This is a genomic window from Myroides odoratimimus (genome assembly GCF_038039805.1).
Lineage (GTDB): Bacteria > Bacteroidota > Bacteroidia > Flavobacteriales > Flavobacteriaceae > Flavobacterium > Flavobacterium odoratimimum_B.
Genome location: NZ_JBBPHK010000003.1, coordinates 230,687 through 274,535, shown reverse-complemented (window position 1 = coordinate 274,535; position 43,849 = coordinate 230,687). Strand labels below are relative to the sequence as shown.

Annotated in this window: 40 protein-coding genes (1 of these 40 only partly in view); 32 read left to right on the top strand and 8 right to left on the bottom strand. The window is 35.0% G+C overall.

Annotated elements, in window-relative coordinates; translation table 11 throughout:
• Positions 1-87 precede the first annotated feature (87 nt).
• Positions 88-840: a dipeptidase PepE gene (pepE, locus tag AABL85_RS04855; RefSeq protein WP_341309355.1), complete on the bottom strand. Its 753-nt coding sequence runs from the start codon at positions 838-840 to the stop codon at positions 88-90.
• Between the two features lie 45 nt (positions 841-885).
• Here pepE and AABL85_RS04850 point away from each other — a divergent pair, with 45 nt between their 5' ends.
• The 6 genes from AABL85_RS04850 (at position 886) to AABL85_RS04825 (ending at position 5,269) form a co-directional block, all read left to right on the top strand.
• Positions 886-1,638 (top strand): hypothetical protein, encoded by a 753-nt coding sequence (locus AABL85_RS04850; protein ID WP_341309351.1) that lies wholly within the window; start codon positions 886-888, stop codon positions 1,636-1,638.
• A gap of 83 nt (positions 1,639-1,721) precedes the next feature.
• Positions 1,722-2,459, top strand: a complete 738-nt coding sequence (locus AABL85_RS04845) for a hypothetical protein (RefSeq protein WP_341309350.1) — start codon at positions 1,722-1,724, stop codon at positions 2,457-2,459.
• A 184-nt stretch (positions 2,460-2,643) separates the two neighbouring features.
• On the top strand, positions 2,644-3,387 hold the full coding sequence (locus tag AABL85_RS04840; RefSeq protein WP_341309349.1) for a hypothetical protein: 744 nt from the start codon (positions 2,644-2,646) through the stop codon (positions 3,385-3,387).
• 170 nt (positions 3,388-3,557) lie between these two features.
• Positions 3,558-4,319 (top strand): hypothetical protein, encoded by a 762-nt coding sequence (locus tag AABL85_RS04835; RefSeq protein ID WP_286414230.1) that lies wholly within the window; start codon positions 3,558-3,560, stop codon positions 4,317-4,319.
• Between the two features lie 87 nt (positions 4,320-4,406).
• Entirely contained in the window at positions 4,407-4,706 is a 300-nt protein-coding gene (locus tag AABL85_RS04830) for a Sec-independent protein translocase subunit TatA/TatB (RefSeq protein WP_286414232.1), read from the top strand.
• Positions 4,706-5,269, top strand: coding sequence for a phosphatase PAP2 family protein (locus AABL85_RS04825; protein WP_286414234.1), 564 nt, complete (start codon positions 4,706-4,708; stop codon positions 5,267-5,269). Before AABL85_RS04830 ends, AABL85_RS04825 begins: the two co-directional genes overlap by 1 nt.
• Before the next feature lie 46 nt (positions 5,270-5,315).
• Here the strand turns inward: AABL85_RS04825 and AABL85_RS04820 are convergent, their stop codons facing one another.
• The gene (locus AABL85_RS04820) at positions 5,316-5,957 is read right to left on the bottom strand and encodes an O-methyltransferase (protein ID WP_341309348.1); all 642 of its coding nucleotides are present in this window, start codon (positions 5,955-5,957) and stop codon (positions 5,316-5,318) included.
• A gap of 439 nt (positions 5,958-6,396) precedes the next feature.
• On the opposite strand from AABL85_RS04820, the gene AABL85_RS04815 reads away from it, so the two are divergent.
• From AABL85_RS04815 to AABL85_RS04800, 4 genes are all read left to right on the top strand, one after another.
• Positions 6,397-7,554: a serine hydrolase gene (locus AABL85_RS04815; RefSeq protein ID WP_341309347.1), complete on the top strand. Its 1,158-nt coding sequence runs from the start codon at positions 6,397-6,399 to the stop codon at positions 7,552-7,554.
• Positions 7,555-7,557: 3 nt separating this feature from the next.
• The gene (locus AABL85_RS04810) at positions 7,558-8,271 is read left to right on the top strand and encodes a 3'-5' exonuclease (protein ID WP_286414237.1); all 714 of its coding nucleotides are present in this window, start codon (positions 7,558-7,560) and stop codon (positions 8,269-8,271) included.
• Positions 8,272-8,734: 463 nt separating this feature from the next.
• Positions 8,735-9,184, top strand: coding sequence for an OsmC family protein (locus AABL85_RS04805; protein WP_006259709.1), 450 nt, complete (start codon positions 8,735-8,737; stop codon positions 9,182-9,184).
• Between the two features lie 126 nt (positions 9,185-9,310).
• Entirely contained in the window at positions 9,311-10,996 is a 1,686-nt protein-coding gene (locus AABL85_RS04800) for an ABC transporter ATP-binding protein (protein WP_341309346.1), read from the top strand.
• Between the two features lie 39 nt (positions 10,997-11,035).
• Here the strand turns inward: AABL85_RS04800 and AABL85_RS04795 are convergent, their stop codons facing one another.
• Positions 11,036-12,391: a saccharopine dehydrogenase family protein gene (locus AABL85_RS04795; RefSeq protein ID WP_341309345.1), complete on the bottom strand. Its 1,356-nt coding sequence runs from the start codon at positions 12,389-12,391 to the stop codon at positions 11,036-11,038.
• A gap of 116 nt (positions 12,392-12,507) precedes the next feature.
• On the opposite strand from AABL85_RS04795, the gene AABL85_RS04790 reads away from it, so the two are divergent.
• Positions 12,508-12,903, top strand: coding sequence for a DUF423 domain-containing protein (locus AABL85_RS04790; protein WP_286414241.1), 396 nt, complete (start codon positions 12,508-12,510; stop codon positions 12,901-12,903).
• A 74-nt stretch (positions 12,904-12,977) separates the two neighbouring features.
• Positions 12,978-14,591 (top strand): phosphoenolpyruvate carboxykinase (ATP), encoded by a 1,614-nt coding sequence (gene pckA, locus AABL85_RS04785; RefSeq protein WP_286414243.1) that lies wholly within the window; start codon positions 12,978-12,980, stop codon positions 14,589-14,591.
• A 140-nt stretch (positions 14,592-14,731) separates the two neighbouring features.
• On the opposite strand, the gene AABL85_RS04780 is transcribed toward pckA, so the two are convergent.
• Positions 14,732-15,475, bottom strand: a complete 744-nt coding sequence (locus AABL85_RS04780) for a uroporphyrinogen-III synthase (RefSeq protein ID WP_006259704.1) — start codon at positions 15,473-15,475, stop codon at positions 14,732-14,734.
• Between the two features lie 14 nt (positions 15,476-15,489).
• Complete coding sequence (locus AABL85_RS04775; protein WP_286414245.1) at positions 15,490-16,164, bottom strand: DUF4271 domain-containing protein; 675 nt, start codon at positions 16,162-16,164, stop codon at positions 15,490-15,492.
• A 104-nt stretch (positions 16,165-16,268) separates the two neighbouring features.
• Between AABL85_RS04775 and AABL85_RS04770 the strand changes: the two genes are divergently transcribed.
• The 3 genes from AABL85_RS04770 to AABL85_RS04760 are packed head-to-tail and all read left to right on the top strand — an operon-like array spanning position 16,269 to position 18,783.
• The gene (locus AABL85_RS04770; RefSeq protein ID WP_341309344.1) at positions 16,269-16,991 is read left to right on the top strand and encodes a polyprenol monophosphomannose synthase; all 723 of its coding nucleotides are present in this window, start codon (positions 16,269-16,271) and stop codon (positions 16,989-16,991) included.
• Positions 16,991-18,328, top strand: coding sequence for a dihydroorotase (locus AABL85_RS04765; RefSeq protein WP_341309343.1), 1,338 nt, complete (start codon positions 16,991-16,993; stop codon positions 18,326-18,328). The genes AABL85_RS04770 and AABL85_RS04765 overlap by 1 nt, the downstream gene beginning before the upstream one ends.
• Before the next feature lie 14 nt (positions 18,329-18,342).
• Positions 18,343-18,783, top strand: coding sequence for a DUF4296 domain-containing protein (locus AABL85_RS04760; protein WP_286414251.1), 441 nt, complete (start codon positions 18,343-18,345; stop codon positions 18,781-18,783).
• Here AABL85_RS04760 and AABL85_RS04755 read toward each other — a convergent pair.
• Entirely contained in the window at positions 18,716-19,714 is a 999-nt protein-coding gene (locus AABL85_RS04755; RefSeq protein WP_286414253.1) for an NAD-dependent epimerase/dehydratase family protein, read from the bottom strand. The genes AABL85_RS04760 and AABL85_RS04755 overlap by 68 nt on opposite strands.
• Before the next feature lie 182 nt (positions 19,715-19,896).
• On the opposite strand from AABL85_RS04755, the gene tyrS reads away from it, so the two are divergent.
• The 4 genes from tyrS (at position 19,897) to AABL85_RS04735 (ending at position 27,445) form a co-directional block, all read left to right on the top strand.
• Positions 19,897-21,189, top strand: a complete 1,293-nt coding sequence (gene tyrS, locus AABL85_RS04750; RefSeq protein WP_341309342.1) for a tyrosine--tRNA ligase — start codon at positions 19,897-19,899, stop codon at positions 21,187-21,189.
• Positions 21,190-21,955: 766 nt separating this feature from the next.
• On the top strand, positions 21,956-25,054 hold the full coding sequence (locus AABL85_RS04745) for a TonB-dependent receptor (RefSeq protein WP_341309341.1): 3,099 nt from the start codon (positions 21,956-21,958) through the stop codon (positions 25,052-25,054).
• A 15-nt stretch (positions 25,055-25,069) separates the two neighbouring features.
• Positions 25,070-26,599: a RagB/SusD family nutrient uptake outer membrane protein gene (locus tag AABL85_RS04740; protein ID WP_341309340.1), complete on the top strand. Its 1,530-nt coding sequence runs from the start codon at positions 25,070-25,072 to the stop codon at positions 26,597-26,599.
• Between the two features lie 189 nt (positions 26,600-26,788).
• Positions 26,789-27,445 carry a response regulator transcription factor gene (locus tag AABL85_RS04735; protein ID WP_341309339.1) on the top strand — a complete coding sequence of 219 codons (657 nt, stop codon included), beginning with the start codon at positions 26,789-26,791 and terminating at the stop codon, positions 27,443-27,445.
• Between the two features lie 42 nt (positions 27,446-27,487).
• On the opposite strand, the gene yihA is transcribed toward AABL85_RS04735, so the two are convergent.
• Together yihA and AABL85_RS04725 are read right to left on the bottom strand one after the other, a co-directional pair.
• Positions 27,488-28,108 carry a ribosome biogenesis GTP-binding protein YihA/YsxC gene (yihA, locus tag AABL85_RS04730; protein ID WP_286414261.1) on the bottom strand — a complete coding sequence of 207 codons (621 nt, stop codon included), beginning with the start codon at positions 28,106-28,108 and terminating at the stop codon, positions 27,488-27,490.
• Position 28,109: 1 nt separating this feature from the next.
• Positions 28,110-28,877, bottom strand: a complete 768-nt coding sequence (locus AABL85_RS04725) for an alpha/beta fold hydrolase (RefSeq protein WP_006262250.1) — start codon at positions 28,875-28,877, stop codon at positions 28,110-28,112.
• A 354-nt stretch (positions 28,878-29,231) separates the two neighbouring features.
• On the opposite strand from AABL85_RS04725, the gene mraZ reads away from it, so the two are divergent.
• The 13 genes in view from mraZ to ftsZ are tightly spaced (at most 23 nt apart) and all read left to right on the top strand, a layout consistent with a single transcriptional unit that may run on beyond the window.
• Entirely contained in the window at positions 29,232-29,687 is a 456-nt protein-coding gene (gene mraZ / locus AABL85_RS04720) for a division/cell wall cluster transcriptional repressor MraZ (RefSeq protein WP_341309338.1), read from the top strand.
• The gene (gene rsmH / locus AABL85_RS04715; RefSeq protein ID WP_286414262.1) at positions 29,680-30,591 is read left to right on the top strand and encodes a 16S rRNA (cytosine(1402)-N(4))-methyltransferase RsmH; all 912 of its coding nucleotides are present in this window, start codon (positions 29,680-29,682) and stop codon (positions 30,589-30,591) included. The genes mraZ and rsmH overlap by 8 nt, the downstream gene beginning before the upstream one ends.
• Positions 30,588-30,947 carry an FtsL-like putative cell division protein gene (locus tag AABL85_RS04710; RefSeq protein WP_041894423.1) on the top strand — a complete coding sequence of 120 codons (360 nt, stop codon included), beginning with the start codon at positions 30,588-30,590 and terminating at the stop codon, positions 30,945-30,947. Before rsmH ends, AABL85_RS04710 begins: the two co-directional genes overlap by 4 nt.
• On the top strand, positions 30,938-32,941 hold the full coding sequence (locus tag AABL85_RS04705) for a penicillin-binding protein (protein WP_341309337.1): 2,004 nt from the start codon (positions 30,938-30,940) through the stop codon (positions 32,939-32,941). Before AABL85_RS04710 ends, AABL85_RS04705 begins: the two co-directional genes overlap by 10 nt.
• Entirely contained in the window at positions 32,938-34,395 is a 1,458-nt protein-coding gene (locus AABL85_RS04700) for a UDP-N-acetylmuramoyl-L-alanyl-D-glutamate--2,6-diaminopimelate ligase (protein ID WP_341309336.1), read from the top strand. The genes AABL85_RS04705 and AABL85_RS04700 overlap by 4 nt, the downstream gene beginning before the upstream one ends.
• Before the next feature lie 19 nt (positions 34,396-34,414).
• Positions 34,415-35,626 carry a phospho-N-acetylmuramoyl-pentapeptide-transferase gene (gene mraY, locus AABL85_RS04695; RefSeq protein ID WP_225581474.1) on the top strand — a complete coding sequence of 404 codons (1,212 nt, stop codon included), beginning with the start codon at positions 34,415-34,417 and terminating at the stop codon, positions 35,624-35,626.
• Between the two features lies 1 nt (position 35,627).
• Positions 35,628-36,959, top strand: a complete 1,332-nt coding sequence (gene murD, locus AABL85_RS04690; protein WP_286414269.1) for a UDP-N-acetylmuramoyl-L-alanine--D-glutamate ligase — start codon at positions 35,628-35,630, stop codon at positions 36,957-36,959.
• Between the two features lie 7 nt (positions 36,960-36,966).
• Complete coding sequence (locus AABL85_RS04685) at positions 36,967-38,205, top strand: FtsW/RodA/SpoVE family cell cycle protein (protein WP_286414270.1); 1,239 nt, start codon at positions 36,967-36,969, stop codon at positions 38,203-38,205.
• Between the two features lie 23 nt (positions 38,206-38,228).
• Complete coding sequence (murG, locus tag AABL85_RS04680; protein ID WP_225581477.1) at positions 38,229-39,323, top strand: undecaprenyldiphospho-muramoylpentapeptide beta-N-acetylglucosaminyltransferase; 1,095 nt, start codon at positions 38,229-38,231, stop codon at positions 39,321-39,323.
• A 2-nt stretch (positions 39,324-39,325) separates the two neighbouring features.
• Entirely contained in the window at positions 39,326-40,669 is a 1,344-nt protein-coding gene (murC, locus tag AABL85_RS04675) for a UDP-N-acetylmuramate--L-alanine ligase (RefSeq protein ID WP_341309335.1), read from the top strand.
• A gap of 18 nt (positions 40,670-40,687) precedes the next feature.
• The gene (locus tag AABL85_RS04670) at positions 40,688-41,425 is read left to right on the top strand and encodes a cell division protein FtsQ/DivIB (protein ID WP_341309334.1); all 738 of its coding nucleotides are present in this window, start codon (positions 40,688-40,690) and stop codon (positions 41,423-41,425) included.
• A 9-nt stretch (positions 41,426-41,434) separates the two neighbouring features.
• Positions 41,435-42,862, top strand: a complete 1,428-nt coding sequence (gene ftsA / locus AABL85_RS04665) for a cell division protein FtsA (RefSeq protein WP_286414274.1) — start codon at positions 41,435-41,437, stop codon at positions 42,860-42,862.
• Between the two features lie 13 nt (positions 42,863-42,875).
• Positions 42,876-43,849 carry the 5' portion of a cell division protein FtsZ gene (ftsZ, locus tag AABL85_RS04660; protein ID WP_286414276.1) on the top strand. The gene runs 1,084 nt beyond the window's last position, so the window shows 974 of its 2,058 coding nt (coding positions 1-974); the start codon lies at positions 42,876-42,878; the stop codon falls past the right edge of the window.

The window sequence follows — 43,849 nt, the reverse complement described above, 5'->3', positions numbered from 1 at the left end:
TCCAGCCTTCCAAGCTGGTTGTCGCGAGTTCGAGCCTCGTCTTCCGCTCTATAAAAAAGCCCTAACATTTGTTAGGGCTTTTTTTGTTTAGTTAAGATGGCTTAAGTCTGTATTAGTCTTTACTTCATAAGGGTCTTTATTTTGTTCAAATATTCTAGCATCTAATTCACCTTTTAGCGTGATTTGGTCTCCTTTTACTTCTAGCCAACTACCTTCTCTAAGTCCTACTACAGGTTGTGTGTTAAAAGCGTGGAACTCATTGATACGTGTTTCTCTAGTTTCTCCCATGTGGGTAGAGCCTTCGATAGGATCTAGATAATGAGGGTTTAAATTAAATGGAACAAAACCAAATGTCTTAAATGAAGGAGGGTATACGATAGGCATATCATTAGTCGTTTCCATTGTTAGTCCACAGATATTACTTCCTGCACTACATCCTAGATATGGAGTCCCGTTATTTACAGCATCTATAACAGTATTTAGAATATTATTCTTATATAGTTGTTGTACTAATAAGAAGGTATTTCCTCCTCCTGTGAAGATCGCTTCTGCTTGTTGTACTGCTTCTATAGGATTTGGATACTCATGTATTCCTTTGACCTCAATATTGATAGTGGCAAAAGCACCTTTTACTTTTTCTGTATATTGGTCATGTGTGATTCCTCCTGGACGAGCATAAGGGATAAACAATAGTGTTGATATGTTCTTAAAATGCTCTTTTAAAGTCGGTAATAAGTACTCTAGATAAGTTCCATTATATATGGTAGAAGTACTCGCAATAATTAGATTTTTCATGTGGATAAATAATTTTTGTAAAAATAAGTCGTTTAAATAGAACATTTGCTTTTTCACCTGCAAATGTTCACCTAACTAAAAAACACTATCATGAACCATGCTCAATGCGCCCTGAGTATAATCCTGCTTTTGATAGGCAGTATTTGTTTTGCTCAGGACTCCCTATCCGTTCTTAATGGAAAGATTGTGACTAGAGACGGCATATTTGAAGGTATAGTTATTTTAAATACTTCAAAAGAGATTTCTGTACTATCTGATAACAAAGGGTATTTCTCTATCCGTAGTCATATTAATGATACAATAAGATTTATCAGTCCTAATCATACAGAATATCAATATGTGGTCAACGAATTTGATATCAAGCGCAGCCCTGTGCTATTTCCTCTAGAACCTTTATACAGTATCAATAGACTTGACGAGATTGTCATCACGAAGATAGATAGTGATGCATTAGGCTTTACAGATAAGTATACGAGAAGGTATACTCCTGCAGAACGCAAACTTAGAACTGCTAAAACGGGTGGAGGAATGATCCCAATAGACCCCTTTATTAATATGCTGTCAGGGAGAATGAGTATGCTTAAGAAGAACTTAGCTTATGAGAAGACAGACCACAGAGTAGAGAAACTATTGGAGACAATTACTAGTGAGCGATTAGTAGATTATTATCAGATACCTGTAGATTATGTAGAAGGATTTGCGTATTATGCAGTAACAAAAGAAGGAATCAAAGATTTGCTCAATGCCAAGATAGTAGATCTAAATGAGTTAGAAAGAGATCTAACGCCTGTGGTGTTTGAGTTTCTAGAAATGATTAAAAATAAAAACGGAGAAGAAATATAATATGTGTACTAGATCATATTTAGTATGACATAAATAAGGCTGTAAAGGCAGAATATTATCTTCCGATAAATAGAAGTATTGTAATGAATGTAATTCAGAGGTTATTGACTTTATTGCTATTGTTAGCAGGGGTAGGACATGCTTGGGCTCAAGAACAAGGTGGGTTGATAAGTGGTAAGCTAGTCACTCGTGGAGGAGAGTTAGATGGGACTGTAGTCACTAATATCAATAGGAACAAAACAACATTAGCGGATAAGAAAGGTTATTTTGAGATATATGGAGAACCACGAGATACTATACGTTTTAGTAGTGTGCATCACATAGAATATACTTATATCGTAGCAGAAGGGGATGCTAAAAGAGGTGTTCTCTTATTTCCTTTAGAACCCTTACCTGATTTAAGTACGAGATTAAACGAGATTCTGATCACTAAGATAGATGCTGGAGCGCTGGGATTTACGAATAAGTATACTAAGAGATATACCCCTGCAGAACGAAAGCTCAGGACTGCTACCACAGGAATATTAGATCCACTAGTGAACTTGTTATCAGGTAGAACAGCTATGCTTAAGAAGAATCTAGCGTATGAGAGAGAAGGTTTTAGGGTCAACAAGTTATTAAGTGTAATAGACGAAGAAAGATTAGTCAATTATTATAAGATACCACCTGATTATGTAGAGAGCTTCGCGTACTATGCTGTGTCTAGAGAAGAGATAAAAGATATCGTGAATGCTACTGTGATAGACACAAAGTTCTTAGAAAGAATGATAGCACCTGTGGTGTTAGACTTCTTAGAAATGATCAAAACGAAGACAGAATAATCTATTTATAGCTTAATTATACTTCATCGCAATCTTGTAGTATTTGTTTGTTCTAGTAGAATAGAGATAGATGGGTGGTGGTTAGATGGAAGTTTTATTGAATACTTATTTTGAGTTTTAAGTATGTTAGTAAGACAAATCAGTGCTTTGCTTGCTTAAGAGTGAACACTTTATAAACTAGTATATGAAGAATATAAAATACATTGCCATTATAGTAGCTCTTCTTTTGGTAGAACTTGTATTCGCTCAAGAAGGTTTAAAAACATTGAATGGAAAAATTCTTTTTAGAGATGGAGATAGAGACGAAGTACTAGTCATTAATACTTCGAAAGGGATTTCTGAGTTCTCTGATGATAAAGGGTACTTTAGTGTGAAAGGGGAAGTGAATGATACGTTGAGATTCGTAAGTTTATCATATCTATTACACGTCTATGTAATTAATGAAGTAGATCTAAACAGAGACCTTGTTCTGTTTTCGTTAGAAAGAAATACTACAGGAGAGGTATTGGACGAAATAGTTGTTACGAAAAAGAATAAGTCTCCATATCCTAAATATACTTATAAGTCTAAAGGGCCTAGTCCTATGGAACGACAGCTAGCTTATGCTACCTCTGGCCTTATCGCGCCTTTAATCAATATGCTCAACGGAAGGACTAAGATGCTTAAAAAAGCACTGGTCTATGAGCGAGCGGGGTTTAGAGCAGATAAGTTTTTAGACCATGTAAGTGATGAGCTATTGGTAGATAAATATCACATACCTTATGACTATGTAGAGAGTTTTGCTCTTTATGCTGTGAATGATGAGAAGGTAAAGGAAGCGCTCGAGGTAACGCCTGTAGATACTACTTATTTAGAAACAGTGATTGCTCCTGTAGCAGTCGACTTCTTAGAAGTGATTAAGGATAGACCTTTTAAAGAACTGGAATAGATTGATTAGAAGCACAAGGATTTTATGGGTATTATTCAATATGTGAGTGATATTAGTAGTCAGTATAAAAGCTATAGATAGGTTAGGGAAGACTATATTTAACATAAGTTTGCGAGGGGAAAATTTGTGTATCCTATAGAATGGAATATTTTTACAATTATAATTAAGGAATGATGAGAATATTTGTAGCCTTTCTATTAATATTGAACTTTTCTGTTGTTTTTGCACAAGAAAGAAAGATGGTAGATGGTAAGATTGTATCTAGAACGAAGAGATTAGATGGGGTATACGTAGCGAATATTAATACAGGGGAGTCTACTATGACTGCTCCTGGAGGATATTTTAAACTAAAGGCACAGGAGAATGATACGATTATGTTCTCAGGGCCATTTTTTTTAGGATATAGACATCAGTTAGACGATATAGATATAAAAAGAGATATTATTTTAATACCACTAGAGCCTAATTCACTTTATTATGAGTTAGACGAAATAGTAATCACTAAGATTACCTCAGAATCACTAGGACTGATACCTAAAGGAACCAAGATACGTACTCCTGCTGAACGTAAGTTATATACTGCCACTACTGGTAGTGGACTTATCTCTGTAGATGCGATAGTGAATATGATCTCTGGACGTACTAAGATGCTGAAGAAAGCATTAGCTTATGAAAAACAAGAAGGACGAAAAGATAAGTTCTTAATGTATATTAGCCCAGAGAAGTTAACGAAGGATTATAGTATACCTAAAGATTATGTCTACGGGTTTGCCTACTATGTAGCTACAGATGAGCTAATGACCTCTATTCTGAATACAAATATAGTAGACGAAAAGAAAGTCGCTAGTAGAGCAGGAGAATTGGCACTAGAGTTTATAGAGCTGATACATGAGAAATTGAATCTAGAAGTGAAGCAGACTAAAATAGAATAGTTTAACAAATGGTTTTAGATAAAATCTATGTGAGAATTTAATAAACTTCGTAGATTTGTAATCTTATAAATAGAAAAACGAATATTTATGTTTGGAATCGGAGGGGGTGAAATATTTTTCATCATTATAATAATCTTAATGTTGTTTGGTTCTGATAAGGTTCCGGAGATGGCACGTACCTTTGGTAAGTTTATGGCTCAGTTAAAGAATGCAACAAACGATATCAAACACGAAATCAATAAGAGTGCAGAAGAATCTGGTATTAAAAAAGAGATAACAGAGACTTTCGATATAGATATTAATCCTATGAAGGATATTCAGAATGAAGTAGAGAAGCAAAAAGAGGATATTGAGAATATTACAGGGCCGATAAAAAGACAACTTTAATGTTAGAAACAATTGTACAGTGGGATAAGGAACTAATGCTGTTCTTAAACAACTTAGGGACTCCTACATTTGACCCATTCTGGTTATTTATCACGAAGCAGCTTAACTGGCTTCCGTTTTATCTCTTATTACTTTATCTAGTATATAAGAAGGTGTCTCTAAAGACACTAGGTATTATACTACTGTTCATAGCAGGACTTATCGCCTTTACAGACCAGTTTACTAATCTAGTCAAAAGTGCTGTAGCTCGTCCTAGACCATGTAATACAGAGGATATCAGAGCTATGCTTAGAGTAGTGAAGTGTAGTAGCTCACTGAGTTTCTTCTCAGGACATGCTTCTAACTCTACTGCGACGATGCTGTTCTTATTCTTAATATTGAGAAGATATTATAAGTACGCGTTTTTGGTATTTATATTCCCACTCGTATTTGCATATAGTAGAATCTACTTGTCATTGCATTTCCCTACAGACATTTTCGTAGGAATGTGTGCAGGACTTACCACAGGAACATTATTCTACCAAGGATTTAAATGGGTAGAAAAGAAATATAAGTTAGTATAACTAGCATTAAAAAAAGGCTTAGAATCTAGATTCTAAGCCTTTTTTATTATCGTACTCTTGATACTGTAAGTCCATCTCTTATCGGTAATAATATAGTCTCTACACGAGGATCGTCTTTTAGTAACTTATTGTACTGATCGATCTCTATAGTAGCTCTATCATTCCATTTAATATCTTCTACTACCTTCCCAGACCATAGAACATTGTCAGATAGGATGATCCCTCCCTTATTCATCTTCTCGATGATTAGGTGAAAGTAGTTTGTGTAATTCTTTTTATCTGCATCTAGAAACACTAGGTCAAACTTCTTATCTAAAGTAGGGATGATGTCTAATGCACTACCTAAGTGCTGGGTGATCTGATGCCCATAGTCAGACATATCGAAGTATTTTCGTTGAAAGTCTACTAACTCTTCATTTACATCTATCGTATCGATAGTACCATCAGCTCTCAGTCCTTCTGCTAGTGATAGTGTAGCATATCCAGTGAATGTACCTACCTCTAATATATGCTGAGGGTTAACTAGCTTAGAGATCATACTCAAAAAACGACCTTGGAAGTGACCACTTAGCATTCTAGGCTGTAGTACTTTTTGATACGTTTCTTTATCTAGTTTGGCTAATAACTCAGGTTCATCTTCTGAGTGTTTTGCCGCATAATCTTCTAACTCTGGTGATATAAAATGCATAATCGAAATTCAAGTAATAATTAAAGGCACAAATATAATCCTAGATTGTACGCTGACCAAATACTCCTGTAGATTTATGATTATTAGTCTATTTAGAGTTTGTTGAGACTATAAATAGCGATATATATTACAGTTCTACTGTATAGATAGTTCGGGTAGAGAATTAGTACAGTTCGCAAAAGCACTTCTTAACCCTTGTATTTACTAGGTATTTCCGAACACTATCCGAATGCTATCTATATTACTAAATAGGAAGTGTTGATATAGAGAGTATTATCCTCTATATGTAACTTCATAATAGGTCAAAAAGGGAATTAATAGTCAATTACTCCAAATAGAGTCATCGTGATGTAATCATATTAAAAGGAGTTATTAAAAATAACTGTCAAAGAAGTGATTTATTTTTCTAAATTTATAGGAACCAATTATTTAAACTATTATGAAGGTATTAAAGAAAGTTCTGAAGTGGCTAGTGATTCTGATAGCACTAGTAGTGGCACTGATGTATATATTTAAAGTGGATTACCTCTTTACGGCGGTGCGTACGATATACTTTAATGGATATAAGACAGCGTTCTTAGATGATTATAAATATTTCCCGACTAGAGAGATTAAGAATGATGTAGGGCAGCCGTGGGCATTCACGAAGGATTATAATACCATAAAAGCAAGTGATAATTTAGAGAATACCCATAAGGAACTTGAGTCTATAGCTTATTTAGTCATAAAGAATGATAGTATCTTCTACGAGGCTTATTATGACGGGTATGGAAAGGACTCTTATACCAACTCATTCTCGATGGCTAAGAGTATCGTATCTGCTGCCTTAGGTAAAGCATTACAGAGGGGAGAGATCAAGAGCCTTGGTCAGAAGGTAATAGAATTCTTGCCAGAGTTAAAAGGAAAGTATAAAGATGATGTAACTGTAGGAGATCTATCTTCTATGGCATCAGGATTAGATTGGGATGAGGCATATTACAGTCCGTTCTCAGTGGTGACGAGAGCTTATTTTGATAAAGATCTAAGAAGTGTAATGTTAGGTCTAGAGATAAAAGATAAGCCTGGACAAGAGTTTATTTATAAAAGTGGAGATACAGAGCTATTGACGATGGTGTTAGAGAAAGCTACTGGTAAGTATATGACTGATTATGTGTCAGAACATTTCTGGAAGCCTATGGGAGCAGAGAATCCAGCGTTATGGCAGATAGACCATGAAGGGGATGGGGTAGAGAAGTCATACTGTTGTTTTACGAGTAATGCGCGTGATTTTGCTAGATTTGGTAAGTTGTATAAAGACGAGGGGCTGTGGAATGGTGAACAGATATTAGATAGCACATTTATTAAAAAGTCTGTTACCCCGCGTTTTAAAGATGCGCCCGAGTATGGCTATGGCTGGTGGTTAGTGAATCACAAGGGACAAGATTTCTTCTATATGCGAGGTCATTTAGGACAGTTCGTGATCGTGTCTCCTAAGGATAATGTGATTATCGTACGTCTAGGACACTTAAAGGGATTACAGACAGAGGAAGATCCTCATAGTAACGATCTATATACTTACATCGATGAGGCCTATAATATGTTGAACCAAAGGAAATAAGATATGCTTAGAAATGTGATGCTAGATAGTCTACTCTTTTTTGATATTGAGACAGTGCCAGAAGTACCTGCTTTTAGTGATCTAGACGAGGAGATGCAAAATCTGTATGATATCAAGACGGCCTATCAGAGAAGAGATGGACAGACTGCAGAGGAGTTTTATGACCGTGCAGGGATTTGGGCAGAGTTTGGTAAGGTGGTGTGTATCTCAGTAGGATATTTCACGTATAAGAATGGAGATAGACAGTTTAGAGTCAAGTCCTTTGCAGGAGAGGAACGCCATTTATTACAAGAATTTTCTAATTTAATAGATGAGTATTTTAATGAGCCTACTCGCGTTCTATGTGGGCATAATATTAAGGAGTTTGATATCCCCTTCGTGGTAAGGCGAATGTTGATAAATGAGGTAAAAATCCCCAATAAACTGTGTATTATTGGGAAAAAACCGTGGGAGGTGAATCATCTAGATACTATGGAAATGTGGAAGATAGGAGATTATAAAAATTTTACATCTTTAAGGCTTTTGACCAGAATATTGGGTATACCCTCTCCTAAAGATGATATAGACGGTAGTGAGGTGGCTAAGGTGTATTATGAAGATAAGGATATTGACAGAATTATAGTGTATTGTGAGAAAGATGTGGTAGCAGTGGCACAGGTTTTGCTGAGATTTAAGCGTGAGGAACTATTAAGTCAGAGCGAGATATTTTCTGTTTAAGTTAAAGAAATATTAAAAAACATTGGTTAGTGCTTGTTGTTAAAATAAATTTTTTCTAATTTTGACTTCAAATAAGAAAATAGTAATGCAGATAATTTATTCAAATATGGTTTATTCAACAAAATGTGTATTCTCTAAGAAGAATGCATCGTTTATGGTATAGAGCTATCTTTGGATAATTATAAAGATATTTAATAAGCCTCTGTACCTCACAGGGGCTTATTTTTTTTAAAGAAAGAAACATATAAAAATAAAGTAATGAATTTAGTCTATAATCTATTAACGTCTACATCGTATAAGGAAATTTGTTTTCCTAAGCATTCGATGTATATAGATGTAGCCAAGAGAGATAGCTTGTTTTGATTATACTATTTTTATAGTTAAGAGTTAATAAGAAGGTCCTTTTGGCAGATAGCTGAAAGGGCCTTTTTGTATAGTGTCAATTTTATAAATTATTAAAAGAATGGAAAGTAAAGTTTTAAAAGTATTGGGCTTCTCAGTAAGGGAGCAACAATTCGCTGTAAAGACAGCCAACTACTCTTTCACAGTGAAAGATGGAAGAGAACTAGTAAGAGACGTGAATGCGAACTCTGCAGAGTTGCTATTAGCTAAGCTAGCAGGTAGTATCCACGCAGTGGGCAAATTAATCGGTAATACATTGGGGTTAGATCTAAAGTCTATCCAGATAGAAGTATCTGGTGTGATAAAAGGAGAGGGGTTCGAAAAGGATAGTTTAGACCACTTCAACAGAGTAGATGTAATCGTAAAACCTACTTCTGAGGCATCTATAGTGTTGCTAAAAGAATGGTTGGATGCTGTAAAATCAGCTTGTCCGATGTTTGCAAATTTTAAAGAAAAAACTCCTACTATCGTTACGTTAGTCAAGGAATATGACCAAGTAAAAGTAGCGTAGTATGTCTGTATATTCTGTAAAAATTGTGGTATAGTATAGATGTTTAATTAGTTTATTAGATAGCTTATACTATATCACAATTATTATATATTTTTGTTATTCTAGTGATCGTACTGAATATTAAAAATGAAACAAGATATACCTATATTATCTGTAAAGGATTTACAAATCGATTTTCTGAAAGAGAAATCTTGGAATACTATTATCAAAAGGAGTTCTTTTGATATTTATGCAAACGAGATTCTTGGTGTAGTAGGAGAGTCGGGTTCTGGTAAGTCAGTTACATCACTTGCATTAATGGGGCTATTGCCTCGAGAGATATCTCGTATTAGCTCGGGTAATATCGTGTTTGAAGGAAATGATATTACGCATAATACAGATAGTGAGTTCCGACTGTTGCGTGGAGCTCAGATATCTATGATATTTCAGGAGCCGATGAGTGCTCTAAATCCTTCTATTACTTGTGGCGAACAGGTAGCTGAGATACTTCGAGAGCATACTTCGCTCAGAGGAAAGGCTTTAAGAGAAGAGGTGTTGCGCCTTTTCGATAGAGTTAAATTGCCGAATCCTAATCAAGTTTATACTAAATATCCTCACCAAATCTCTGGTGGACAAAAGCAAAGAGTCATGATCGCAATGGCGGTGGCGTGCAAGCCTAAGCTACTGATAGCTGATGAGCCTACGACAGCATTAGATGTGACTGTGCAAAACGAAATCATTAATCTACTGAAAGATTTACAGCGCGATAATAAGATGAGTATCTTATTTATCTCTCATGATCTGAATCTAGTGTCGTCTATCAGTGACCGTATTCTAGTGATGTATAAAGGGGATATCGTAGAACAAGGAAAGTCAACAGAAGTGTTTAACCATCCACAAGATATGTATACCAAAGCCTTAGTAGCGTCTAGACCTTCTCTTACAGAGCGACTAAAAAGACTGTCTACCATAGGAGATTTTCTGAATAATAAGGTGGTTAGAGATGTGGTGACTACTGAGGATAGAAAAGATAGATTAGAGAAATTATACAGTAATGCTCCGTTGCTAGAGATTAGGAATGTGTTTAAGGATTATGTCATTAATGGAGGACTGTTTAACAAAGGGGTGTTCCACGCGCTACAAGACATCAGCTTTAATGTCTATGAAGGAGAGACTCTTGGACTAGTAGGAGAGAGTGGGTGTGGTAAGTCTACATTAGGCAATGTCATTCTACAACTAGATAGAGCTACTAAAGGACAGATATTCTATAAAGGTCAAGACATCACGAAGCTTTCTTCTAAAGCGTTTAGGGTGTTTAGAAAAGATATACAGATTATATTTCAAGATCCTTATTCGTCTTTAAACCCTCGTCTGACCGTAGGTGAGGCAATCTTAGAACCTATGAAGGTACACAAGATAGGAAGTAGTGATGCGGATAGAAAGGAGAGAGTAATAGAAATACTGTACCGAGTAGGGCTAGACGAATCTGTATTTAGTCGTTATCCACATGAGTTCTCTGGAGGGCAGAGACAGCGTATCGGTATCGCTAGGACGATAGCTGTGCAGCCTAAACTGATTATCTGCGATGAGTCTGTGTCTGCACTAGATATATCTGTACAAGCTCAGGTGCTGAATCTACTAAACGATTTAAAGGATAAGTATAACTTTACCTATATATTTATATCTCATGATCTATCTGTAGTAAAGTATATGTCTGATCAGGTGATGGTGATGAATAAAGGTAAGATAGAGGAGATAGGCGAGGCAGATGAATTATATACTCACCCTAAGACAGCGTACACAAAAGGATTGATTAGTTCTATCCCAAAATAAGCTATAGTAAAAAAAGCTCCGATAGTGGAGCTTTTTTACTTAGTTATATCCTGAATATGGAACTTCTTCTTCTATAAAGTGAATGCCATTCTCTTCTAGTTCTTTCAGAATAGGACTATACACTTCCTCTTCTATTGGCATCTGTACACCTGGTGTGGTGATGATTCCTTTTAAGATTTTTAAAGTAGCGATGGCTACAGGAAGACCTACTGTCTTAGCCATAGCAGTGTAGATCTGATTATCTCCTATACAGACCATACGAGAGTCTATCTGATGATTCTGCCCATGTAGTTCGTATCCTATCTTGTGGTACATAACGATCATGTCTTTATCTTCAGGACTTAATGACCAAGAGTCGCTTAGTATCTTCTCTAAGATCTGTGCTGGAGTCGCTTTTTTTAATCCTATTTTTTTAGTTGGGTTGAATAGGTCTAACTCTAATAGTTTATCCCATATAATGTCATCTTGGTCAATACCTAGCGCTAATCTTAGTTTGGTCTCTACAGTATCGGTAGGGTGGTAGGGCAAGTATGAGTTGATAAACTCTCTGTAAGACATCTCTTCAGAATTATCAATAGTATAGCTATCATCTGTTATTCCTAATTCTACAAAGAGATTCCAAGCTCTAGAGTATCCTACTCTTCTGATAGTCCCTCTAAAGATGGTTTTAGCATCGCGAAGTCCATAGACATCTTTGTATTTTAGTGAATCTCTATTGGCATATGCTTCAAACTTTCCATATCCTTCTACATCTAAAAACTCAGTACGTCTAAATACTTTGTTGTAAGGAATGTATTTATATTGACCTTCTTGTAAGAATTTAGCCGCACCACCTTGTCCTGCTAATACTACATTGCGAGGGTTCCAAGTGAATTTATAATTCCATAGATTATTGTCAGATTCTGGAGCGATTAGTCCACCACAGAAAGATTCAAAAGAGATGACTTTGCCTCCTTTCTTTTGGATATCGTGTATGATCTTCATCGCACTCATGTGGTCTATCCCTGGATCTAAGCCTATTTCGTTCATGAAGATGAGATTGTTCTTAGTTACTTCCTTATTGAGTTCTTGCATAGCAGGGCTAATGTAAGATGCCGTAACCATGTGTTTTTTATATTTCACACAGTCTTTAGCTAGTTCTAAGTGATGTATGGCAGGTAGCATTGAGACTACGATGTCTGCTTTTTGCACTAAACTTTGTCGTTCTGTTTCGTTGAATAGGTCAAATGCGATTGCAGTAGCATTTGGGTGATCCATCGCTTTTTGTTGTGCAGATTCTAGAGATAGATCTCCTATAGTAAGGTGTAAGTTCTCTGACTCTGATTTGTCTAAGAGATACTTGATTAATGAAGAGCTGGATCTACCTGCTCCTACGATTAAAATTTCTTTTGTCATAATATTCTGGTTGGTTTTTCAAGATACAAAATTAGTAGTTCCATAAATAGATTAAATTCTACAAATTTTTTAATGTGCTATTTGTCTGATAAGTTGTATATTTGAAAGAAAAATAAATGGGACGAAAAGTTATATTTATAGCTGCTATAATCGGCGCAATTGGTATTGTGCTAGGGGCTTTTGGAGCTCACGGTCTAAAGAAAGTTGTAACAGAAGCTCAAGTGGCTACTTTTGAAATAGGCGTTCGTTACCAAATGTACCACGCACTTTTTTTACTTTTTATAGGTATATGCGGAATATTTTCAGACAAGGCTAAAAAAATAGTTATGTATCTGGTTTTGTTTGGAATATTGTTCTTCTGCGGTTCTATATACCTTCTTACCTTTAAAGATATGATAACCATAGACTTAAGAGTTATTGGGCCAATTACTCCTGTAGGAGGGGTATTGTTCATTGTTGCATGGCTATATGCTGGAATTCAGGCGTATAAAAGTAAAAACATGATTAAATAATTCTTTTGTATATTTATATTTTAAATTTATTTCTAAGTTTGCAAACAAATTAATACACAACCTAAATAATGAAAATGGATATTTCTGAATCAATTTCACTGGAAAAATATGGTATTAAAGATGTTGTAGAGGTAATTTATAATCCTTCGTACGACGTTTTATATAAAGAAGAAACTAACCCTAACTTGACAGGGTATGATAAAGGAGTTGTAACTGAGCTAGGTGCAGTTAACGTAATGACTGGAGAGTTTACAGGACGTTCTCCTAAAGATAAATACATCGTTAAAGATTCAGTTACAGAAAATACAGTATGGTGGAATTCACCAGAATCTCCAAATGACAACAAACCAATCGACAACAGAACTTGGAATGCTTTAAAAGAGAATACTGTTAATCAGTTATCTGGTAAAAGATTATTCGTTGTTGATGCATTTTGTGGAGCTAACGAGAATACTCGTTTAAAAGTTAGATTTATTATGGAAGTAGCGTGGCAAGCGCACTTCGTAACTAATATGTTTATCCGTCCTACTGCAGAAGAGTTAGCTAACTTCGGTGAGCCAGACTTCGTAGTAATGAACGGTTCTAAAACTACTTTTAAAGATTATAAAGATTACGGATTAAACTCTGAGGTTTATATCGCGTTCAACTTGACTGAGAAAATTCAAGTTATCGGTGGTACTTGGTACGGTGGTGAGATGAAAAAAGGTATGTTCGCAATGATGAACTACTACTTACCTCTTCAAGGAATGGCTGCTATGCACTGTTCTGCTAACAAAGGTAAAGATGGTGACGTAGCTGTATTCTTCGGATTATCAGGTACAGGTAAAACAACTTTATCAACTGACCCAAAACGTGAGTTAATCGGAGACGATGAGCACGGATGGGATGACGAAGGTGTATTTAACTTCGAAGGAGGTTGCTACGCTAAGACAATCAGCTTGAGCAAAGAGAATGAGCCAGATATCTATGGTGCTATCCGTCGTGATGCTTTATTAGAGAACGTTACTGTTGATGCTAATGGTGTTATAGACTTTAACGATGGTTCTGTAACACAAAATACACGTGTATCTTACCCAATCGAACATATCGAGAATATTGTTAAGCCTGTGTCTAAAGCTGGACATGCTACTAAAGTAATCTTCTTAACTGCAGATGCTTTTGGTGTAATGCCTCCAGTTTCTAAGTTAACTCCAGAGCAAACTAAATACTACTTCTTATCAGGATTTACTGCTAAGTTAGCTGGTACTGAGCGTGGAGTAACTAAGCCAGAGCCTACGTTCTCTGCTTGTTTCGGTAAAGCTTTCTTATCTCTACACCCAACTCAATACGGTGAGGAGCTAGTGAAGAAAATGGAAGAGCACAATGCTACTGCTTATATGGTAAACACAGGATGGAATGGTACTGGTAAGCGTATCTCTATTAAGGATACTAGAGCTATCATTGATCGTATCTTAGATGGTTCTATCGAGAATGCTGAGACTACTATTGTACCTATCTATAACTTCGCTGTACCAACAGCTTTAGAAGGAGTAGATACAAATATTTTAGATCCTCGTAATACGTATGCTGAAGCTTCTGAATGGGAAGAGAAAGCAAAAGAATTAGCTGGATTATTCGTAGAAAACTTTAAATTATATTCTAATAATGAAGAAGGTAAAGCTCTAGTAGCTGCTGGACCTCAATTATAATATAATCTATAACTATATAAAAAGGAGATGACATAGTCATCTCCTTTTTTTTATCCTTAATTGAGTTATGTGCTTTTATTTTAAAGGTATAAAAAAACCACCTATCTAAGAGGTGGTTTTTTTATAATATAAATAGGATATTATTTATTTACTTGTTGAATGTATTTTTCTAAAGCCATAGTCATAGACGGTGTTCCTGGTGCAGGAGCCATAATGTCTACTCTTAAGTTATTGTCTAAAGCTTCTTTCTGTGTTGTAGTTCCAAATACAGCTATTCTAGTGTTATCTTGACTAAAGTCAGGGAAGTTTTTGAATAGAGATTTAATACCAGTAGGGCTAAAGAAAGCTAAAACATCATACTTAACATCTGCTAGGTCTGATAGATCACTCATAACAGTGCGATAGAATGTACCAGGAGTCCAATTTACTTTTAAATCATTTAAGGTAGTTGGAACATCGTGATTTAACTGATCTGAAGCAGGAAGTAAGAAAGTCTCGTCTTTATACTTCTTAATCAAAGGAGCTAATTCTGCAAAGTCTTTTTGACCTACATAGATTTTTCTTTTGCGATACACCACATATTTTTGCAAATAATATGCTACTGCCTCTGATTGGCAGAAGTACTTAAGTGTTTCAGGAACTTTATATCTCATTTCTTCTGCTACGCGGAAAAAGTGGTCTACAGAGTTCTTACTAGTTAGAATAATAGCAGTGTAATTGTTTAAATCAATCTTTTGGTGTCTTACCTCTTTGGCTGGTACACCTTCTACGTGGATGAAGGGTCTAAAGTCAATTTTTACTTTGAATTTCTGCTCTAATTCGAAGTAAGGTGAGTTTTCTACTTTAGGCTCTGGTTGAGAAACCAAAATTGTTTTCACTTTCATAATTGTACTTTTTCTTATAATGCTCCGTAATCTTTTAACCAGAAATATAATAATAGATAAGGAGCTATTTCAAGGGTGCAAAGATACAAAATAAAATAGAACACCTTATTTATTATTGATTTTTGGTTGTTTTTTATAAAAAGAACGTATAAAAGGATATTTGTTGCGATTAATGCAATCAACATGAATCCAATTATAAGTTTGTTGGTTATATTGTTGTAGAATAAAAGAACGTCTACTGCTAACAGTAACATTCCTATATAATTTCGATAGGTAGCTTTTTGTAGATTTAACGCATCCGAAAATTCGTCTATACCAAATGTTGTTGATATAATCTTATCTATTAAATACTTTCCGATGATAAACGTTGTTACAAAGTTTAAAATCATTAAGAACGAACCAAAATTGTAATCTGGTAGTAATTCGAAAGCCTTTAAAGTGATTTGTATAAAGAAAGTAATAGATAAAAGCTGTACAAGTAAAAAAGATAAAGTAAAACTGTTTCTTAAGTTTGTATTATCCTTATAGATTTTTAAATACTTATTAGAGGCAGCTAATTTTGTAAATTCAGAAAATCGGACTCCAAAGATAGTACGGTTAACTGCAATAATAGAGAATCCGATAAAGAATAGGACTGTTGCCCAATCTTTACTAGGGAGTACACGCTCGATAAGTATTAGATTCTCCATAATATCTGCAAAATTAGCAAAAAAACCTTTTAGATTGACTTTGTATTTTATTTAAGTGATAACTTTCTAGAAAAAGGTTATTTTTGTGGCAAACGTTTTAAAAAATGGAGTCAGGACTTGTCATTATACCAACATATAATGAAATTGAAAATATAGAATTGATTATCGATGCTGTCATGGCATTGCCTCAGCATTTTCATGTTCTGATTGTTGATGATAATTCCCCTGATGGTACTGCAGTTGCAGTTGAAGAGTTGCAAAAGAAGTATCCAGAATCTTTGTTTTTAGAGAAGAGAGAAGGTAAGAATGGTCTAGGAACAGCTTATGTACATGGTTTTAAATGGGCTCTGGCTCGTGACTATGACTATGTTTTTGAAATGGATGCAGATTTTTCTCATAATCCCAACGACCTTCCTAAACTTTTAGAGGCTTGTAAAGCGAATCAAGGCTTAGCTATAGGTTCTAGATATGTGACAGGAGTAAATGTTGTAAACTGGCCTTTAAATCGTGTCTTGCTATCCTATGGAGCTTCTATCTATGTTAGAATGATTACAGGGATGAATATTAAAGATACTACAGCTGGCTTTGTCTGTTTTTCGCGTAAAGTATTAGAGAGTTTTGACTTTGAGAAAGTTCGTTTTGTTGGGTATGCTTTTCAGATAGAAATGAAGTATCGCACTTATGTGAAGAATTTTTCGATTACTGAAGTACCTATTATTTTTACAGATAGAACTAGGGGAGAGTCTAAAATGTCTGGAGGAATTATCAAAGAAGCTGTTTTTGGCGTTATTAATCTACGTATACGTAAACTACTAAACACACTATAATGACACACTATTTAATTAAAAACGGAAAAGTCGTAAATGAAGGGACTATTGTAGAAGCAGATGTGCTGATCGAGAATGGCTTTATTGCTAAAGTAGCTTCTAATATCGAAGTTTCTAATGATGTAACTATTGTCGATGCAAAAGGGAATTATGTTATCCCTGGTATGATAGATGATCAAGTGCATTTTAGAGAACCTGGATTGACTCATAAAGGAGATATAGAATCTGAGTCTAGAGCAGCTATTGCTGGAGGGATTACTTCTTTTATAGAACAACCTAATACAGTGCCTAATGCGGTAACTCAAGAATTGTTAGAACAGAAGTATCAGATTGCTGCTACTAAATCGTTTGCCAACTATTCATTTATGATGGGCGGAACAAATGATAACTTAGAAGAACTGCTAAAAACGAATCCACGCAATGTAGCGGGGATTAAGCTTTTCTTAGGTTCATCGACTGGAAATATGTTAGTAGATAGACAAGATGTATTAGAAAAAATCTTTTCGAGTACTTCTATGCTTATCGCTGTACACGCAGAAGACGAAGGAACGATTAAAGCTAACTTAGCGAAGTATAAAGAAGAATTCGGAGAAGATATCCCTGTGAAGTATCACCCGATTATTCGAAGTGAAGAGGCTTGTTATTTATCTTCTTCTAAAGCAATAGAATTAGCAAAGAAAACAGGAGCTAGATTACATGTATTCCACCTTTCTACAGCTAAAGAGACAGAGCTGTTCAGAAATGATATTCCACTGAAGGATAAAAAGATTACAGCAGAGGTATGTGTTCATCACTTGTGGTTCACGGATAAAGATTATGATAAAAAAGGTAATTTTATCAAGTGGAATCCTGCTGTTAAAACAGAAGCTGATAGAGATGGTCTTTGGAAGGCATTACTAGATGATAGAATTGATGTTATCGCTACTGATCATGCACCTCATACCTTAGAAGAGAAGAGCAAGGTTTATTCTTCTGCTCCGTCTGGAGGACCATTGGTACAGCATGCTTTAGTTTCGTTATTCGAAGCTTCTAAACAAGGCAAAATTAGTATAGAAAAGATCGTAGAAAAAACAGCACACAACCCTGCTATTTTATTTCAAGTAGAGAAACGCGGTTATGTAAAAGAGGGGTATCATGCTGATATAGCTATCGTAGACGTGAATCATGACTGGGAAGTAAATAAAGATAATATTTTATATAAATGTGGTTGGTCTCCATTCGAAGGAGAGAAATTTAGTTCTAAAATTACACATACTTTTGTAAATGGATTCTTAGCTTATGAGAATGACAAGGTTAAAGAAGAACATAAAGGACAACGATTATTATTCGTAAGATAAAATTAAGAGAATAGATGAACAAATACTTAGCAATATTAGCTGTGTTTATACTTATGTCATGTAAGAGTGATGTAGTAAAACCGTCTCCATTTATAGAACAACAAAAGATGGAAGATATTTTGTATGATATGGCATTGTTATACTCTATAGAAAGTGTAAGTGCGTATAGCAGAGAAGATACTCTAAAAAGACTTAACGTTAATGCTGTCTTTAAGAAGTATGATATAGACAGTCTTACTTTTGTGTCGAATAATAGATATTATGTAGAGCTGGGAGGTGGTGTGTATCACACTATACAAAATAATATTCTAAGTCGTCTAGAAGCTGCTAAAGTAGTAGCAGACTCCTTATTATCTAAATCCCAAGAGGAGTTAAATAAAGAAGAAATTAAGCTTGATGATACTGTACAATCGGACCAAGAAAAGAACGATAGTCTTCGAAATCAAATTCAATAGTGTTTTTAATTTTTGTACAGTCATAAATATAAGAAGAATGAGAAGCTTGCGCGATTGATCGTGTAAAGCTTCTTTTTTTTCTCGTTATCATAGATACGAGGTTGTCTAACTTCCATGCGAATAGACTTGATGTACGCGACACATGGATACTAGGATGTTTCTTACCCATTAAGTCTGCAATATGATTGATTAGCTCTTGGTAAGTAATATTATTAGAGACTAATGCAAATCTCTCGTTTCTGACATTACTGATCATGAGCAGACGCATAGCTTTTACGACATCATTTACTCCTACGATTCCAGCAATACCTGTAGTGTAGAAAGGAAAATCCTTCTTTACTTTTTGGAAGAATGCCCCACTACCTTCATAACCGAAGCCACGTCCGAATACTATACCAGGATTGACGATGACTACATCTAGTCCTTCTTGTGTACCTCTCCATACTTCCATTTCGGCTCCATATTTAGTGATGGCATAGTCTCCATGATAGAGCTCAGGGTTCCAATCTGTCTTTTCTGTAATGATTTTATCTTTGGCTAGCGTTTCGCCTAAGGCAGCGATAGAACTTACATAGCACAGTTTTTTTACATTAAACGCGATAGATAGGTTCACGATATTAGCGGTACCTTCTATATTGGTCTTGCGAAGTTTTTTTTCATCTTTAGGTTCAAAAGAGACTAGAGCTGCACAGTGATACACATAGTCAACTCCTACAAAGGCTTTTTCTAAGGCAGGTACATCTATTAGATCAGCTTTAACCCATTCTATTTTTAAGAATAGAGCTTCTTGATTGTTTAAAATAAAGAGGTTCTTCGTTTTTTTAATACTATCCTCATTTCTGTAAATAGCACGGACTGCACCTTCTGACTGAAGAAGATGTAATAATAAATGCGCGCCTACTAAGCCTGTACCTCCTGTTACTAGTATCATATTTAGACAAAAGTAAGTTATATGTTTTACATAGTGAAAAATTATGAAATAAAGTTGAATTCTAACGCCCCTATTATTAGTTCTTAAAGGATAAATGTAGAAAACCTATAAAAATGCAGTGTTTGAGAATTTTTATTCCATAAGCTAAGGTTTTGAGCTATCTTTGTGTAAAATTTATTTAAATGAAGAATTTTATTGAAGAAGTGACTTGGAGAGGAATGCTCCACGACGTAATGCCAGGCACTGAAGAACATTTGTTGGAGCAAATGCGTGCTGCGTATGTGGGAATTGACCCAACAGCCGATTCATTGCATATTGGACATTTAGTAGGAGTAATGCTATTGAAACACTTTCAATTAGCTGGACATAAACCTTATGCTCTTGTGGGAGGTGCTACTGGTATGGTAGGTGACCCTTCAGGAAAGTCTAATGAAAGAAACTTATTAGACGAAGAAGCTTTACGTCATAATCAAAACGCAATTAAAGAACAATTAAGTCGTTTCTTAGATTTTAATTCAGGTGCTGAGAATGCTGCTGTGTTAGTAAATAACTATGACTGGATGAAGGATTTCTCTTTCTTAGAGTTTATCCGTACAGTAGGTAAGCATATCACGGTGAACTATATGATGGCGAAAGATTCTGTAAAGAAACGTCTAAACGGTGAGTTCCAAGATGGAATGTCTTTTACAGAGTTCTGTTATCAGTTAATGCAAGGATATGACTTTTTGCATTTATACAAAGAGAATAATATTACATTACAAATGGGAGGATCTGACCAATGGGGAAATATCACTACTGGTACAGAGTTAATCCGTAGAACAATTAGCGAGAAAGCGTATGCGCTTACTTGTCCATTGATTACTAAAGCTGACGGAACTAAATTTGGTAAGTCAGAAGGGGGTAATATTTGGTTGTCTGCAGAGTACACATCTCCATATAAATTCTACCAATATTGGTTAAACGTGGCTGATGCTGATGCAGAGCGTTATATCAAGATCTTTACATTCATCTCTAGAGAAGACATTGAAGCATTAGTGAAAGAACATGCTGAGGCTCCACATTTACGTGTGTTACAGCGTCGTCTAGCAGAAGAAGTAACGATTATGGTACACGGTCAAGAGCAGTTAGACAATGCTATCAAAGCATCTAATATCTTATTCGGTAACTCTTCTACAGAAGATTTAAAACAATTAGATGAGAAGACTTTCTTAGAAGTATTCGATGGAGTTGGACAATCAGAAGTTGCAAAGGCTGATATCGAGGCAGGATTAAATATTGTAGATGCATTAGCAGCTAACTCTGACTTGGCATCTTCTAATGGTGATGCTCGTCGTTCGCTACAAGCTAACTCTATCTCTGTGAACAAAGAGAAAGTGGCTGAAGACTATGTAATAACTACAAAAGATCTGATTAATAATCAATTTGTATTATTACAAAAAGGAAAGAAAAATTACTTTGTTTTACATGTAAAGTAAGATTATAAGTACACTTATATAAGGGCTCTCAGTAATGAGAGCCCTTTTTTTTGATCTATAATTGATATGGTCATTAGATAATAGGATACTGATTCCATAGTGATCGCATAAAATAAGCATAAAATTATGCGAGCACTATGCCATCACTATGCGATAACTATGCGACCAGTCGCTTTTTTTGAAAAAAAAAGGAGTATTCCCTCCTTGTACTTACAAGGTTTTTGGCTCTAATTAAAAGATTGGTTATTCAGTGGTATAGTGTGGTTATAGAGTATTCCTTCTTTTAGAATTATAAGAGAGAATTAAAATATACCATATACATGGTATTTCATAAAATAAGGTGTTGAAATACCTTTGTATTACAAAAGTAGGGAGTGCTATATCCTTAATCTGTTGTGTATAATTATTGTTTGTTTTGTAAGAAAATAATTACATATAAGGGTTTCCCTACTTTGCTTTTTTCACTGATAAGAAAAAATTATATAACCTAAATATTATGCAATCAATTCAACAAAAGCGAGAACTTGACACTCGTACTTTTAGATTTACTGATTTCTTTTCTTCTAGCTCATCTTCTATGATGTGCATGTGTTGCTGTATTTAGAATCATCTTTTTTAACATTTTGTTTCATGTTGATTTAGTTCGATATGAATATTTTTTTAATATTTGTCTTATTTATGTCATATAATGTCATATTTATTTATATATTTCAGACAAATCAAAAAACCATATAAAGATCTAATCTTTTTATTTAACAAAAATTTTATGCAAAAAATTTACACAATCTTGTTTGTGTTTGTAGGATTCCTTAGCCTGCATGCACAAGAAAAGCTCGTGACAGGAAATGTTACGGATGCTAATGGAACGTTACCAGGCGTTAGTGTTTTGATTCAAGGAAGTGAAGAAGGTACAATGACAGATTTAGATGGGAAATATTCCATCAAAGTCAATGAAGGACAGGTCTTAGTCTTCTCATTTATTGGATATAAATCACAAAATATTACTTATAAGGGTCAGAGTATTTTAAATGTAAAGCTTGATGATGAGTCAAGTGAATTAAGTGAAGTAGTGATAACAGTACCTTATGGTACAGCAAATAAAAATACATATACAGGTTCTGTAGGAGTTGTTCAAGCTAAAGCAATAGAAAATGCACAAGTAAGTAATGTTACTAAAGCATTAGAAGGTACGGTAGCTGGTCTTCAATCTTTCTCTGCAAGTGGGCAACCAGGGTCTGAGGCAACTATTCGTATTCGAGGAGTAGGGTCTATTAATGCAAGTAGTAATCCTCTTTTTGTGGTTGATGGAGTACCTTATGAAGGTGGGCTTAATGCTATTGCAGCTTCAGATATAGAGTCTATTACGGTGTTAAAAGATGCTACTGCGGCAACCTTATATGGGTCTCGTGCTGCGAATGGGGTAGTGATGATTACGACTAAGAAAGGAAGAAAAGGAGAGGCACCTCAAATCGAGATATCTGCTAAACATGGATTCTCTTCTAGAGCGCGTAGTGATTATAAACAATTAAGCACTAATCAGTATATGGAGTTGCAGTGGGAGGCATTGCGTAACGGATATATGGATAGTAGAAAAATGAATGCAGCAGATGCTGCTTTAGAAGCTACTAATCAATTAGTGAATTCTATTGGAATAAATCCTTACGGATTAGCAAATGCAAAGCCAGTTGGTACAGATGGTAAGTTGTTACCAGGGTTAAAGCCTTTATGGGATGACGACTGGAATGATGCATTGAGTCAGAATGCGAGATTTACTGATATAAACTTACGTGTTAGTGGTGGTGGAGATAAATCTAGATACTATGTATCTGGTGGATTCTTAAATGACCAAGGGTATGTAATAGAATCTGGTTTTAAGAGATTTAATTTAAGATCTAATATTGTTGTAGATGCTAAAGATTGGTTAGAATTAGGAATGAATGTTTCTGCTTCTCACTCTATTCAAGACGCACCTAAACAAGATGATAGTGCTATATCTAATGTAATCGGATTTGCAAGAGGGCTTCCTTCTTTTTATCCTGTTTATGAAAGAGATCTTAATACAGGTGAGTATCTGAGAGATCCAGAGACAGGAGAAAGAATATATGATTTTGGATTATATAGAACTACTTCATATGCAAAATATAATTTAGCTGCTACTATGCCTCTAGATAAGTCTCAAGTAAAAAGAGATGTAGCTACATTTAGAACTTATGCGCAAGCTAAAATTTTAGATAACTTAAAGTTTAAGACGTCTTTGAACGTTGATTATAGTAGTGTGAATAGTCATAATGTTACTAATCCAGAGGTAGGGCCAGGTGCGTCAACAGGTGGATCTGTGTCAAAAGCAAATGGAAGAAGAGTAGCACTTACTTTTAATAATGTCCTTAATTATGACTTAGATATTGATGATAAAAACACATTGTCATTAATGGCTGGGCAAGAATATTTTCAGAATGACTATTCTAATTTCGGAGGTGTACGTCAGCAAATTATTACTGTTGGTTTTGAAGAACCAGATGCAGCTTCTCGTTTAGTGTCTTTTTATGGAAATTCAGATGAATATAGAATGTTGAGTTTCTTTGGTAGTGCTAATTATTCGTATGATAAGAAATATTTCTTATCAGCATCTTATCGTCGTGATGGGTCATCTCGTTTTCATCCTGATAATAGATGGGGTGATTTCTGGTCAGTAGGTGCTTCATGGAGACTAGTAGATGAAGACTTTATGTCTAAATACCGTGATACTTGGTTATCTAACTTATTAGTAAAGGCAAGTTATGGTGCACAAGGGAATGATAATATTGGTAATTTATATGCTTTCCAAGCACTGTATGATATCAAAAACTACAATGGTAATTCAGGAGTTATTAGTTCACGTTTAGCAACACCAGAATTATCTTGGGAAACGAATTTAAACTTAAATATTGGTTTTGACTTTGGTTTATTTAATAATAGATTAAATGGTACAATTGAATATTTTGAGCGAAAATCAAAAGATTTATTGTTTTCTAGACAATTAGCGCCATCATTAGGATTTACATCTTTACAGACGAATATCGGTGGTGTTAAGAACTATGGATGGGAATTCACAGTTGACGGATATCCATTAGTTACTGAAGATTGGAAGATTCATTTAGGTGCTAACTTGACTACTTATAAGAATAAAATCACTTCTTTACCATCAGAGGAAATGTGGAATGGTACTAAAAAGTGGATTCAATATGGTTCTGTATATGATTTTTATTTAGTAGAATGGGCTGGTGTTAATCCAGTAAATGGAAATGGACAGTGGTATGTGCAAAATGAAGATGGTAGCAAAACTATAACAGAAGACTATTCATCTCTTGGAAGTAAGGATAAAGTATATAAAGGAAATTCTTTGCCTGATGTTACAGGAGGTTTTTTAACAGAAGTGACATATAAAGATTGGACTCTATCTGCTAATTTCTCTTATACTATAGGAGGGAAAATTTATAATGGTGATAAAACCAGCTTATATAGACAGGCAGGTAATGGAAATACATGGAGTGCGGATATGATGGGAAGATGGACTCCTGAGAATACAGATACAGATATTGCAAGATTAACTACTAGCCCTGGTAGTTCATGGACTAGTCAATCAGATCGTTTCTTAGTTGATCGTTCTTTCTTAAAACTTAAGAATTTGACATTGACCTATAATCTTCCTAAAGAGTGGTTGAGAAAAATTAACTTAGGTTCAGCAAGCATATTCTTCCAAGCAGAGAATTTGTTTACATGGACAAAAGAACAAGGTATGGATCCTGAACAGACATTTGATGGGACTACTTATTACAGATATCCTGCTATGAAAGTAGTTTCTTTTGGATTAAATGTTAAACTTTAAAAAAACGAATAGATTATGAAACGTAGATTTATAAAATATATATTGGGAGCTGTGTTAATATCAGGAACTTTAGTATCATGTGATTTGGATACTTCACCTACAACAGCTTTGGAAGATACAAAAGTGTTTAAAACAACTGCAGGAAATGAAAAGGTGTGGATCGGTTCGTGGGTTTATTTAATGGAAACTTTTAATAGTTATGCTAATCCTGGTTATGGTTCTTTTTTAAGAGCTAGTGATGCAATGGGTAATGATGCTGTGTTAAATGGAAATTACGGATTTGCTAGTCATTATAAATTTTCTGCTATTTATGGTAAAGGCGGTACGAATAGCCTAAGCTGGATCATGACCTATAAAGTTATTGATAATATGAATAATATTATTGATAAGATAGATGTGTCAGAGGGAACACCAGCTGATAAAAAACGAATAAAAGGTCAAGCACTGGCTTTGCGTGGGTTTATGTATCTACATTTAGCATCTAGTTACGCCTTTGCGATAGATTATGATCCAGAGGCTAAGACTGCACCTATTTATCTAACTCCTACGACTGCTAGTACAGAACCAAGGCCATTAGCTTCTGTTAAAGAATTGTATAACCAATCTATTAAAGATTTAGAGGATTCGTATAGTCTGATCCCTGATCTAAATACATACAAGAGAGGTTCTGACAAATTTAAAATTGACCAACAAGTAGTTTTGGGATTGTTATCAAGAGTTCATCTATATGCTCGTAATTGGGAACAAGCAAAGAAGTATTCGGATTTAGCTTTAGAAAATAGTGATAGATTAATGAGTGAGAGTGATTATAAGAGTGGATTTAATGATGCAAGTAATGTAGAGTGGATTTGGGGGCATTTACAAACTCCTGAACAAAGTAATGCTTCTTATCAATTCCATTATCTAGATACTACTTCGCCTGATAGTTATTATTACAGCTTTAATGCGGATCCTCATTTTAAAGATTTATTTGACGATGGTGATTATAGAAAAAGTATGATTTATTGGGCTCCTAATCCTTCTAATAGAGCGCCTAAAGACAATGATGCGGCGTATATGCGTTATGCTAAATTTAAGTTTAAGGCAGGACAAATAGCAGATATTGTATTAATGCGTACTTCAGAAGTATATTTAATTAATGCAGAAGCTAAGGCTCACTTAGGAGATGGAGATGCTATTGTAAAACTAAATCAATTAAAGACTGCTAGAGGAGCAAAAGTAGTTAATGGATTAGCAGGTAAAGATCTTTTAGAAGCTATTTATTTAGAGCGTCGTAAAGAGTTGTTTGGAGAAGGTTTTGCTCTTGTCGATATTGTTAGAAATCAAAAGGCAGTGGAGCGAAAAGCTATACCTACAGGGACGAAAGTACTTTTTACTTATGAAGTGACAAATACAGATGGTACAGTAAGTAATGTTACAGTGAATTTGCTTGCCAATGGGCATCATGTGTTGAACTTTCCAGATCAAAGTAGTTTTCTTCCGAATAGTAAGTATTATTTATATCGTATTACGGATTCTGAAATAAATGAGAATCCGCATCTATAAAATGAATTAATTAGTTAGCTAAAAATGGAGTTTTCATAATATTTGAAAGCTCCATTTTTTATAGTGGATATAAGCAATTTTGTATTGTATAAATACTATAAAAAGTTATGTATTTTTGTAGTAGAATATTAATAAAAATACTCTGTTCTAGTAATAGGTTAGAGAAAGTGTTAACTTAAGGAGATAAGGATGTTAAATATAGGGGTAGTAGAAAGTCAAGAAATAACGCGTTACGCCTTGCAGGGGCTTATTAGAGAGATTTGCTCAGGAGAGGTAAGTATTGCTGAGATTGATGATTTGACAGGTTTAAAAAGCTATCTTTTGAAATATCCTTATGCAGTCATCATTGTAGATCCTTTTAGTAAGTGTTTGGAGAAGCAAACGGAGTTGTTGCTATTGTTGCGAGAACAAAATGAGAAGTCACAGTGGTTGTTGTTTTTTAGTGAACTAAACGAGCAATGGCTAAAACAGTTTTTGTCTAATCGAATTTCTGCTTTTAATATTGTTTTCCAAAATGATAAACTAGAACATATCAAGGAGGGGATCTATAAGACTATTTCTAAGGAGACTTATCTAGCACCTTGGATAATGAAGAAGTTGGAAGAGCATCAAGATAGTATTCTGAAAGTAGAGCAGGTACTTACTAATGCTGAGCGTGAGATACTAAAAGAAATAGCTTCTGGAAAAATGACTAAGGAGATAGCTGCAGACAGAAATATTAGTGCTCATACAGTGATAACACATCGCAAGAATATATTTAAAAAACTTGGTGTTAGCAATGTGTATGATGCAACGCGATATGCTATTAGAGCAGGTATTATTACTGTAAATGAGTATTATATCTAATGATAGAGATAAAAAAAACTGCTTAATAGCAGTTTTTTTGTTTTATATAAAGTTTTGATTTTTAAACATCTCAACGTTTATTTCTTCGATATAGTTTAAGACTTCGTCTCTACCTGTTTTGTCTTCTGATGAGGTAACAAAGCACGGCGGCATCTCTTCCCAGTTATCAGCTAACATTTTCTTTCTGTAATCAGCAATAAGGCTAGCTACTTTTTGTTTACCTACTTTATCGGCTTTGGTAAAGATGATAGAGAAAGGAACTTCGGCTTGTCCTAAATATTGCATGAATTCTAAGTCAATCTTCTGAGCTTCATGTCTGATATCTACTAATACAAAAGCACTTACTAATTGTTGTCTATTCTCGAAGTAATCTGTGATGAACTTCTGGAATACAGCTTTAGTCTTTTTAGATACTTTTGCGTACCCATAACCTGGTAAGTCAACTAAATACCAATTAGAATTAATTTTAAAGTGGTTGATTAGTTGTGTTTTTCCTGGTCTAGAAGAGGTTTTGGCTAAGTATTTCTGATTAGTAAGCATATTGATCAGAGAAGATTTACCTACATTAGATCTACCGATGAATGCGTATTCAGGGATAGGTTCATTAGGACACTTCTTAGCGTCAGAGTTACTAACAACAAATTCAGCTGTATTTATTTTCATTTTATTTGATATTTCTTTTGATAAACCACGCGTTTAGTAATTCGTTGAATTGATCTGGGTGTTCCATCATAGCAGCGTGTCCACATTCATCGATCCAATATAAGTCAGAATCTGGAAGTAATTCGTTGAATTCTACAGCTACTTCAGGAGGAGTTACTTTGTCATTCTTTCCCCAGATTAAACACGTAGGTACTTTTATTTTAGGTAAATCTTTAGACATATTGTGTCGTATCGCACTTTTGGCGATAGTAATAGTCTTGATTACTTTCATTCGATCATTAACTGTAGCAAAGACTTCATCTACGATTTCTTTAGTTGCTATTTCTGGGTGATAAAATACATCTTCAGCTTTCTTTTTGATGTATTCGTAGTCTCCACGTTTAGGGTAACTGTCTCCCATAGCACTTTCGTATAAGCCAGAGCTTCCTGTTAATATCATCGCTTGAAGATATTCAGGATACATTTTTGAAAAGTACAAAGCGATATGTCCTCCTAGAGAATTCCCTAGCAAGATCACTTTTTTATAACCTCTTCTATCTATAAAATCTTTTACAAATTTTGCGAAAGCCTTTACGTTCGTTTTTAAAATACTGTTCGTGTAAAGTGGAAGTTCTGGAAGAACTACTTTGTAACCTTCATTTGGGAAAAAATTTGTAACACCATCAAAATTGCTCAGACCTCCCATTAATCCGTGTAAGATAACAATTGGTGTACCTTCGCCAATTTCTATAAAACGGAATTTACCATCTTCTTTTAAAGTTCGCTCCATGTAGTTTCTAAATGCGATTTTTAAATTCCCACAAATATACGTTTTTAAATATGAGAAAAATTCTAAAAGGAGTAATAATTTATTGTAAAAGTGTGAATTTGTCCATTTCAGCGCTTCTGGCCTTGTTGTAAATGCTAATTTATTGATGTTGATAAAAGAGTTTTTATGGTCAAAAGCTAGGGTTCGAATTGTGATTTGTATTTTAAAATTAAGGGCTATTAGTCAGCTGATTACCCTATTTACTTGAATTATTTAGTTTAAGACTCAAAACTTATCAACAAAGTGGGAAAAAGTGGTAAATTGTGGTAAAAAATTGACTACATTTGCTAAGATTATATTTATAGGTGTACATTGATGGCAATAATCGGAACATATGAATGCAAAATAGACGCCAAAGGAAGGGTGCTAGTACCTGCTTCTCTGAAGAAGCAGTTGTCTGGTATTGGCGATGGTTTTGTATTAAAACGTTCTGTTTTTGAGAGCTGTTTAGAGTTATGGCCTATGGCGGAATGGGATAAAATGATGAGTAAAATAGGAAAGTTGAATCCTTTTGATAAAAAGAATGATGCTTTTATTCGTCGTTTTATGGCCGGTGTGAAGAATGTTGAAATAGACGATGCAGGACGTCTTTTGATAGCAAAAGACTTGATAGATTTTGCACAAATAAGCAAGGATCTTGTTTTTTCGTCTAAGGTAAATATAATGGAAATTTGGGATAAGAAATTGTATGAGGCAACGTTAGAGGTGGATGATTTTGATTTTGGAGAGTTGGCTCAGGATGTAATGAGTAATATAAGTTTTGATGAGTAAAGAAGAATACGGTTATCACAGACCTGTTTTGTTGACAGAGAGTATTGATGGATTAATTACTGATCCGAATGGTGTCTATGTAGATGTGACATTCGGAGGAGGAGGACACTCTAGAGAGATACTTAACCGTCTAGGAAGTGAAGGGAAGTTGTTTGCATTTGATCAAGATGAGGATGCATTAGCAAATGCATTAGATGACCCAAGGTTTACTTTGATCAATCAAAACTTTAGATATCTAAAACGTTATTTGCGTTTTCACGGAGTGAAGGAAGTAGATGGGGTTTTAGGAGATTTAGGAGTGTCATCGCATCAGTTCGACGTGCCTGAGAGAGGATTCTCAACTAGATTCGACGGTGAGCTAGATATGAGGATGAATCAGTCTGGAGATATTTCTGCTTTTAACGTAGTGAATGAGTACGAAGAAGCAGATCTTAGAAATATGTTTTATATGTATGGGGAATTAAAAAATGCCGGAGCAATTGCAAATACAATAGTAAAAGCTAGAGTAGACAATCCTATCAAGAATACAGATGAATTAAAAGAGGTGTTGGCTAGATTCTTACCTGCTCATAAGAGTGCTAGGATTTTGGCTCAGATATACCAAGCGATTCGAATAGAAGTGAATCAGGAAATGGATGTGTTAAAAGAAATGTTGGTACAAAGCCAAGAGGTCTTGAAACCAAAAGGGAGATTGAGTATTATCTCTTACCATTCATTAGAAGATCGTTTAGTGAAACGATTTATGAAAAACGGAATGTTCGAAGGAGAACCTGAAAAAGATTTCTTCGGAAGGTTTGAAGTTCCGATGAAACAGTTAGGGAAGTTGATCTTGCCAACTGATGAAGAAATTGCAATAAATAATAGAGCTCGCTCTGCGAAATTGAGAATTGCCGAGAAAAAATGAAAAATAAAGTAAGTAGCCCAGGAGATATTATCAAAGCTAAGATTCTCGTTAATGAGAATTCGGCTAAGACTTGGGCATTTATTATTTATGTAATCATTTTAAGTTTATTGTTAATTGGTAATACTCAGTCGTATGAGGCGAAAGTATTTAAAATAGCAAAACTAACTCATGAAGTGAAGATGTTGCGTGCAGAGTTTGTTGATACACGATCAGAGTTAATGGAGTTAAAGATGGAGTCCACTATCACTAAGAATTTAGAAGAAGATGGGATATTCCCTTCAGAGACACCGGCAACAAAGATTAAAGTAACAAGAGAAGTAGAAAAAGAAAGTTTTTGGGATAAGTTATGGCGCTAAATAATAAGAATATTTATGTGAATATATACCTTATCTCTGCATTAGTTTTACTCTTTGCGGGAGGGATTATCTATAGATTAGTACAGATCCAGGGGATAGAAGGAAAGGAGTTAAGAGCTAAGGCTCAAGATAAAACTAGAGTAAAGATAGAAGAGATTCCTGCTAATAGAGGGAATGTGTATTCGTCAGATGGAAGTCTATTAGCGACTTCTGTACCGGTCTTTGAAATTCGTTTTGATGGTTTGGCACCTAGTGAAAAGGATTTTTATGAGAATGTGAAGCCATTGTCTGATTCTTTAGGAGTGATGTTTAAAAAACCTTCTAGCTATTATGAGAATTTGCTTAGAAAGGCTAGAAAGAATGGAAACAGATATGTATTCATAGCTAAAGATCTTAGTTATACACAATATGTAAGAGTTAAAAGCTTTCCTCTTTTAAAAAGAGGGCCTTATAAAGGAGGGCTTATTTCTCTTCAGAAAACAATTAGGCAACATCCTATAGGTAAGATTGCACAACGTACAATCGGGTATGAAAGAAAGAATGAGGATAACTCTTTCACTCGAGTGGGAATAGAAGGAGCATTTACATCCTATTTAAGTGGAGTAGATGGCCGTAGAAAGATGCAAAGCCTTGGTAAAGATCAATGGAAGCCTATTAATGATGAAAATGAGATAGAACCTATCGATGGACAAGATATCGTATCTACCATTGATGTTTATATACAAGATATTGCTCATCATGCGTTACTAAAACAATTAGAGTATTATAGTGCAGATCATGGATGTGTGGTAGTTATGGAAGTTGGAACAGGAGCTATTAAAGCTATTTCTAATTTAGGACGATCTGAAAGTGGTAATTATTATGAAACAATTAATTATGCTGTAGGGGAGAAACATGAACCAGGATCTACATTTAAGTTAGCATCACTATTGGCTCTTTTAGAAAAAGGGAAAAGCGATACTGCTAGAATATATGATACGAATGATGGTGTTGTAAAGTTTTATAATGCAAGAGTTAGAGATTCTAAATGGGGAGGATATGGAAAGATTTCGCTAGCTAGAGGTATAGAAGTGTCATCAAACACTGTGATTACTCAAGCTGTGAATGAAGGCTTTAAAGATAAGCCTAGTGAGTTCACTAATTATCTATCTACTCTAGGTATGGATAAGGCATTAGATATACCTATTAAAGGAGCTAGTGTACCTTATATACCAAAGCCTGGTAAAAAAGGATGGAGTGGATTAGCGCTACCTTGGATGGCTTTTGGGTATGGGATTTCGATAACACCTTTGCATACATTGACATTGTATAATGCAGTTGCAAATAATGGAGTGATGGTAAAACCAATGTTTGTATCTGAAGTTAGGGAGTTTAATAAAACAGTGGTGAAGTTTGAACCAGAGGTTTTAAACCCTCAGATTGCTTCTCCAGAAGTTATTAAACAGGTACAAGGGGTATTGACTAATGTGGTTGTAAAAGGAACAGGTAGAAAAGTAGGCTCTCCTAATTTCTCTATGGCAGGTAAAACAGGAACAGCTCAGGTAAATTATGGAAAAGGAAAAGGAAAGGATATGTATTATTCATCTTCTTTTGCTGGATACTTTCCAACAGAGAATCCAAAATATTCATGTATAGTGATTATACATAAACCAGATAGAACGAAGAGTTATTATGGAGCGGATGTGTCTGGGCCAGTATTTAAACGTATAGCACAGAAGATATACACGGATGTGCCTACAACAACAAGTTTAAGCAATATAGATGAAGTGCCGTCTAATGTGAGAACAAGTTACCGAGATTATCATGAAAAAGTAATGGATAATCTTGAAGTTATGCCTGATGTAAGAGGAATGTACGCAATGGATGCAGTCCCTCTTTTAGAGAATCTAGGTCTGAAAGTAGAAATAAAAGGGATAGGGAAAATAAAGAAACAGTCTGTAATAGCTGGACAAAAAATAATTAAGAATCAAAAAGTAGTATTAGAGCTATCGTGAAAAAGTTAAACGAATTATTATACAAAGCAAAAATGATATCTGTTACAGGAGGTGATTTAGAACTTACTGTAACCAAGATTGCATTTGATTCGCGTGAAGTTTCAAAAGGGACTCTATTTGTTGCTATACCTGGTACTGTAGTAGATGGTCATGACTATATCTCACAAGCGATTAAAGATGGTGCTAGTGCTGTTATTTGTGAGAAACTGCCACAGGATATACTAGCGGGAGTTACCTATGTTTTAGTAGAAGATAGTAATAAGGCACTAGCTATAGTTGCTAGTAATTTTTATGACAATCCTTCTTCTAAATTAAAATTGGTTGGAGTAACAGGTACAAATGGTAAAACAACTATAGCTACTCTTTTGTATACATTGTTTAAAAACTTAGGGTACGAGGCAGGTTTGTTGTCTACTGTAGTAATAAAAGTAGGTGATGTAGATTATAATGCTACTCATACTACACCTGATTCGCTTACAATCAATCATTATTTAAATGAGATGGTTGAAGCTGGTTGTGAGTACTGTTTTATGGAAGTTAGTTCGCATGGTATTGTACAGATGCGTACGCATAGTCTAGAGTTTGATGGAGGGATATTTACTAACCTAACACACGATCATTTAGATTATCACAAAACATTCGCTGAATATAGAAATGCGAAGAAAGCTTTCTTTGATCAGTTGCCTAAGGGGGCTTTTGCAATAACAAATGTAGATGATAAAAATGGGTTGGTTATGACCCAAAATACAGGTGCAACTATTAAGACATATGGTCTTAAGAACGTAGCTGATTATAAAGCTGAAGTATTAGAAAGTCAGTTCTCAGGGATGTTAATGAAAATTAATCAACGTGAGATTTGGGTTCAGTTAATAGGCTTGTTTAATGCTTCTAATTTATTAGCTGTTTATGCAGCAGCTATCCAATTAGGAGTGCCTGAAGAGGATGCTCTATTAGAAGTAAGTAAGCTAACTAGTGTAGCGGGAAGATTCCAATACGTAGTATCTTCTAAAAAGGTAACTGCTATAGTAGATTACGCTCATACACCTGACGCATTAAAGAATGTAATAGAAACAATTAACTCTATTCGTACTTATAATGAGAAGCTAATCACTGTAGTAGGATGTGGAGGTAATAGAGATAAAACGAAAAGACCAGAGATGGCACAGATAGCGTCAGAACTGAGTAATAAAGTAATATTCACTTCAGATAATCCAAGATTCGAAGACCCTGTTGTAATCTTAGAAGAAATGGAAAAAGGAGTGGAACCTCAGAATACGATGAAGACTATAGTAGTGGTAGATCGTAAGCAAGCTATCAAATTAGCTTGTCAGCAGGCAGAAGCTGGTGATATTATTTTAATCGCAGGTAAGGGACATGAGACTTATCAAGAGATTAAAGGGGTAAGAAATCATTTTAATGATTTAGAGATTGTAACTGAATTTTTAGAACAATAGAATAAGGGAGATTTAAGGTATGTTATATTATTTATTTGAGTACTTAGATGATTATTTCAAAATTCCTGGAGCGGGGATGTTTCAATACATCACTTTCCGATCAGGTATGGCTATGATATTCTCATTGCTGATTTCGATCATCTACGGTAAGAGAATTATCAAATATCTACGAAAAATGCAGATTGGTGAGACTGTACGTGAGCTTGGATTAGAAGGGCAGAAGGAAAAAGCAGGTACACCAACTATGGGAGGGCTAATCATTATTATAGCAACTCTTATACCAGTTCTATTGTTTGCAAAACTTGATAATACTTACGTTCTGTTACTTTTACTAACAACAGTTTGGATGGGAACTATCGGATTCTTAGATGATTATCTAAAGATGAAGAAAAAAGATAAAGAAGGGCTAAAAGGACGATTTAAAGTAATTGGGCAAGTAGGGCTTGGATTAATCGTTGGAGCGGTACTTTATTTTAGTCCTACAGTGACAGTTAGAGAAATGCCTGCGAATAGAGTTTTAGTTGAAGAAGTAGCTAGTAAATATGATGTAAAATCAACAGCGACAACGATTCCTTTCCTAAAGGATAATGAGTTTGATTATTCTATATTAATCAATTGGTTAGGAGAAGGGGCAGAGAAATACACTTGGTTGATCTTTATACCTGTTGTAATATTTATCGTGACAGCTGTATCTAACGGAGCCAATCTAACAGATGGTATTGATGGATTAGCCGCGGGTACGTCAGCAATCTCAACATTTGTGTTGGGAATTTTTGCGTTTATTTCAGGTAACGTTGTATTATCAACTTATCTTAATGTAATGTATATACCTCATTCAGGTGAGATGACTATTTATATAGCCTCCTTTATGGGTGCATTGATAGGGTTTTTATGGTATAATACTTATCCTGCTCAGGTATTTATGGGAGATACAGGTAGTTTAACTATTGGGGGTATTATAGCAGTATTAGCTATCGCAGTGCGAAAAGAACTAATCATTCCAGTATTATGTGGGATATTTTTAGCAGAGAACTTATCAGTAGTATTACAGGTAGGTTACTTTAAATATACTAAGAAGAGATATGGGGAAGGAAGAAGGATATTTTTAATGTCTCCACTTCACCATCATTTCCAAAAGAAAGGATATCATGAAAGTAAGATTGTAACTCGCTTTTGGATTATAGGAATATTGTTAGGAATATTCTGTATTGTTTCTTTAAAAATAAGATAGTATGAGAGTAGTTGTATTAGGAGCAGGAGAAAGTGGAGTTGGTACAGCTGTGCTAGCTATGACTAAAGGATATGATGTATTTGTTTCAGATTTTGGACAGATTGAGGATAAGTACAAGTCTGTTCTAAATGAATTCAATATACGTTGGGAAGAAGGAAAACATACAGAAACAGAAATATTAAGTGGTGATATAATAGTTAAGAGTCCTGGTATTCCGGATAAAGTAGCTATTATTCAAAAAGCATTAGCAAGAGATATTGATGTTATTTCGGAAATAGAATTTGCTTATACTTTTAATACAGAGCCATCTGTCGCTATAACAGGTAGTAATGGAAAAACAACAACGACGATGCTTACCTATCATTTATTGAGTAAGGGTGGATTGAATGTTGGTATAGGGGGAAATATAGGAGATAGCTACGCCAAGCAGGTAGCTGTGAATCCTGAAAAGTGTTATGTGTTAGAATTGAGCAGTTTTCAATTAGATGGCATACGCAAGTTTAGACCTCATATCGCTGTTATTACTAATATTAGCCCAGATCACTTAGATAGATATGATTATAAGTATGAAAATTATATCAATGCTAAGTTTAGAATTACATTGAATCAAACCAAAGAAGATTATTTAATCTATGATGATGATGATGTAGAGATTCAACGTTGGTTAACTAATAATAAAACTGCCGCTAAAAGAGTGCCATTTTCTATTACTAAAAAATTAGAGTATGGAGCTTATTTAGAAGGGCAAAATATTGTAGTGGCTATGGACAAGGAAACAGTGGTTTTACCAATTAGCGAATTGGGTGTTGAAGGAAAGCACAATGTTAAGAATGCTATGGCAGCTACTGCTGTGGCACAATTAAAAAGAATAAGAAAGCAAAGTATTAGAGAGAGTTTGTCCGATTTTCAAGGAGCTGAACACCGTTTAGAAAAGGTGATGAAAGTAGAGAATGTTCAGTATATAAATGATTCTAAAGCTACTAATATAAATGCTACCTTTTTTGCGTTAGAGAGTATGAAGACACCGACAGTATGGATTGTTGGAGGTGTAGATAAAGGAAATGATTACGATGAGTTGATGCCTTTAGTTCGTGAGAAAGTAAAAAGTATTATCTGTTTAGGAGTAGACAATAGTAAGATAAAGTCGGCTTATGAACAGGTGGTTGATACATTGATTGAGGTACAAAGTATGGCCGATGCTGTGAAAATGGCACAACGCTTAGCTGAGAGTGGTGATACAGTACTGTTATCACCTGCCTGTGCAAGTTTTGATTTGTTTAAAAATTATGAAGATAGAGGACATCAGTTTAAAGCTGAAGTAAATAATCTATAAGATAGAAATGAAAAAGTTAGTTGCTAATTTATATGGAGATAAACATATATGGACAGTAATATTTTTACTCGCCTTATTTTCGTTTGTACCTGTGTATAGTGCGAGTACTAACTTAGTGTATACGATAGGTACTGGAAAATCAACATTTTCGTATTTATTTAAGCATTTTGCGCATTTGTCTATTGGTTTTGTGCTATTGTATTTAGCACATAAACTAGAGTATAGGTATTTTAGGCAATTGTCGATTCTTATGATGCCTGTAGCTATCGTGTTACTGTTCTTTACTTTGATTCAAGGCAAGACCATTGGAGGTGCGAATGCTAGTAGGTGGTTAGACTTAGGTGTTATTCAGATACAACCGTCAGCAATAGCTGCAGTAGTTGTACTTGGATATGTAGCTCAATATCTAGTCAGTATTCAAGATAAAAAAGTTGAGTTTTGGCCTTCGGTATTAGAGTTGTGGTTGCCTGTTATGGTTGTAGTTGGCTTAATTTTTCCAGCTAACTTTTCTACAGCAGCTTTGATCTTCTTGATGGTTGGGATACTGGTATTTGTGGGGAAGTATCCTTTTAAATACTTAGCGGCTATTTTTGGTGCAGGAATGTTGTTTGTGACCTTGTTTGTACTGGCAGCAAAAGCTTTGCCTGAAGGAACGATGCCTAACCGTGTAGATACATGGATAAGTCGTATTGATAGATTCGCTAATGCAGATGAAGGAGGAAAAGACCTTTATCAAGTAGATAATGCTAAAATAGCGATAGCGTCTGGTGGACTAATGGGAAAAGGCCCAGGGAAAAGCGTTCAAAAGAACTTTTTACCACAGTCTTCATCGGATTTTATTTATGCGATTATAGTGGAGGAATATGGAATGGTAGGAGGACTATCAGTATTGTTTCTTTATTTGTATTTGTTCTTTAGGTTTTTGATAGCAGCACATAAAGCTCCGACTTTGTTTGGAAAGTTGTTGGTTACGGGATTAGGGTTTTATTTTATATTCCAAGCCTTGATCAATATGGGGGTAGCTGTTTCATTACTACCTACTACTGGACAAACATTACCTCTGATAAGTAGTGGAGGTACATCGATATGGATGACTTGTATTTCATTAGGGGTGATTTTAAGTGTTACCAAAAAAGAACAAGAGATACAAAAGCAGGAAATGGAAAGAATGATAGAGGAAGAAAGAATGCAAGAAGAATTAAGAAAACAAGAAGAATTAAGGCAAAATCAAGAATTAGTAAAATAGATTATTAGCAAAAAACAGTATAAATGAAGCGCGCACCAAGAGTCATATTAAGTGGAGGAGGAACAGGAGGACATATTTATCCTGCTATAGCTATTGCTAATGAGATTAAGGCAAGGTATGCAGATGCTGAAATCTTATTCGTAGGAGCTGAGAATAAGATGGAGATGCAGAAGGTGCCACAAGCTGGTTATAAGATAGAAGGATTATGGATATCTGGTATTCAACGAAAGTTGACTATAGATAATCTTGCTTTTCCGTTTAAATTGATTAGTAGTTTATGGAAGTCTGGTAAAATAATTAAAAAGTTTAAACCAGATGTAGTGATTGGGACTGGTGGTTTTGCTAGTGGTGCTGTGGTGAAAGTGGCTGCTGGTAAGAATATACCTACATTAATTCAAGAGCAGAATTCTTTTCCTGGTATAACAAATAAGTTATTGGGAAAGAAAGCAAATAAGATATGCGTGGCGTATGATCATTTAGAAAGGTTCTTTCCTGCGTCAAAGATTATAAAGACAGGTAACCCTGTTAGAAATGATTTATTAGATGTCAGTTCTATGAAGGAAGAAGGTATTCGATCTTTCGGATTAGATAGTTCTAAAGACATTCTTTTAGTTTTAGGAGGAAGTCTTGGAGCCAGAAGAATAAACCAATTGATTGAAGAGAATTTAGAAGAAATAAAGAGAAAGAATATACAAGTTATATGGCAATGTGGTAAGTTGTACTATGAGGAGTATAAAAAGTATCAGACAGAAGGGGTATTAGTGACTGCTTTTGTGGAGAAGATGAACTTGGCTTATGCAGCAGCGGATTATGTGATTTCTAGAGCAGGAGCTTCTTCTATTTCTGAATTAGCATTGGTAGGTAAGCCTGTTATGTTTATTCCTTCTCCTAATGTAGCTGAAGACCATCAGACTAAAAATGCGATGAGTATTGTAAGCGAGGAAGGAGCAATATTGCTAAAAGAGGCAGAGCTAGCAGAGCAATTTTTACCAACATTTACTGCATTAGTAGAAGATAGAGAATTGCAGAATAAGTTAGGGGCTAACTTTAGAAGGTTAGCATTACCTAATGCGACAAAAGATATAGTAGATCAAGTAGAAGCTATAATGAATATTTAAGTATGGAATTAAGTAAGATAAAGAGCGTATTTTTTATAGGAATAGGAGGCATAGGTATGAGTGCCTTAGCTCGTTATTTTAAATTTATAGGAAAGAATGTTGCAGGATATGATCGTACTGCGACACAATTAACAGATGAATTAAAAGAAGCTGGAATTGATATCCACTTTGAAGATAATTTAGAGTTAGTAAAGGATGTGTATAAGGATAAGGAAACTACTTTAGTTGTAGTCACTCCTGCGATACCTAGTACACATACAGAATGGAACTATTTTATCGATAATGGTTTTGATATTCGTAAGCGTTCTGAAGTATTAGGTTTGATAACTAAGGATACCTATTGTTTTGCAGTAGCCGGAACACATGGTAAGACTACTACTACAAGTATTCTAGGGCATCTATTATTTCAAGCAGGTGTTGATGTAACAGCATTCGTTGGAGGAGTAGTAGAAAATTATCAGACTAATCTTATAGGAAGTGGTAAAACAGTAACTGTAGTAGAGGCAGATGAATTTGATCGTTCTTTTTTAAGATTGTATCCTGATACAGCTTGTATCACTTCTACTGAGGCGGATCACTTAGATATATTTGGTACTGCAGAAGAAATGTTAGTAGCATTCCAAGACTTTGCGAATAAGATTGAGGATAAGACTAAATTCTTTAAAACAGAACAAGTAGATTTAAATGGTATTAAAGTTGGTTTTGGAGAGGACTGTATCTATAGAATAGAGAACATATCTATTGATAATGGATGGTATGTTTTTGATATAATAACTCCTAATGAGAGAATTGAAGGTGTTCGTTTTGGATTACCAGGTAGACATAACCTATCTAATGCATTAGTAGCCTTTGCTATGGCTTATAATTATGGAGTAGATGCAAAAGTATTAGTTGATGGTTTAGGGAGTTTTAAAGGTGTTAGAAGAAGATTCTCTTATAAGATTAGAAGAGATGATCTTATTTATATAGATGATTATGCTCATCACCCGACAGAGATTCAAGCAGTAAGTCAGGCAGTACATGAGTTGTATAGTGATAAGAAGGTAGTAGCTGTGTTCCAGCCTCATTTATATAGTCGTACAAGAGACTTTATGAGTGAATTTGCTGCAGCATTATCTACTTTTGATCATGTAGTGTTATTAGATATTTATCCTGCGAGAGAGTTGCCGATAGAAGGTGTGACGTCAGCAGCATTGTTAGAGCAAATGACATCAATAGATAAAGTAGTCTTACAAAAAGGGGAGTTATTACCTTATTTAAAGGCCTCTAAGGCTGAATTGGTTCTGACGATAGGAGCCGGTGATTTAGGAGAAATGGTAGAAGATATCAAGAAAGGATTAGAATAATATAGAAAGTTTTAGTACGTGAAAAAGTTGTTTAAGAAAATAAAGTGGTCAGATGTTCGCATATTGCTATTGTGTGGACTGTTACTGTTTTTATATTCTTTTACTAATAAACGTAGTAATGATCGTGAAGTTAAGGAGATCGATGTAGTTTTTAAGGAAAGTGAGGAACACTTTGTAACTAGTAGTGAAATTCGCAATTTGCTTAAAAATAAATTTCCAAAAATTTCCGAGATTAATAGAAGTGTTTTAGATTTGAATAATCTAGAGAAAAACGTGCTAAAAAATGAATTAATCAGAAATGCGGATGTTTATTTGACGATAGATAATAGAATAATCGTAGATATTTGGCAAAAAAGAGCGATTGGAAGAGTGATAGATGGTAATAATAATTATTATCTTGATGAGTTAGGTAAAAGGATGCCATTATCAAGTAATTTTTCTGATAGAGTTCCTATGGTGCAGGGAAAAGTGGATAAGAGTAATGAAAGAGAAATTAAGGAAATACTTGAGTTAATCAACAAGGATGAGTTCTTAAGAGAAGATGTCACAGGGATAGTTATAGAGCCAAAAGGAACTTTAATGTTGGTTAGTCGCACAAACCGTTTTGACATTTTGTTTGGAGGGTTTGATGAAATGGAAATAAAGTTACAAAACTATAAAGCCTTTGTACAGTATTTGATAAGAGAGAATGTTGAACAAGAGAAATACAAGTATATAAACCTTAAGTTTACCCAACAAGTGGTATGCACGAAATAGAAAAAGAGTATGGAAAAAGAAAATATAGCTGTAGGTTTAGACATTGGGACAACTAAGATTGTCGCAATGATTGGAAAGAAAAACGAATACGGTAAACTAGAAATTTTAGGATTAGGTAAAGCTAAAAGTCTAGGTGTTAAACGAGGTGTTGTTAACAATATCACGCAGACCATTCAATCTATTCAAAACGCTGTTACTGATGCTGAGTCAGCAGCAGGGTATAAGATTAAGAATGTGGTAGTAGGTATAGCTGGACAACATATACGTAGTATTCAACATAGTGATTATATAAGTAGAGATAATCCTGATGAAGTAATAGGAGATAAGGACATTGAGCAACTAATTACTCAAGTTCAGAAGTTGAGTATGCTTCCTGGAGAAGAAATTATACATGTACTTCCACAAGAGTTCAAAATAGATGGAGAGCCTGGTATTAAGGAACCTATCGGAATGTATGGAAGTCGTTTGGAAGCTGTATTCCATGTAGTAGTAGGGCAAGCTGCATTAATAAAGAATGCAGGGAGATGTATTAAAGATGCAGGTTTAGAGCTTTCAGGTATTACTTTAGAGCCTTTAGCATCAGCTGAAGCTGTTCTAAGTCAAGAAGAAAAAGAAGCTGGTGTGGCACTTATCGATATCGGTGGTGGTACAACAGACTTAGCTATCTTTAAAGATGGTATTATTCGTCATACTGCGGTAGTGCCTTTCGGAGGAAATGTTATTACAGAAGATATTAAAGAAGGATGTTCTATTATAGAACGTCAAGCTGAGATTCTAAAAGTAAAGTTTGGGTCTGCTTGGCCAGGTGAAAATAAAGATAATGAGATTGTTTCTATTCCAGGATTAAGAGGAAAAGAGCCAAAGGAAATATCTTTAAAGAACTTGTCTAAGATTATCCATGCTCGTGTAGAAGAGATTATTCAGTTAGTATTCTCTGAGATTAAGAGCTATGGATATGAAAGCCCACAGAAAAAACTGATAGCTGGGATTGTTTTAACAGGAGGAGGTTCTGAATTAAAACATATTAAGCAATTAGTAGAATATATCACTGGTATAGATACTCGTATCGGATATCCTAATGAGCACTTAGCAGGTGACTCTAGTTTAGAAATTTCAAGTCCATTATATGCTACTGCTGTAGGATTAGTAATGGAAAGTGAAAGACATCATATAAAAGGAGCGGTGTCATTAGCAGATATTGCTGCTGAAAATAAAGCTCCAGAAGAGGAGGCATCTGTTGTTAATCGCACAGCGCCTGTGATAGAACAACCAGTTGTGTCACAAGATCCAATAGAAACAGTAAGTCAAGAAAGACCTAAGGTTTCTGAAGAACCAAAAGAGACTGAATTTAGATCGCCAACGGCAGAAAAATTTGAATCAAATTTCTTTGGTACTTTTTTTAGAAAAATAAAAGATTTTATTGAAAAGCAAGAATAAAAAGGCTACGTATATGGAGAATACAGATTTTGGAGGAATAAAGTTTGATTTACCGAAAAACCAATCAAACGTTATCAAAGTAATAGGTGTAGGAGGCGGTGGAAGTAATGCTATTAATCACATGTTCCAACAAGGAATAAAAGGTGTAGATTTTATAGTGTGTAATACTGACTCTCAAGCATTAGAAAATAGTCCAGTTCCAACTAAGATTCAGTTAGGAGTTAACCTTACTGAGGGGTTAGGAGCAGGAGCTAATCCAGAAGTGGGCCAACAGTCTGCTTTAGAAAGTATAGAAGAGATAGAGAAGATGCTAGATACCAACACTAAGATGGTATTTATCACTGCTGGTATGGGTGGTGGTACCGGTACAGGTGCTGCTCCAGTTATCGCTCAGTTATCTAAAGAACGCGATATCCTTACAGTAGGTATTGTTACTATTCCTTTCCAATTTGAAGGTAAAGTGAGACAAGACCAAGCTTTAAAAGGGGTTGAACGTCTACGTAAACAAGTTGACTCTTTAGTAGTTATCAATAATAATAAGTTACGAGAGGTATATGGTAATTTAGGTTTCAAAGCTGGTTTCTCCAAAGCCGATGAAGTCTTATCTACTGCAGCTCGTGGTATCGCAGAGGTTATTACACATCATTATACTCAGAATATTGACTTAAAGGATGCTAAGACTGTATTATCTGATAGTGGTACTGCTATAATGGGATCTGCTACAGCTTCTGGTGAGACTAGAGCTAAAGATGCTATTGTAGATGCATTAGATTCTCCTCTATTAAATGATAATAAGATTAGCGGTGCTAAGAATGTATTGTTATTAATTGTGTCTGGTGCAAATGAGATTACAATTGATGAGATAGGTGAAATCAACGACCACATCCAGACTGAAGCTGGACATAATGCTAACATTATTATGGGGGTTGGTGAAGATGAGTCTTTAGGAGACGCTATCTCTGTAACAATTATTGCAACAGGTTTCAA

Coding starts and splice junctions, on each gene's coding strand:
- pepE (WP_341309355.1), bottom strand. CDS start 840: ATGTTCTATTTAAACGACTTATTTTTACAAAAATTATTTATCCACATG.
- AABL85_RS04850 (WP_341309351.1), top strand. CDS start 886: ATGAACCATGCTCAATGCGCCCTGAGTATAATCCTGCTTTTGATAGGC.
- AABL85_RS04845 (WP_341309350.1), top strand. CDS start 1,722: ATGAATGTAATTCAGAGGTTATTGACTTTATTGCTATTGTTAGCAGGG.
- AABL85_RS04840 (WP_341309349.1), top strand. CDS start 2,644: ATGAAGAATATAAAATACATTGCCATTATAGTAGCTCTTCTTTTGGTA.
- AABL85_RS04835 (WP_286414230.1), top strand. CDS start 3,558: ATGATGAGAATATTTGTAGCCTTTCTATTAATATTGAACTTTTCTGTT.
- AABL85_RS04830 (WP_286414232.1), top strand. CDS start 4,407: ATGTTTGGAATCGGAGGGGGTGAAATATTTTTCATCATTATAATAATC.
- AABL85_RS04825 (WP_286414234.1), top strand. CDS start 4,706: ATGTTAGAAACAATTGTACAGTGGGATAAGGAACTAATGCTGTTCTTA.
- AABL85_RS04820 (WP_341309348.1), bottom strand. CDS start 5,957: ATGCATTTTATATCACCAGAGTTAGAAGATTATGCGGCAAAACACTCA.
- AABL85_RS04815 (WP_341309347.1), top strand. CDS start 6,397: ATGAAGGTATTAAAGAAAGTTCTGAAGTGGCTAGTGATTCTGATAGCA.
- AABL85_RS04810 (WP_286414237.1), top strand. CDS start 7,558: ATGCTTAGAAATGTGATGCTAGATAGTCTACTCTTTTTTGATATTGAG.
- AABL85_RS04805 (WP_006259709.1), top strand. CDS start 8,735: ATGGAAAGTAAAGTTTTAAAAGTATTGGGCTTCTCAGTAAGGGAGCAA.
- AABL85_RS04800 (WP_341309346.1), top strand. CDS start 9,311: ATGAAACAAGATATACCTATATTATCTGTAAAGGATTTACAAATCGAT.
- AABL85_RS04795 (WP_341309345.1), bottom strand. CDS start 12,391: ATGACAAAAGAAATTTTAATCGTAGGAGCAGGTAGATCCAGCTCTTCA.
- AABL85_RS04790 (WP_286414241.1), top strand. CDS start 12,508: ATGGGACGAAAAGTTATATTTATAGCTGCTATAATCGGCGCAATTGGT.
- pckA (WP_286414243.1), top strand. CDS start 12,978: ATGGATATTTCTGAATCAATTTCACTGGAAAAATATGGTATTAAAGAT.
- AABL85_RS04780 (WP_006259704.1), bottom strand. CDS start 15,475: ATGAAAGTGAAAACAATTTTGGTTTCTCAACCAGAGCCTAAAGTAGAA.
- AABL85_RS04775 (WP_286414245.1), bottom strand. CDS start 16,164: ATGGAGAATCTAATACTTATCGAGCGTGTACTCCCTAGTAAAGATTGG.
- AABL85_RS04770 (WP_341309344.1), top strand. CDS start 16,269: ATGGAGTCAGGACTTGTCATTATACCAACATATAATGAAATTGAAAAT.
- AABL85_RS04765 (WP_341309343.1), top strand. CDS start 16,991: ATGACACACTATTTAATTAAAAACGGAAAAGTCGTAAATGAAGGGACT.
- AABL85_RS04760 (WP_286414251.1), top strand. CDS start 18,343: ATGAACAAATACTTAGCAATATTAGCTGTGTTTATACTTATGTCATGT.
- AABL85_RS04755 (WP_286414253.1), bottom strand. CDS start 19,714: ATGATACTAGTAACAGGAGGTACAGGCTTAGTAGGCGCGCATTTATTA.
- tyrS (WP_341309342.1), top strand. CDS start 19,897: ATGAAGAATTTTATTGAAGAAGTGACTTGGAGAGGAATGCTCCACGAC.
- AABL85_RS04745 (WP_341309341.1), top strand. CDS start 21,956: ATGCAAAAAATTTACACAATCTTGTTTGTGTTTGTAGGATTCCTTAGC.
- AABL85_RS04740 (WP_341309340.1), top strand. CDS start 25,070: ATGAAACGTAGATTTATAAAATATATATTGGGAGCTGTGTTAATATCA.
- AABL85_RS04735 (WP_341309339.1), top strand. CDS start 26,789: ATGTTAAATATAGGGGTAGTAGAAAGTCAAGAAATAACGCGTTACGCC.
- yihA (WP_286414261.1), bottom strand. CDS start 28,108: ATGAAAATAAATACAGCTGAATTTGTTGTTAGTAACTCTGACGCTAAG.
- AABL85_RS04725 (WP_006262250.1), bottom strand. CDS start 28,877: ATGGAGCGAACTTTAAAAGAAGATGGTAAATTCCGTTTTATAGAAATT.
- mraZ (WP_341309338.1), top strand. CDS start 29,232: ATGGCAATAATCGGAACATATGAATGCAAAATAGACGCCAAAGGAAGG.
- rsmH (WP_286414262.1), top strand. CDS start 29,680: ATGAGTAAAGAAGAATACGGTTATCACAGACCTGTTTTGTTGACAGAG.
- AABL85_RS04710 (WP_041894423.1), top strand. CDS start 30,588: ATGAAAAATAAAGTAAGTAGCCCAGGAGATATTATCAAAGCTAAGATT.
- AABL85_RS04705 (WP_341309337.1), top strand. CDS start 30,938: ATGGCGCTAAATAATAAGAATATTTATGTGAATATATACCTTATCTCT.
- mraY (WP_225581474.1), top strand. CDS start 34,415: ATGTTATATTATTTATTTGAGTACTTAGATGATTATTTCAAAATTCCT.
- murD (WP_286414269.1), top strand. CDS start 35,628: ATGAGAGTAGTTGTATTAGGAGCAGGAGAAAGTGGAGTTGGTACAGCT.
- AABL85_RS04685 (WP_286414270.1), top strand. CDS start 36,967: ATGAAAAAGTTAGTTGCTAATTTATATGGAGATAAACATATATGGACA.
- murG (WP_225581477.1), top strand. CDS start 38,229: ATGAAGCGCGCACCAAGAGTCATATTAAGTGGAGGAGGAACAGGAGGA.
- murC (WP_341309335.1), top strand. CDS start 39,326: ATGGAATTAAGTAAGATAAAGAGCGTATTTTTTATAGGAATAGGAGGC.
- ftsA (WP_286414274.1), top strand. CDS start 41,435: ATGGAAAAAGAAAATATAGCTGTAGGTTTAGACATTGGGACAACTAAG.